The sequence below is a fragment of the Neisseria sp. S1 genome, assembly GCF_048060015.1.
In the GTDB taxonomy this organism is placed as follows: Bacteria; Pseudomonadota; Gammaproteobacteria; order Burkholderiales; family Neisseriaceae; genus Neisseria; species Neisseria arctica.
Map to the genome: position 1 here is coordinate 1 of NZ_JBLUPI010000004.1, position 57671 is coordinate 57671.

49 protein-coding genes and 2 tRNA genes are annotated in these 57671 nt (G+C 47.2%); 24 read left to right on the forward strand and 27 right to left on the reverse strand.

All coding sequences use genetic code 11. From position 1 onward, the window contains the following. Positions 1–121 precede the first annotated feature (121 nt). Positions 122–206 (reverse strand) — tRNA-Leu (locus ACEPPX_RS03875). 217 nt (positions 207–423) lie between these two features. Here ACEPPX_RS03875 and ACEPPX_RS03880 point away from each other — a divergent pair. The 5 genes from ACEPPX_RS03880 (at position 424) to hisD (ending at position 5243) form a co-directional block, all read left to right on the forward strand. Beyond that, on the forward strand, positions 424–1059 hold the full coding sequence (locus tag ACEPPX_RS03880; protein ID WP_416623014.1) for an SCO family protein: 636 nt from the start codon (positions 424–426) through the stop codon (positions 1057–1059). Between the two features lie 130 nt (positions 1060–1189). Next, positions 1190–1840, forward strand: a complete 651-nt coding sequence (hisG, locus tag ACEPPX_RS03885; RefSeq protein ID WP_416623015.1) for an ATP phosphoribosyltransferase — start codon at positions 1190–1192, stop codon at positions 1838–1840. 77 nt (positions 1841–1917) lie between these two features. Then, the gene (locus ACEPPX_RS03890; RefSeq protein WP_416623016.1) at positions 1918–2910 is read left to right on the forward strand and encodes a right-handed parallel beta-helix repeat-containing protein; all 993 of its coding nucleotides are present in this window, start codon (positions 1918–1920) and stop codon (positions 2908–2910) included. A gap of 61 nt (positions 2911–2971) precedes the next feature. Next, positions 2972–3931 (forward strand): NYN domain-containing protein, encoded by a 960-nt coding sequence (locus ACEPPX_RS03895; RefSeq protein WP_416623017.1) that lies wholly within the window; start codon positions 2972–2974, stop codon positions 3929–3931. A gap of 22 nt (positions 3932–3953) precedes the next feature. After that, a complete protein-coding gene (gene hisD / locus ACEPPX_RS03900) occupies positions 3954–5243 on the forward strand; it encodes a histidinol dehydrogenase (protein WP_416623018.1) in 1290 nt (429 codons plus the stop codon). Between the two features lie 218 nt (positions 5244–5461). Here the strand turns inward: hisD and ccoP are convergent, their stop codons facing one another. Genes ccoP through ccoN form a run of 4 tightly spaced genes read right to left on the reverse strand, consistent with a single transcriptional unit; the run spans position 5462 to position 9058 of the window. Further along, positions 5462–6793: a cytochrome-c oxidase, cbb3-type subunit III gene (gene ccoP / locus ACEPPX_RS03905; protein ID WP_416623019.1), complete on the reverse strand. Its 1332-nt coding sequence runs from the start codon at positions 6791–6793 to the stop codon at positions 5462–5464. Continuing rightward, positions 6793–6981, reverse strand: a complete 189-nt coding sequence (locus ACEPPX_RS03910) for a cbb3-type cytochrome oxidase subunit 3 (RefSeq protein ID WP_047759869.1) — start codon at positions 6979–6981, stop codon at positions 6793–6795. Before ACEPPX_RS03910 ends, ccoP begins: the two co-directional genes overlap by 1 nt. A gap of 4 nt (positions 6982–6985) precedes the next feature. After that, positions 6986–7597 carry a cytochrome-c oxidase, cbb3-type subunit II gene (gene ccoO / locus ACEPPX_RS03915; RefSeq protein ID WP_416623020.1) on the reverse strand — a complete coding sequence of 204 codons (612 nt, stop codon included), beginning with the start codon at positions 7595–7597 and terminating at the stop codon, positions 6986–6988. Between the two features lie 24 nt (positions 7598–7621). Next, entirely contained in the window at positions 7622–9058 is a 1437-nt protein-coding gene (ccoN, locus tag ACEPPX_RS03920) for a cytochrome-c oxidase, cbb3-type subunit I (protein WP_200900147.1), read from the reverse strand. Between the two features lie 354 nt (positions 9059–9412). On the opposite strand from ccoN, the gene ACEPPX_RS03925 reads away from it, so the two are divergent. Both ACEPPX_RS03925 and ACEPPX_RS03930 read left to right on the forward strand, forming a co-directional pair. Beyond that, positions 9413–11176: a M61 family metallopeptidase gene (locus ACEPPX_RS03925; protein ID WP_416623021.1), complete on the forward strand. Its 1764-nt coding sequence runs from the start codon at positions 9413–9415 to the stop codon at positions 11174–11176. Positions 11177–11458: 282 nt separating this feature from the next. Next, entirely contained in the window at positions 11459–11887 is a 429-nt protein-coding gene (locus ACEPPX_RS03930) for a TIGR01244 family sulfur transferase (RefSeq protein WP_416623022.1), read from the forward strand. A 198-nt stretch (positions 11888–12085) separates the two neighbouring features. Here the strand turns inward: ACEPPX_RS03930 and ACEPPX_RS03935 are convergent, their stop codons facing one another. The 4 genes from ACEPPX_RS03935 to rimP form a co-directional block, all read right to left on the reverse strand. Further along, complete coding sequence (locus ACEPPX_RS03935) at positions 12086–12967, reverse strand: carbohydrate kinase family protein (protein ID WP_416623023.1); 882 nt, start codon at positions 12965–12967, stop codon at positions 12086–12088. A gap of 309 nt (positions 12968–13276) precedes the next feature. Continuing rightward, on the reverse strand, positions 13277–16012 hold the full coding sequence (gene infB, locus ACEPPX_RS03940; protein ID WP_416623024.1) for a translation initiation factor IF-2: 2736 nt from the start codon (positions 16010–16012) through the stop codon (positions 13277–13279). Positions 16013–16023: 11 nt separating this feature from the next. Beyond that, entirely contained in the window at positions 16024–17520 is a 1497-nt protein-coding gene (gene nusA, locus ACEPPX_RS03945) for a transcription termination factor NusA (protein ID WP_416623025.1), read from the reverse strand. 29 nt (positions 17521–17549) lie between these two features. Beyond that, positions 17550–17981 carry a ribosome maturation factor RimP gene (gene rimP, locus ACEPPX_RS03950; RefSeq protein WP_047759877.1) on the reverse strand — a complete coding sequence of 144 codons (432 nt, stop codon included), beginning with the start codon at positions 17979–17981 and terminating at the stop codon, positions 17550–17552. A gap of 492 nt (positions 17982–18473) precedes the next feature. Between rimP and serC the strand changes: the two genes are divergently transcribed. Continuing rightward, positions 18474–19580, forward strand: a complete 1107-nt coding sequence (serC, locus tag ACEPPX_RS03955; RefSeq protein WP_416623143.1) for a phosphoserine transaminase — start codon at positions 18474–18476, stop codon at positions 19578–19580. Positions 19581–19632: 52 nt separating this feature from the next. Here serC and recC read toward each other — a convergent pair whose 3' ends face one another. Beyond that, positions 19633–22854, reverse strand: coding sequence for an exodeoxyribonuclease V subunit gamma (gene recC / locus ACEPPX_RS03960; RefSeq protein ID WP_416623026.1), 3222 nt, complete (start codon positions 22852–22854; stop codon positions 19633–19635). 174 nt (positions 22855–23028) lie between these two features. On the opposite strand from recC, the gene ACEPPX_RS03965 reads away from it, so the two are divergent. Beyond that, positions 23029–24426 (forward strand): PepSY-associated TM helix domain-containing protein, encoded by a 1398-nt coding sequence (locus ACEPPX_RS03965; RefSeq protein ID WP_416623027.1) that lies wholly within the window; start codon positions 23029–23031, stop codon positions 24424–24426. A gap of 98 nt (positions 24427–24524) precedes the next feature. Here ACEPPX_RS03965 and ACEPPX_RS03970 read toward each other — a convergent pair whose 3' ends face one another. Then, positions 24525–25574, reverse strand: a complete 1050-nt coding sequence (locus tag ACEPPX_RS03970; protein WP_416623028.1) for a Gfo/Idh/MocA family oxidoreductase — start codon at positions 25572–25574, stop codon at positions 24525–24527. 147 nt (positions 25575–25721) lie between these two features. Here ACEPPX_RS03970 and rbfA point away from each other — a divergent pair, with 147 nt between their 5' ends. The 3 genes from rbfA (at position 25722) to rpsO (ending at position 27534) form a co-directional block, all read left to right on the forward strand. Next, on the forward strand, positions 25722–26093 hold the full coding sequence (rbfA, locus tag ACEPPX_RS03975; protein ID WP_047759881.1) for a 30S ribosome-binding factor RbfA: 372 nt from the start codon (positions 25722–25724) through the stop codon (positions 26091–26093). Between the two features lie 57 nt (positions 26094–26150). After that, positions 26151–27071, forward strand: coding sequence for a tRNA pseudouridine(55) synthase TruB (gene truB / locus ACEPPX_RS03980; protein ID WP_416623029.1), 921 nt, complete (start codon positions 26151–26153; stop codon positions 27069–27071). 193 nt (positions 27072–27264) lie between these two features. After that, the gene (gene rpsO / locus ACEPPX_RS03985) at positions 27265–27534 is read left to right on the forward strand and encodes a 30S ribosomal protein S15 (RefSeq protein ID WP_047759883.1); all 270 of its coding nucleotides are present in this window, start codon (positions 27265–27267) and stop codon (positions 27532–27534) included. Between the two features lie 560 nt (positions 27535–28094). Here the strand turns inward: rpsO and dcd are convergent. Both dcd and ACEPPX_RS03995 read right to left on the reverse strand, forming a co-directional pair. Next, positions 28095–28661 (reverse strand): dCTP deaminase, encoded by a 567-nt coding sequence (dcd, locus tag ACEPPX_RS03990; RefSeq protein WP_047759884.1) that lies wholly within the window; start codon positions 28659–28661, stop codon positions 28095–28097. Between the two features lie 119 nt (positions 28662–28780). Then, positions 28781–29680 carry a recombination-associated protein RdgC gene (locus tag ACEPPX_RS03995; protein ID WP_416623030.1) on the reverse strand — a complete coding sequence of 300 codons (900 nt, stop codon included), beginning with the start codon at positions 29678–29680 and terminating at the stop codon, positions 28781–28783. 175 nt (positions 29681–29855) lie between these two features. Between ACEPPX_RS03995 and ACEPPX_RS04000 the strand changes: the two genes are divergently transcribed. The 3 genes from ACEPPX_RS04000 to ACEPPX_RS04010 all read left to right on the forward strand — a co-directional run bounded on the left by ACEPPX_RS04000 (position 29856) and on the right by ACEPPX_RS04010 (position 32557). Further along, positions 29856–29931 (forward strand) — tRNA-Glu (locus tag ACEPPX_RS04000). A gap of 111 nt (positions 29932–30042) precedes the next feature. Further along, positions 30043–30867: a phosphoserine phosphatase SerB gene (serB, locus tag ACEPPX_RS04005; protein ID WP_416623031.1), complete on the forward strand. Its 825-nt coding sequence runs from the start codon at positions 30043–30045 to the stop codon at positions 30865–30867. Between the two features lie 328 nt (positions 30868–31195). Then, positions 31196–32557 carry an esterase-like activity of phytase family protein gene (locus ACEPPX_RS04010; RefSeq protein ID WP_416623032.1) on the forward strand — a complete coding sequence of 454 codons (1362 nt, stop codon included), beginning with the start codon at positions 31196–31198 and terminating at the stop codon, positions 32555–32557. Positions 32558–32629: 72 nt separating this feature from the next. Here the strand turns inward: ACEPPX_RS04010 and ACEPPX_RS04015 are convergent, their stop codons facing one another. Beyond that, a complete protein-coding gene (locus tag ACEPPX_RS04015; RefSeq protein WP_047759888.1) occupies positions 32630–33094 on the reverse strand; it encodes a universal stress protein in 465 nt (154 codons plus the stop codon). A gap of 145 nt (positions 33095–33239) precedes the next feature. Between ACEPPX_RS04015 and ACEPPX_RS04020 the strand changes: the two genes are divergently transcribed. From ACEPPX_RS04020 to pncB, 4 genes are all read left to right on the forward strand, one after another. Beyond that, positions 33240–34016 (forward strand): ThiF family adenylyltransferase, encoded by a 777-nt coding sequence (locus ACEPPX_RS04020; protein ID WP_416623033.1) that lies wholly within the window; start codon positions 33240–33242, stop codon positions 34014–34016. Then, on the forward strand, positions 34009–34869 hold the full coding sequence (locus tag ACEPPX_RS04025; RefSeq protein WP_047759890.1) for a segregation and condensation protein A: 861 nt from the start codon (positions 34009–34011) through the stop codon (positions 34867–34869). The genes ACEPPX_RS04020 and ACEPPX_RS04025 overlap by 8 nt, the downstream gene beginning before the upstream one ends. 60 nt (positions 34870–34929) lie before the next feature. Beyond that, complete coding sequence (locus tag ACEPPX_RS04030) at positions 34930–35859, forward strand: PaaI family thioesterase (RefSeq protein ID WP_416623034.1); 930 nt, start codon at positions 34930–34932, stop codon at positions 35857–35859. Between the two features lie 215 nt (positions 35860–36074). Continuing rightward, positions 36075–37304, forward strand: a complete 1230-nt coding sequence (gene pncB / locus ACEPPX_RS04035; RefSeq protein ID WP_416623035.1) for a nicotinate phosphoribosyltransferase — start codon at positions 36075–36077, stop codon at positions 37302–37304. Between the two features lie 73 nt (positions 37305–37377). Here pncB and ACEPPX_RS04040 read toward each other — a convergent pair whose 3' ends face one another. From ACEPPX_RS04040 to ACEPPX_RS04050, 3 genes are all read right to left on the reverse strand, one after another. Continuing rightward, positions 37378–38811: an NAD-dependent succinate-semialdehyde dehydrogenase gene (locus ACEPPX_RS04040; RefSeq protein WP_416623036.1), complete on the reverse strand. Its 1434-nt coding sequence runs from the start codon at positions 38809–38811 to the stop codon at positions 37378–37380. A 60-nt stretch (positions 38812–38871) separates the two neighbouring features. Continuing rightward, a complete protein-coding gene (gene gabT / locus ACEPPX_RS04045) occupies positions 38872–40128 on the reverse strand; it encodes a 4-aminobutyrate--2-oxoglutarate transaminase (RefSeq protein ID WP_416623037.1) in 1257 nt (418 codons plus the stop codon). Between the two features lie 276 nt (positions 40129–40404). After that, positions 40405–41535 (reverse strand): beta-ketoacyl-ACP synthase III, encoded by a 1131-nt coding sequence (locus ACEPPX_RS04050; RefSeq protein ID WP_416623038.1) that lies wholly within the window; start codon positions 41533–41535, stop codon positions 40405–40407. A gap of 276 nt (positions 41536–41811) precedes the next feature. On the opposite strand from ACEPPX_RS04050, the gene prpF reads away from it, so the two are divergent. Further along, positions 41812–43002 carry a 2-methylaconitate cis-trans isomerase PrpF gene (prpF, locus tag ACEPPX_RS04055; RefSeq protein WP_416623039.1) on the forward strand — a complete coding sequence of 397 codons (1191 nt, stop codon included), beginning with the start codon at positions 41812–41814 and terminating at the stop codon, positions 43000–43002. Positions 43003–43248: 246 nt separating this feature from the next. After that, positions 43249–44514, forward strand: coding sequence for an acetate kinase (locus ACEPPX_RS04060; RefSeq protein WP_416623040.1), 1266 nt, complete (start codon positions 43249–43251; stop codon positions 44512–44514). Between the two features lie 339 nt (positions 44515–44853). On the opposite strand, the gene dnaK is transcribed toward ACEPPX_RS04060, so the two are convergent. Beyond that, complete coding sequence (gene dnaK / locus ACEPPX_RS04065) at positions 44854–46779, reverse strand: molecular chaperone DnaK (RefSeq protein ID WP_416623041.1); 1926 nt, start codon at positions 46777–46779, stop codon at positions 44854–44856. A gap of 227 nt (positions 46780–47006) precedes the next feature. Further along, positions 47007–47570, reverse strand: a complete 564-nt coding sequence (grpE, locus tag ACEPPX_RS04070; RefSeq protein WP_416623042.1) for a nucleotide exchange factor GrpE — start codon at positions 47568–47570, stop codon at positions 47007–47009. Between the two features lie 250 nt (positions 47571–47820). Here grpE and aceK point away from each other — a divergent pair, with 250 nt between their 5' ends. Further along, entirely contained in the window at positions 47821–49599 is a 1779-nt protein-coding gene (gene aceK, locus ACEPPX_RS04075; RefSeq protein ID WP_416623043.1) for a bifunctional isocitrate dehydrogenase kinase/phosphatase, read from the forward strand. A gap of 122 nt (positions 49600–49721) precedes the next feature. After that, positions 49722–50609: a 50S ribosomal protein L11 methyltransferase gene (gene prmA, locus ACEPPX_RS04080; RefSeq protein WP_416623144.1), complete on the forward strand. Its 888-nt coding sequence runs from the start codon at positions 49722–49724 to the stop codon at positions 50607–50609. Between the two features lie 113 nt (positions 50610–50722). Here prmA and hpf read toward each other — a convergent pair whose 3' ends face one another. The 7 genes from hpf to ACEPPX_RS04115 form a co-directional block, all read right to left on the reverse strand. Next, positions 50723–51040: a ribosome hibernation-promoting factor, HPF/YfiA family gene (gene hpf, locus ACEPPX_RS04085; RefSeq protein ID WP_416623044.1), complete on the reverse strand. Its 318-nt coding sequence runs from the start codon at positions 51038–51040 to the stop codon at positions 50723–50725. Between the two features lie 58 nt (positions 51041–51098). Continuing rightward, on the reverse strand, positions 51099–52451 hold the full coding sequence (gene rpoN / locus ACEPPX_RS04090) for an RNA polymerase factor sigma-54 (RefSeq protein ID WP_416623045.1): 1353 nt from the start codon (positions 52449–52451) through the stop codon (positions 51099–51101). A gap of 8 nt (positions 52452–52459) precedes the next feature. Continuing rightward, positions 52460–53194 carry an LPS export ABC transporter ATP-binding protein gene (gene lptB, locus ACEPPX_RS04095; protein WP_047759901.1) on the reverse strand — a complete coding sequence of 245 codons (735 nt, stop codon included), beginning with the start codon at positions 53192–53194 and terminating at the stop codon, positions 52460–52462. A gap of 106 nt (positions 53195–53300) precedes the next feature. Further along, positions 53301–53810, reverse strand: a complete 510-nt coding sequence (lptA, locus tag ACEPPX_RS04100; RefSeq protein WP_416623046.1) for a lipopolysaccharide transport periplasmic protein LptA — start codon at positions 53808–53810, stop codon at positions 53301–53303. Next, positions 53791–54372, reverse strand: a complete 582-nt coding sequence (gene lptC / locus ACEPPX_RS04105; RefSeq protein WP_047759903.1) for an LPS export ABC transporter periplasmic protein LptC — start codon at positions 54370–54372, stop codon at positions 53791–53793. The genes lptA and lptC overlap by 20 nt, the downstream gene beginning before the upstream one ends. Beyond that, positions 54369–54902: a KdsC family phosphatase gene (locus ACEPPX_RS04110; RefSeq protein WP_416623047.1), complete on the reverse strand. Its 534-nt coding sequence runs from the start codon at positions 54900–54902 to the stop codon at positions 54369–54371. Before ACEPPX_RS04110 ends, lptC begins: the two co-directional genes overlap by 4 nt. A 38-nt stretch (positions 54903–54940) precedes the next feature. Beyond that, entirely contained in the window at positions 54941–55918 is a 978-nt protein-coding gene (locus ACEPPX_RS04115; protein ID WP_416623048.1) for a KpsF/GutQ family sugar-phosphate isomerase, read from the reverse strand. A gap of 82 nt (positions 55919–56000) precedes the next feature. Between ACEPPX_RS04115 and tal the strand changes: the two genes are divergently transcribed. Continuing rightward, positions 56001–57047, forward strand: a complete 1047-nt coding sequence (gene tal / locus ACEPPX_RS04120; RefSeq protein WP_416623049.1) for a transaldolase — start codon at positions 56001–56003, stop codon at positions 57045–57047. Positions 57048–57282: 235 nt separating this feature from the next. Here the strand turns inward: tal and ACEPPX_RS04125 are convergent, their stop codons facing one another. Then, positions 57283–57528, reverse strand: a complete 246-nt coding sequence (locus tag ACEPPX_RS04125; RefSeq protein ID WP_047759907.1) for a GlsB/YeaQ/YmgE family stress response membrane protein — start codon at positions 57526–57528, stop codon at positions 57283–57285. Positions 57529–57671: the final 143 nt, after the last annotated feature.

The following is a 57671-nucleotide window of genomic DNA, read 5'->3' on the forward strand; positions in this document are numbered from 1 at the left end:
AATCGGTGACGAGGGAATGGGTAAACCGGCTGAAAGCCTTGCCCTGATTAAATCTTGTGGACGTTATTGGATAATATAAGACGTAAAAAAAGCAACCTAAAAGGCTGCTGTTTTTTCAGTGTGGTGCCCAGGGTCGGACTCGAACCGACACACCTTTCGGCGGGGGATTTTGAGTCCCCTGCGTCTACCAATTTCGCCACCTGGGCTGGTGAAGAAGTCAGCATTATATCAGTGTTTTTTATCTTGTAAACCAATTTTATTAATTATTTTTGAAAATTTTTTTAACATATTGAAAGCAATAAAAATTAAATTCAAATCCCCCCATAATCACAAACATTTCTATCTATATTTATAATGGAAAACAAATATCACCATAAGGTAGAAAATATATTAATATAATACCGTTACCAATGGAGTCCGATCATGAAATATCCATACCTGCTTTTCTCTGGCAGCCTTATCGCCTTACTATGTGCATGCCAGCCTCAACAATCTGCCACCACTACCCCTGCATCCTCTGATACAGCAGCATCCGCAACACAGGCAACCAAACTGCATGGTACTGATATACGCAATCAAAATATTGGTGGTGACTTCACCATGACTGACGGTAACGGCAATCTCTTTCAATTAAGTAAATTAAAAGGCAAAGTGGTCATTTTGTCTTTTGGTTACACACACTGCCCTGACATATGCCCTACCGAATTATTAACTTACAAAGATACTATCGAGCAATTGGGGGAATCAGCTAAAGATGTATCTGTTGTATTTGCCAGCGTTGACCCGGAGCGCGACACCCCCGAATTAATCGGTAAATATGTCAAACAGTTTCATCCTGACTTTATCGGACTAACCGTTACCGGTGATCAAAGCCTGCCCCTTATCAAACAGCAATATCAAGTTGTTTCCGCAAAAGCAAATCAACAATCTGAAAAAGTATATTTAGTTGATCACTCGGCTGGTACTTATTTATTAGATAAGAACGGTGAAGTAGCTATTTTTGCACCATACGGCAGTACAGCAGCACAAATCGCCGATGATATTAAAACTTTGCTCTAAACATTACCTACCGCAACCCGCCTATTTGGCGGGTTTTGTTATAGAATACATATTTTGAAAAATTGAAAGCCGCATGGGAACAAAACAGAACCTTTTGTTCTTTCAGACGGCATTTATATCCGGAATACCTATGTCTGAAACAGGTCTGACCATTGCCCTTTCCAAAGGGCGTATTTTTGATGAAACTTTGCCCTTATTGGCAGCTGCAGGAATCAAACCCGAAGAAGAACCCGGCAGTTCAAGAAAATTAATTATCGGCACCAATCTACCTGATGTACGCTTGGTCATTGTCCGCGCCTCCGACGTGCCTACCTACGTTCAATATGGTGCCGCCGACTTCGGTATCGCAGGCAAAGATGTTCTAATCGAACACGGCGGAGATGGGCTATATCAGCCGCTTGATTTACAAATTGCCAAATGCCGTATGATGGTTGCCGTACGCAAAGGCTTCAATTACGCCGCGGCATCACAACCGGGAAGCCGTTTGCGTGTGGCAACAAAATATCCTGATATCGCTGCCGAACATTTTGCAGGGAAAGGTGTACACGTCGATATCATCAAACTCTATGGCTCAATGGAATTGGCTCCATTAGTAGGATTAAGTGATGCGATTGTTGATTTGGTATCTACCGGAAGTACACTCAAGGCTAACAACTTGGAGGCCGTAGAACACATTGCCGACATCTCCAGCCGCCTCGTCGTAAATAAAGCTGCATTAAAGGTTAAATACTCTACTATCCAGCCCATTATTGATGCCTTTGCCGGCGCAATAAGCGCCTAAATAACATCAAAATGAATATGTACCGCCGTTACCGAACCATACTGCCAGTATTATTGTATTTTCCTTGGTCTGCCGTAATGGCAACCCAAACTACTATGTGCAGTAATTCCCAGCTTGCAGATATTTTGACTCCTACCGACAGCGAAAACAACAGTATTGAAGTTCGCTGTTCCGCCACCCTGCCTGCAACCGCCCGCATCGGCAAACGTCTGATTTTCAGTGGCAATCAAGCCAGCGGTATTACTTTCGATTGCAACGGAGCAACCATCGATTCCGGAAAGTCAGGCAAAATCGATAGTGTGCTTATTCGTTCAATCCAACAAAAAGGGCAATGGCAGGCACCGCAAAATATTACTTTGCGCAATTGCCGGATAGAGGGTTCCATACGGATTCAAGGTATGGCTGCCAACGGAGAGGGGGGATTATTACGTACCTCTTCTCTTCAAAATGATCATACCCAACGTGCACAACAAGCAGCTCCTCGTAATATTCGGTTAGAAAATTTAATTATTAACGGCCATGGACGCATACCTTTATATATTGCCCCGGGAGTGACGCAAATTACCGTTTCCGATAGTCATATCAGTGGCAGAAGCAATAGCGTAGCCGTTTATTTAGACGCAGAAAGTGCAAATAATACTTTCATCCGCAATACCGTCGACAGCAAAACTGCCCGGGAGTTGATTGCCATTGATGGCTCTGCACGCAATACTTTTCAAAACAACCGCTTTTCATCCTTAAATAAAGGCGGTATATACCTGTACCGCAATTGTGGCGAAGGCGGCACCATACGCCATCAAACGCCGTCTGAAAACATTATTAGAAACAATACATTTTTTTATAGGAAATATAAAGGCAGCTTGCCTTCGATTTGGTTAGGAGCTCGTAACGGCAAGCGAAACTACTGTCAAGCAGATGCGGGCTACTCATTCGGCAGTAGTGCCAATAATGCTGATTTTGCCGATAACAATACCGTTTCCAACAACCGGATTTATCGCTTACAACCTCAAATAATGATACGCGACCATGGACAAAACAACCGTATCAGTGGCAACCAAACAGTGTGGTAAAACATAAAACAAACTGTACTCTAAGCAATATCACCATACTTAAACTGATAGGAAAACCACTTTGCTAACCGAAAAAAAATTAGCTGTTTTAATTGATGCGGATAACGCCTCGGCCGACATTATCGCCCCCCTATTGGCAGAAATTGCCAAATATGGTATCGCCAGCGTAAAACGTATTTATGGAGATTGGAGCAGCGGTCTAAACAAATGGAAAGAAGCCCTGCTACCGCATGCTATTATTCCTGTTCAGCAATTTGCTTACACCAAAGGCAAAAATGCAACCGACATGGCGTTAGTGATTGATGCCATGGATTTACTTTACAGCAAAACTTTTGATGGTTTTTGTATCGTTTCCAGTGATAGTGACTTCACCCGCCTCGCATCTCGTATCCGTGAAAACGGTGTAACCGTATATGGTTTCGGCGAAAAGAAAACACCCGAATCATTCCGAAAAGCCTGCGATACTTTCATTTACACTGAAAATCTATTGGCTGCCGCACAAGCAACCAATACCGAGAAAACCGTCACACAAACAACAACCGAACTCAAGCATGCCGAGCAACCTGCCAATGCCGAAGAAATTATCTATCGTGCCATTAAAGAAACCGCAGATGATAATGGTTGGGTACAACTAGGCAGTCTGCGTAGCTATATAGGTAAAACCAATCCCGATTTCGACCACCGCAGCTACGGTTTCGGTAAATTCTCTGATTTAGTTCGTACACTGCCTAAAATTGACATAAAAACCATAGGTAATACAACAGTTTATATCCGTCGACAAAGCTACCGCCGTTTTATCCGCTTAGTACAGGAAATTATTGAATCGCAAACAGATAACGGTACAGGCACGGAACTCAACAATGTATGCAGCCGAATCCGTCAGCTTGACCCAGATTTCAACCCCAAAACTCTAGGTCAAAAAACCGTATCTCAAGCAGTACGCAACATTTTGCCGACATGGGTAGAAATTTACAGCCATGAAGGCAAAGAATATATCCGCAATGTTAAAACTATGATGTAACATACTTCTAGAGCCTGCTTTTATGAAACACTTAAATACCCAATCTCCTAATTTTCAAGATGAACTCAAAGCCCTTCTTGCTTTTGAAACTGCCCAAGATCCGAAAATTGATCAAATCGTAGCCGATATATGCACTGATGTACAAACACGCGGCGATACGGCTGTAATCGAATACACCAACCGTTTCGATGGTACTTCCGCCAAAACCATGGCAGACCTTAGCTTAAGCCAAAAAGATCTCCAACAGGCTTTTGAGCGCTTACCTATAGAAGTTCAGACGGCCTTAAAAACTGCTGCCGAACGCGTTGAAAAATACCACCGGCATCAAAAAATGAACTCGTGGCAATATACTGATGAAGATGGAACATTACTCGGACAGCAAATTACACCTTTGGATCGTGTCGGCATTTACGTTCCCGGAGGCAAAGCCGCCTATCCCAGCTCGGTTATTATGAATGCTATGCCCGCACATGTTGCCGGCGTACCGGAAATTATTATGGTTGTACCGACCCCCAAAGGTGAACGCAATGATATTGTATTGGCTGCCGCCTATATTGCGGGCGTCACCAAGGTTTTCACTGTAGGCGGAGCACAAGCTGTAGCGGCATTAGCATATGGGACTGAAAGCATCCCGCAAGTAGACAAAATTACCGGCCCGGGCAATGCATTTGTGGCCGCCGCAAAGCGCCGTGTATTCGGGGTCGTCGGCATTGATATGGTAGCGGGCCCTTCCGAAATTCTGGTTATTGCCGATGGCAGCACACCTGCCGATTGGGTGGCTATGGATTTATTTAGCCAAGCCGAGCATGATGAAATTGCCCAAGCCATCTTAATCTCTACTTCGCAGCCATACCTTGACAATGTTCAAGCATCCATGAACCGTCTAATCGCAGAAATGCCCCGCCGCACTATTATTGAATCATCACTAACAAATAGGGGCGCATTCATTCTTGCAAAAGATTTAAACGAAGCATGTGAAATCGCCAATTATATTGCCCCCGAACACCTGGAATTATCTGTAGAAAACCCAGATGTATGGGCCGCTAAAATCCGCCATGCCGGAGCTATTTTCATGGGAAAATATACCAGTGAAAGCCTTGGCGACTATTGCGCCGGACCTAACCATGTTTTACCTACAAGCAGAACCGCACGCTTCTCCTCACCTTTGGGCACTTATGATTTTCAAAAGCGCAGCAGCCTGATCCAAGTATCGGAGACAGGCGCTCAAAAGCTCGGAAAAATTGCCAGTACTTTAGCCCACGGTGAAATGTTAACTGCCCATGCGCGTGCAGCTGAATTCCGCCTAAAATAACTAAGCATCAACAAATAAAAAAACCGAGTAATTATGTATTCGATTACTCGGTTTTTTTATAAACACTTTTAATCCCATCTGAAATTAACGCTCACCACGATTGCCTGTCTTTTCTAAATCATTGGCTACAATATCATACTAATCCGACCCAAATAAAAACTACCCGCTATTTATTATAATAGCGGGTAGTTTTTTCAAATTAAGTACGTATCACCTGGTTAGCCTTCAATCTTTACCTCAACACGGCGGCCTTCAGCGGCATCGCCCTGTGCTCCGGTGGTATTTTCAGGTTTGCGTAACTCAATATTTTTAGCATCCACACCTTGAGCTTCGAGGAAAGCCTGAACTGCTTGAGCACGTTTCTTAGATAGCTCTTCGTTAGAAGCCGCATCACCCGTACTATCTGCAAAACCACTAATAATCAGCTTTTTGCCATCTTTTCCGGCTTTTACCAATTCTTCAGCAACGGTCACCGCATCGGCTGCAACTTCATTTTTACCTGTTGCAAAGTAGAATTTTGCAACGCCATTTTCCAAAGAAACACGTGCGGTATCATTCGACTCAGCAGGAGCAGTATTGGTAACAGCAGGCTCTGCAGGTTTAGCCTCAACCGCCGGAACTTTACCATCTTTATTAGACAAACCCCAAACATAAGCAGTCATAATATGTAATTTGTCATTATCCAAGAAGTTTGCCCATGCCGGCATTTGGTTATGACGACCGTTAGTAATGGTTTCGATAATTGCTTTCTGAGTACCGCCCCACAGCCACACATCATCCGTTAAATTCGGACCCAAGCCTTGGATACCCTGACCTTTATCGCCATGGCAAGTAAAGCAGTTTGCTGGACCGCCGTGAAACAACAGATTACCACGGGCGGCACGTTCTTCGTCATACTGGCCTTTAGGTTTGGATAAAGACATCACATAATTCGCCACATCTTTCACACGTTCCTCACCTAACACCGGACCCCATGCAGCCATCACACCTACACGGCCTTTTTCAATAGTTTCACGGATTTTATCCGGCTCTCCCCCCCATAACCAATCGTGGTCGGTTAAGTTCGGGAAACCTTTAGAACCTTTGGCATCAGAACCATGACATTGAATACAGTAGGTATCAAACAGGTTTTTACCAATACGTTGTGCTTGAGGGTCTTTTGCAGCCTGCTCAATCGGCATATTGGCAAATTTGGCATAAATCTTGCCATATTGCTCATTAGCTTGACTAACTTCTTTTTCATACTGGTTGTGGCTAGTCCAATTAAGGAAACCCTTGTAATCACCCAAACCAGGATAAAGTGCCAAATAACCGGCACCAAAAACCATCGTCAGAATGAAAAGATAAAACCACCAACGGGGCAGAGGATTGTTATATTCCTCAATACCATCCCATGAGTGTCCCATTGTTTTAACATCTTCACCCTTAGGCGGTGCTTTGGTTTTATTTTGCGACAGCAACAGCCAAGCCAAACCGACAAAGCTGAGCACAACAATCGCTGCAATGTATATATTCCAGAAATTACTGGTAAATTGTGAGGTTGTGTTCATTATTTTGCTCCGTTATCACGGGGTAATCGGGTGGTTTCCTCATGCGGTAAATCATCATCATTAATAATGCTATCTGCCGCATCGTTATAGTTTTGCTTGTTCCGTCGGTTCAATACAATATAGAGAACCAATAAGAAGCTGATAAAAACCCAAACTGTAAAGAGGGAACGCACCCAATTAATATCCATGATGTTACCTTACGTTTTTCAATGCCAAACCCAAGCCTTGCAGGTAAGCGATGACGGCATCCAATTCAGACTTATTAGCAAGTTCTTGAGGTACTTTTTCAATGTCTGCATCGCTGTAAGGCGTTCCTGCTGCACGTAGGGCTTTCATATTACGTACAGCGGTTTCAGGATTCACCGCATTACGTGCAAGCCATGGGAAGGCAGGCATATTAGACTCCGGCACAACATCACGCGGATTCAACAGATGGATACGGTGCCATTCGTCAGAATAGCGGCCACCTACACGGGCCAAATCCGGACCTGTACGCTTAGAACCCCACTGGAAAGGACGGTCATAAACCGATTCTCCGCCAACGGAATAATGACCGTAACGCTCGGTTTCCGCACGGAAGGGACGGATCATTTGTGAGTGACAGTTATAACAACCTTCACGTACATAAATGTCACGGCCAGCTACCTGCAACGCGCTATAAGGCTTTACCCCCGGCGCAGGCTCGGTTACGGATTTAGTAAAAAACAATGGTACGATTTCAATCAGGAAACCTACACTGATTACCAAGAAGGTAAACACGATCAGGAACCCGACTTTTTCTTCAGCTAGTTGTTGTAATTTCATTTTAGTAGCCTATCTTTCAGGTTTTTAATGATGCTGTGTTTGGGAAACCGCAGGAATTTCCGCATCTACGGCTTTTCCGCTTACTACAGTGCGGTAAACGTTATAAGCCATCAGAACCATACCGCTCAAATACAGCAAGCCGCCGAAGAAACGGATCATATAGAAAGGCATACTGCCTTTTACAGCTTCAACGAAAGAATAAGTCAGCGTACCATCATCATTTAAAGCCCCCCACATCAGGCCTTGCATAACACCTGAAATCCACATAGAGGCGATATACAACACTACACCGATAGTTGCGATCCAGAAATGCGCTTCAATCAGCTTGGTGCTGTACATTTCTTTTTTGCCCCACAAGCGGGGAATCAGATAATAGATGGAACCGATAGTAATAAAACCTACCCATCCCAAAGCGCCGGAATGAACGTGACCTACGGTCCAGTCGGTATAGTGGCTCAATGCGTTAACGGTTTTAATCGACATCATTGGACCTTCGAAAGTCGACATACCATAGAACGAAAGTGATACTACCAAGAATTTCAAAATCGGATCGGTACGTAATTTATGCCATGCACCGGAGAGAGTCATAATACCGTTGATCATCCCCCCCCAAGAAGGTGCGAACAAAATCAACGACAAAACCATACCTAAAGATTGAGTCCAATCCGGCAATGCGGTGTAGTGCAAATGATGCGGACCTGCCCACATGTAGGTAAAAATCAAAGCCCAGAAGTGCACAACAGACAAACGGTAAGAATAAACCGGGCGCCCAGCTTGTTTGGGAACGAAGTAATACATCATGCCCAAGAAGGCTGCTGTCAGGAAGAAACCTACCGCATTATGCCCGTACCACCATTGAACCATGGCATCAATCGCACCCGAATAAATCGGATATGACTTCATCAGACCGGCTGGAACGCTCAGGTTATTAACAATATGCAATAAGGCTACCGCCAAGATAAACGCGCCATAGAACCAGTTTGCCACATAAATGTGTTTGATTTTACGTGTTGCAATAGTACCGAAGAATACAACTGCATAGGTTACCCAAACCAAAGCAATCAAAATATCAATCGGCCATTCCAATTCGGCATACTCTTTACCTTGCGTAAGGCCCAACGGTAAAGTAATGGCCGCCAACACGATAACCAGCTGCCAACCCCAGAATGTAATGGCAGGCAGGATATTACCGCCGAAAAGGCGGACATTACAGGTGCGCTGCACAACATAATAAGATGTGGCAAACAGACCGCAACCGCCAAATGCAAAAATAACCGCATTAGTATGCAGCGGACGTAAGCGGCCGAAGTGGAACCACGGGCCGACTTCCGCCAAATTTAGGGAAGGAGCAAACAGCTGGGCTGCAATAATCACACCCACCAGCATGCCCACGATACCCCAAACTACAGTCATGATGGCGAACTGGCGCACCACCTTGTAGTTATAAGTTTGCGTTTCCATGAGGGTCTCCATTAAACATGGCTTTACTAATAATATACTATCGGTTTCGCCTAGGCGGCCTCTGAACGGAACAATGCCCGACAAAAACGCGCAAAGATATACCCGATTTTTCTTAATTTAACACCACCGACAGCCCTAGAAGGTACAGCCAGCAGAAGCTTAACTGAGATATTCTAAAGCAAAACCTGTGTTGTACCAAGTCAAATCCGTATAGAACCGTAATCTTTACGATGCTAACAAGTTGCCTTTGGTCAGATTTTGTAAGATTATAGGTTAGCCGGACAATGTTTCTTGACACAAATCAAGCGTGCTCCACTTCGCCCTACAAAACTTAACATTTAGAGATTTCGCTCCATGTTGCACTATCATTTAACTGCCAACCCGACTGCGCACCAATGGCAAATCCGCCTCACCGTTACACATTGCGATAACACTCCTTTACAACTAAAACTACCCAACTGGGTACCTGGCAGCTACCTGATCCGTGATTTTTCGCGCCATATCATTCAGATTGAAGCATTTTGCGATAGCAAACCTGCCAAGATCACCCAAATTACTAAAAATCACTGGGAAACCGAAGCCCGCTCAGGAAAGTGGCAAATTTGCTACACCGTTTACGCCTATGATTTATCTGTCCGCGGTGCTTATCTGACTTCGGAGCGGGCATTTTTTGATGGTGCCTGTCTATTTCTCTACTCACCGAATTACGAACATCTTCCACACCAAATCGAATTATGCGGTTTACCTCAAAACTGGCAAACGGCTACCACTCTGCCGGCTAAAGACTCCCATGTTTTCCAAGCCGGCTCCTATGCCGAATTAATCGATCATCCTTTTGAAATAGGCGAGCTGGAATTTTTAGATTTCGAGGCAGCCGGCATCAATCACCGAATCGCACTGAGCGGACATTATGCCGACTTTGACCGCACACGATTGCTAAACGACATACAGAAAATCTGTACGGCACAATTGAATATGTTTGGGAAACCCGTTCCCTTTAACGAGTATCTTTTCCTATTGCATTTGGGAAACAACATTTATGGTGGCCTGGAACATATCAGCAGCACCGCCCTACTGGCCGATAGAAAGTCCCTGCCTCAAGCAAATACGGCACTTCCCAATGATGACTACATCCAACTACTCGGATTGTTCAGCCATGAGTATTTTCACGCATGGAATGTCAAATCCATCAAGCCGGCAGCTTTTCTTCCTTACCAACTTGATAGCGAAAGCTACACCGAGCAGCTTTGGGCATTCGAAGGTATTACCTCTTACTACGATGATTTATTTTTAGTGCGCAGCGGCGTTATCAGCCCGGAGGCTTACTTAAAACTTCTAGCTAAAAACATCACACGGGTTCAGCAGGGTAAAGGCCGTCTGAAACAGACCTTGGCAGAATCCAGCTTTACCGCGTGGAATAAGTACTACAAGCAAGACGAAAACAGCCCGAATGCTATTGTCAGCTATTATCAAAAAGGAGCCTTGGCCGCTTTGTGCTTGGACTTGCTCATACGCAAAGAAAGTAACAACCGATACAGTCTTGATAATGTAATGCAAATACTTTACCAAGACTGGTGCCACACACGCACGGGGATTCCTGAACAGCATTGGCAAACCCGCTGCCAAGAAATTACCGGCCTTAACCTGCAAGATTTTTTTCAGACGGCCTTATATTCAACTGAAGATCTGCCCTTAGAAACCTGTTTGGCTTCGGTAGGTATCCATCTACAGTGGCAAGCCCTCCCCCGCAGTCATGGAGGCGACTTTATTGAAGCCCAGCCGGAAACAATACTTCCTGCTACTGATTTCGGTGCCCGTTACAAACAAAATGCCGACAACATCACTCTAACCCACGTCTTTAACGGAGGTAGTGCCGAATCCACCGCACTCTGCCCTCAAGACCGTATCATTGCGCTTAACGGGTTTGCCTGTACTGATTTCGACAAACAATGGTCTTCGCTGGCAATTGGCGAGACCGCCAAACTACATTATTTCCGCCACGGCGTTTTACATGAAACCTTAATGACTGTGCAGCAAGCCGATTGTGACACCGCTTTGCTGAACATAACTGATCGAGAAACAGCTTACCGCTGGCTTTTCTCAAACATCACCGTATAAATACCAATAAGCAAACATTGTTGAATACGCAAAATATATACCGATGCCGTCTGAAAACTTTTCAGACGGCATCGGTTAATTTTAATATATTAAAACATCAAATATCCGCTCCATCTGCTAACATCATAAAAGGCTTCTGATGCTTTCAATATCGTCGGAGCAAAATCTTTATTTGTACATTACCAGTTGCCCAGCCAAATAGCTCAGCAGCCAAGTTATAATTTTTTGATTAGTTACCGAACCCAAAATCATCTGTAACCGCCTAAAACAAAGGAGTAAACCATGAGTATCCACAAACTTGATGACAATCTTTATATAGCTCCGCAGCTTTCCGAGGAAGATATCCAAAAAGCTACAGAGCTCGGCATCCAAACCGTTATCTGCAACCGTCCCGACGGAGAAGAAGAAAACCAACCCTCCTTCAACACAATTTGCCAATGGCTAGATACTGCCGGCATCCGACATCATGTTCACCAACCGGTTACGGCACCAGCTATTAATACGGAAGACGCAGCGAAATTCGATTCTCTCCGCCAACAGCACCCAGCCCCTGTTTTGGCCTACTGCCGTACCGGTACACGCAGTACTTTATTATGGGCCTACACCCAAGCTGAAAAAGGTAAAGATTCAAACGAAATTCTAGAAGCCGCACGCTCGGTAGGTGTCGACTTAAGTAATTTTAGTGAACGGCTAAACAACCTTTCCCGTTAAATATCATAGTTATAAGCATTCTACAAAATCCGGTTGATTCTACTTCTTCAATCAGAAACTAAAATGCCGTCTGAAAATCATCTACAGACGGCATTTTTATATTTAACCATATCAACATACTAAACTATTTGTACTGTATTTTCAGACGGCCTATATAATTTCAGCAGATATATCTACCTATAGTTAACGGCTACAAATTTAGGCAGGATTTATAAAGCTTTCAATTTCTTGCAAAGCGATATCGGGCGTTGCGCCATGGCGTGCCGCAACCAAAGCGCCCAATGCGCAGGCGAAAGTAAGAGCCTCTTGCGGTGGTACCTGCTTGAGTAGTTGAAAAACCAAACCTGCCAAAAAACTATCCCCGGCACCTACAGTATCTGCAACTTTTACCCGGAAACCGCTGTAATGATACATTTCACCATAACGGTATAATACTGCACCATGATTACCTAAAGTCACACAAATACTTTCCGTATTAGTCAGCCCAGCCAAGAAGAGGATATTTTGTTCCAAACTATGATAGGGAGAGCCTAATTTTTCAGCTAATTCATACAATTCATCATCATTTAGCTTGATAAAATCAGATTGTTCCATCAAGTTCAACACACGTTCCGTCTGATAATGTGGTGCTCTCAGATTTACATCAAAAATCTTATATTTAGCCTCTTTAAGCAGACGATCAAGCGTATTTAGGGAAACTTCATCGCGCACGGCCAAGCTGCCATAAATAAAAGCATCTGATTCGGCCACACGCTCTATAGCCGCTTCTTCAATTTGGATACGATCCCAGGCACAAGGGTAAACAATGTCATAGGATGCGGAATTTTTGTCATCTAGCATCACCTTTACCAGACCGGTAGCCTGTATATCATCAACCTGAATCCACTCGGTTGAAACATTTTTCTCCCGAATGCAACGAATAATCTCTTCACCATTTTCATCATCACCGCGACGGCTGATAATCGCTGCATCAGCACCGAGTGCGCGCAACCGTACCGCCACATTAAGCGGAGCGCCTCCCAATACCTTGCCATCAGGGAAATCGTCCCAAAGCACTTCGCCGAAACCGGTAATTTTCATAAATATTTTCCTTAAGCGATTAATTTGAGGTTTGCTGCCGAAATTCGAAATAGCTTTACAGCTGTTGCCGCCTGCTTATTCTCAAATTTGAGCTGTTAAGTTTTTTTAATTGATATATTAAAGCTTTATCATAAACAGCAATTATGCCTATGACAAGATTATCCAACCATCAAGTAAAAATAGAATATGTTATGCCGGCTAAAAAATTTATTCGCCATAAATTTTCTATAAAAAGGCCGTCTGAACTTTTAGTATTCTTAAATTTGTAGAATACTAAAAGTTCAGACGGCCTTTCAAAAGAAACGCTAGTTATAACGAACGCGCTACTTCTACGATTTCAAATACTTCCAGCTGGTCGCCTTCCATAATGTCGTTGTAATTTTTCAGCATTAAGCCGCACTCGAAGCCCATCTTCACTTCTTTTACATCGTCTTTATAACGTTTCAAAGAAGCCAACTCTCCGGTATGGATAACCACGTTATTGCGGATCAAGCGTACGTGGGAATCACGTTTCACCATACCGTCAGTTACCATACAGCCCGCAATATTGCCGACTTTAGATACGCTGATTACTTGGCGGATTTCTACCGTACCAATAACATTCTCTTTCTCTTCCGGCGCCAACATACCGCTCATAGCTGCCTTCACATCATCAATGGCATCGTAAATGATATTGTAGTAACGGATTTCCACATTTTCATTTTCAGCCAATTTACGGGCAGAACCATCAGCGCGCACATTAAAGCCGATAATGAATGCACCGGAGGCAATAGCCAGATTGACATCGGATTCGGTAATACCGCCTACGCCGCTGTGCAATACGTTTACTTTTACTTCATCATTCGACAGTTTTTTCAGGCTACCGGCCAATGCCTCGTAAGAACCCTGTACATCGGCCTTGATAATAACTGACAACGATTGGGTTTGATTCTCGCCCATATTGTTGAACATATTTTCCAACTTCGCTGCCTGCTGCTTGGCCAAGCGAACATCACGGTACTTGCCTTGGCGGAACAAAGCAATTTCACGTGCTTTTTTCTCATCAGCCAATACCATGGCATCCTCACCGGCATTAGGCACATCCGACAAACCGAGAATCTCCACCGGAATAGATGGTCCGGCCTCTTCAATAGGATTACCGTTTTCATCCATCATCGCGCGGATTTTGCCGAAAGCAGTACCTGCTAGAAGCATATCGCCTTTACGTAATGTACCACTTTGCACTAACAAGGTTGCAACCGCGCCGCGGCCTTTGTCCAAGCGTGCCTCTACGATGATACCTTTAGCCGGCGCATCCACAGGGGCCGACAGCTCTAATACTTCTGCTTCAAGCAATACCGCCTCAAGCAATGCATCAATATTAAGGCCTTTTTTAGCCGATACATCGACAAACTGTACATCACCGCCCCATTCGTCCGGCACTACCTCATGCGCGGTCAACTCTTGGCGGATACGCTCAGGATTGGCAGTATCTTTATCAATTTTATTTACCGCGACAACAATCGGTACACCCGCTGCTTTAGAGTGGGCTATCGCCTCGATGGTCTGCGGCATAACACCGTCATCGGCAGCCACCACCAAAATTACGATATCGGTAGCCTTTGCACCTCGGGCACGCATGGCGGTAAATGCCTCATGTCCGGGTGTATCTAGGAAAGTAATAACACCACGAGGGGTTTCCACATGATAAGCACCGATATGTTGGGTAATGCCACCCGCTTCTCCTTGTACCACTTTGGCACGGCGGATATAGTCGAGCAACGAAGTTTTACCATGGTCAACGTGGCCCATCACCGTTACAACGGGCGGGCGGTGCTGTACTTCGTGTGCAGCTTCACCCTCACTGTTTTCCAAGAAAGCTTCCGGATCATCTGCTGCCGCAGCTTTACCGATATGCCCCATCTCTTCCACTACAATCAAGGCAGTATCCTGATCCAATGCCTGGTTGATGGTTACCATCATGCCCATTTTCATTAGCACTTTGATCACTTCAACCGCTTTGACGGCCATTTTGTGCGCCAACTCGGCCACGGTAATGGTTTCAGGTACCAATACCTCATGCACTACAGGCTCGGTAGGTGCTTGGAAAGCGTGTTGGTTCGGCTCCAACTTAAGTTGTTTTTTACCTTTTTTACCGCCACGCGCACGCTCTTCTTCACGGTTCGCATTGCGGTCACGGCCTTTACCTTTACCGCCGCGCGGACGTGTCTCTTTATCGTCCTGGCTGTAACGGTCCTCTTTTTTAGCACGTGCCGGAGCTGCGGGAATGGCAGCGGCAGCAGTTGCCAACGGTTTCTTTTCAGTCGGCTTGGCAGAGCGAGGCTCGGTATTTTTAGCCTCTTTAGCTGCTTTGGCTTCCTGTTGGGCTTGTAGTTTCACAGCTTCACGGCGTGCTTGACGCTCTTGTTTTTCACGTAGCAAAGCTTCTTGATGGGCACGTAAAGCTGCGGCGCGGCGCGCTTCTTCTTCACGTGCAGCCTGCTCTTCGGCACTAATCACCTCCACCGGTTTGGGTACCGGCTGTACTTTTGCTTTCGGAACAGGTTTGTTTTTACCTTTCGGTGTTTCCACTGTTTCTGCCGCAGGAGCTTTTTCCTCTTGCTGTTTGGCTGCTTTATCAGCCTCAGCTTGTTGGGCAGCGGCTTTTTCTGCCGCAATCCGCTCGGCCTCTTCGGCAGCCTTTTTCAGCTCGGCTTGACGGGCTTCTTCCTCGGCACGGGCAGCGGCTTCTGCAGCAGCTTTAGCCTTTGCTTCGGCTGCCAACTCTTCTGCCGAAGGTACGCGGATCTTGCGTTCTCGACGCCGAGTTTCAACTTGTACGCCGCCGATATTGCTGACCTCCGCCTTTTTACGTCCCACACTGATGGTGCCGCTTTCGCTGCCATGTGATTTTTTCAAATAAGCAAGCAGAAGCTGTTTGTCTTCCGAAGTAATACTGTCACTACCAGAAGTTTTGGCTACTCCAGCTTCTTGAAGCTGTTTCAATAAATCTTCAACCGGGCGTTTAAGTTCGGCGGCAAATTGTTCTACGGTATTGTTACTCATACTTTACCCCCTTAGTTTTCTTCATTAAACCAGTGAGCGCGGGCTGCCAAAATTACTTTTTTGGCTTCCTCTTCGCTAACGCCGGTAATCTCAATCAGCTCATCTACCGACAACTCGGCCAAATCATCACGATTAGTAATGCCGGCCTGTGCCAGATCACGCAACATATCTTGGTCGATACCGTCTAGAGTTTTCATGTCCTCCGCCACATCTTCCAATTTTTCTTCTGATGCGATCGCCAAAGTAAGAATGGCATCACGGGCGCGGTTACGCAGCGTTTCCACGATAGCTTCGTCAAAACCTTCGATTTCCAGCATTTCGCTGACCGGTACGTATGCAACTTCTTCCAAAGTAGCAAAACCCTCTTCCACCAAAACATCGGCAGTCTCTTCATCTACATTCAAATGTTGGATAAAGAGGTTGCGGATAGCCGTATTTTCAGCCTCGTTCCGTTCTTCGGCTTCAGCTACAGTCATAATATTCAGCTGCCAGCCGGTCAAATCCGCAGCAAGGCGTACGTTTTGGCCGCCACGACCGATGGCCAACGCCAATTGGTCTTCGGCAACAATCACATCTACCGCATGTTTGTCTTCATCAATCACGATTCGGCTTACTTCCGCCGGCGAAAGCGCATTGATCACAAATTGAGCGGTTTCAGGAGACCACAACACCACATCGATTCGCTCGCCGGCCAACTCGTTGGTCACGGCATTCACACGAGAACCGCGCACACCGATACAAGTACCCTGAGGATCGATACGCACATCATTGGCTTTCACGGCGATTTTAGCGCGCTGGCCGGGATCACGTGCCGCTTCTTTGATTTCCAACAAACCGTCTTCGATCTCAGGAACTTCCATTTCAAAAAGCTTAACAAGAAATTCGCGTGAAGTACGGCTGAGGACAACCTGCTTACGGCCTGTATTACCGATTTCATCTACCCGCAAGAATAATGCGCGGACACGGTCGCCGTTGCGGAAATTTTCGCGCGGGATCATTTGGTCACGCGGCAGCAAAGCATCAAGTTTGCCGATTTCCACAATAGTGCCATGACGCTCCACACGCTTTACCACACCCATAACGATATCTTCTTTACGGGCCAAGAAGTCTTCCAAAATCTGCTCGCGCTCCGCATCACGGATACGTTGCAAAATAATTTGCTTGGCGGTTTGGGCGGCTTGTCGGCCAAAACCTTCGTTTTCCAACTGTTCTTCGTAATACTCGCCGATTTGGATAGTAGTTCCCGGGATTTCCTCTTGAATTTCTTCAATGGTTTTTTCAACATCCGGATAAGTATAATCTTCATCGGCAACAATCAGCCAACGGCGGAAAGTACGGTATTCGCCGTTATCGCGGTTGATTTCCACGCGCACATCCATGTGCTCTCTATCCGCCTTTTTCTTGGCGGCGGTACTCAGGGCGAACTCAAGCGCCTTAAAAACAACTTCGGTATCCACGTTTTTTTCGCTGGCCAATGCCTCGGCCAGCTGCAGCATTTCACGACTCATAATGGTTCTCCAATCTCAATCTGCTATTTTTAAAATTTGAATTCGGGACGCAGACGGGCTTTGTCGATATTGCTGATTTCAATATCGGCGGTCTTTCCGTCGAATGTAATACGTACGGTATCGTTTTCACAACCTTCGATGCGGCCGATGAAGTTTTTTTGCCCTTCTATCGGCAGACGCGTTTTGATTTTTGCCTGCTGACCTGCAAAACGCACGAAATCAGCAGCCTTTTTCAACGGGCGGTCCAGCCCCGGACTAGATACTTCCAAACGCTTGTAATCTATATCTTCCACCATAAAAAGGCGGCTGAGGTGGTTACTGGCCGTCGCACAATCTTCAACGGTAATACCGCCTTCTTTATCAATAAAAACACGCAGGTCGCCCTGAGCGGTAAGCTCGAAGTCGACCAGTTCGTAGCCCAAACCGGGCAGGGTTTTATCCAGAATGGTTTGAATATCCATTTTACTCCACGGAAACAAAAAAATGGCCGATCGGCCATTTTTCTTGAAAATTGAAAAATTTCTTTATTATAACCTGCTTATCTTTAAAAGAAAAGCTTTTATCATACAAGCCTTCGAAGCAAGCAGGCCGCCTGAAAACCCATACAAACCATAAAGCAGTTTTCAGACGGCTTCGAGCCTTCTAATACAACTGAAAACAAATTTATACTTTATTATCGGTTTTTACTCCTCAATCAGTTAAACTCCCTTTTTAATTTTTTTAAATAGTAATTTTCACTATTTTTTAATAATATTTTTGTTATATTTTTATGCTTTCACTATCACTCAATATCATAAAAAGGTTGAAAAATATTACTTTTCGGCTTGCGTAAAGGTTTTGCGGCGTCTAGAATCGGACGTTAAGTTATGTATATTTACCGCAACCGCTGTAAAAGGCAGCTGCAACGAGGCTGTCGGCGGTTGGATTCTCTTCCTTTAAAGGCTTTCGATACTATGCTTCCTACTCCGATTTATAACTTTTCAGCCGGCCCCGCTATTTTACCCGAGTCGGTTTTGCGCACCGCTCAAAGCGAAATGTTTGATTACAACGGCACCGGCTTTTCTGTGATGACCATGAGCCACCGTTCGGATGTATTTATGAGTATTCTCTATCATGCCGAACAAGATCTGCGCCAGCTGATGGACATCCCCGACAATTACAAAGTATTGTTTTTGCAGGGCGGTGCCAGCGCGCAATTTAATATGGTGGTGATGAACCTGGCCAACGGCTTCAAACGTGTGGATTCGGTGGTAACAGGCAACTGGAGCCGTATCGCCCACAGCCAGATGGGCAAACTTTCCGACGTTGACGTACATTTGGCGGCACACGGCGGCGAGCAATTCAACTACACCAACCTTCCCCCTGTCAGCTCTTGGGATATTGACCCGACATCCGCCTTTGTGCATTTTGTGATCAACGAAACGGTACACGGCCTGCAATACCGTGAAGTTCCCAAATTAGAAGACGGCATGCCTCCTTTGGTATGCGATATGTCGAGTGAGATTTTGTCGCGTAAAATCAATGTCAGCGATTTCGGTGTGATTTACGCAGGTGCGCAAAAAAATATCGGCCCCTCGGGCGCAACGATTGTAATTATCCGCGAAGATTTGCTTGATCGTTGCTCCAGCCATATCCCTGACGTTTGGAACTACAAAGCGCATATCGAAAAACAAGGTATGTACAATACGCCGGCCACTTATCCGATTTACATTTCCGGCTTAGTATTCCGCTGGTTGCAGTCCCAAGGCGGCGTGGAGCAGATGGAAACCATCAACACATTAAAAGCCAAAACACTATATGAGGCAATTGATAACAGCGGCGGCTTCTATATTAATAAAGTTCATCCGGGTGCCCGTTCGAAAATGAATGTAATCTTCCATACCGGTAATAAGGAATTGGATGAATTATTTGCACAAGAATCAACTACCCGTGGCTTGCAACTATTGCGCGGCTATAAATCGATGGGTGGCATGCGCGCCAGCATCTACAATGCAATGACTTTGCAAGGTGTAGAAGCACTTATCGACTTTATGCAGGAATTCCAACGCCGTTACGGTTAAGCAAGTTGTAGATGATAAAAAATGCCGTCTGAAATTTTTCAGACGGCATTTTTTATACGGTACCACTATCTTCTGTTTTATCAGTAGCCAAAACTTCCAGCAAAGGAACCACCAAATTCTCAATCAAGTTCCAGAACAACGGCGTTTCAATAGGTAATGCATCATCGTGTCCGAATACCAACCGTACTTCGGTATAGTCGCATTGCCCCTTGCTCATTTTGCTGCCCAAATACTGTGAAAAAGCTTCATTTTCAGCAGCTTCCCTATCATCGGTAGCCAATAACCTTTCCGCTACAGCAAAGCTGGTTTTCGCAAAAAACGGAAGCGGTCTGCTCTGCCCGATTCTGAAATAATCCAACCACTTTTCAAGCTGCTTACAAGCATTTTCTTGAGTGATTGCCGGCAACTTGGCATGATGATCGGGATACAAAATATGACTTTCGAAACAAGGGCTTTCAGACGGCCTAACCGCACAAAAAATCAAATGTTGCAAATACAGGCTGATTTTTTGCGGTGCGTAGGGCTGACTATCAAGAAAGAAAATCTGTCCGTGTTGGTAACAATGACCCAAACTACCCTCAAGCGCATATCCGGCAAGCATCAGAGTATAAGCTTGTGGCGGTAACTTACGGCTCAAACAAAGCGTACCGTCTAACGACTTCGCCGCAATTTCAAAACGCTGCTGCCAAAGCCTCCCCAATTCTCCCGGCGGCAACAAACTTTGTGCGCGCAAACGGTGCCCGACACTGCCGAAATCCGCATGGGTACGGCGCGCCTCTGTATATTCGGCATAAACGATATCAGACCGGTTCGGTTCGAACGGTTCGGCTGCCTCCCATGCTTCATCACGATAAGGCTCCCTCCACCCCAACTGCCCTTGCAGCCAAGCACGGACGGGATTACGCCAAAAGCTGAGAAAATCCGACTGGGTAATCAAAGTTTCTGCCGTATCTTGTTGCTTGGTAAAAGCACCGTCAAAAAACGGGCGGCTACCGTTTAATGGCCGGTTCAATGCATCCGCATAATCTGCCCTACTACTCCTATACCCGCTTTCCGCATCAAAATAACGGCGGGAAAATACCTGCAACGGGTGCTGCACAATATATTTTTTACCGTATTCGCTGCTGCGCATACCTGCCATCGCCGCCAGCGTATCGATTAATTCACTCAACAAAGATGAAGGAGCAAGTATTTCATTATTTTGAATATCGCGCCCTATATAAGACAAATAAAGGATTTCGCGCGCACTTAAGATGGCCTCTAAAAACAAGTAGCGGTCATCGTCACGGCGGGCGCGGTCGCCTTTTTGCGGATAACGCGAAATCAAATCGAAACCGGCTGCTTTAGTATTGCGCGGGTAATCGCCGTCGTTCAAACCTAGCAAACAAATCATCCTAAACGGCAGACTGCGCATCGGTACCATGCTGCAAAACGTAATACCGCCACGTAAAAATCCCGCTTCGCTTTCACTGTCGAGAAAGCGCCCGATATGGCGGATAACGGTGTGTAGCGGCAATGCCCCTTCAAACTGTGCCAATGAAGCCTCTTCCTGCCAGCGTACCAACGACTGTTCGATTTGTTGTACGGCGGCCTGATCGTCTTCTTCGGGCGCAAACAATTCGCCCAACAAACCGCGTACGCGGGCGCACCATTGCGCCGTATCTGCCGCCTGCTGCCATAGGCGGTAATGCTTGGCAAGCGCATTCAAAAACGCACTGAATTGGCTGAGTACGGCCAATTGGTTCGGCTCACTGTGCCAAGCACTGACGCCTTCCCATAAAGACTGGTCTCCCTCGGGCAACATCCAGCCCAACACCAGCCGGTCCAAACCTTGCTGCCAAGTAAACAGATTATCGTCTGCGCCGTGGTTTCGCCGCATATTTCCATCTAAACCCCAACGGATATTCAGTTCTGCAATAATTGTGTGAAGCAGCGGTAAATCTTCGTGGGTAAGATTAAAGCGGCGTAATATCAGATTACTTTCCAGTAAAGGCAGTATTTTATCAACCTCAAACCGGCTGTCGAATAAGGCAAGAATCTGTTCGAGCGCATACAAAAGCGGCTGACGGCGGCTCAGACGCACATCCGAAACCGAATACGGCAATGCCTGCGCACTACCCTGCGCTTGCCCGAATACAGCTTCTATATAAGGGCTGTAAGGTTCGATATTAGGAGTTAGCACGGCAATATCATGAGGCTGCCAGTCAGGGTTTGCCGCCAAGACCTCCAGCAACTCCTCCTTTAAAATCTGCAATTCCCGCAAAGGGCTGTGTGCGCAACGGATACGGATAGTACCGTCGGGCAGGCAATTCCCCTCGCTGCCGGGTAAAACCAGATTTTGGATATCCTGTTGCAATTGCTGCAGCATTCCGGCTTGACTTTCACTATCAACATAAAAACTGCGCTCCTGCGCGACTCCCGCCTCTGTAAGGGCATCGAAGAAATCACGCCCTTGCTTACCCAATGAGGCCAAGAGCGGATGACCGCTTTGGGAAAGATCGGTATCCTCTTCACTTTTCAGAATTTGGGCAGCCTCGATAACATTACCCCAATAATGGCTGCTGGGGTTTAGAGCGAAAATGTGTACGTCGCAATGTTCGGCTAAAGCCTGTAAAAGCTGCAAATACATCGGCGCCATGGTAGCAATGCCGAATACGAAAAAACGCTCGGGCAAATGTTCGGCATCCAAAGCACCGAGCAGCTGCTGCCACAATGCAACCCGATGCGGTGCGTGGTTGCCGCCATCATCCAGATAACGCCACAATTCCGCCTGCCAGATTTCATCATCACCCAAACCATACAAGCCGCCGCTCTGCCAACTTTCTATCCATTGCGGACGGTAAACCAGATATTGGTCAAAAATATCGGCCAACTGCCCGGCCAATTGGTAAGCCGCCGTATCGCTGCTGCCTAAATAACCGTGCAATGCCCGATAAGCGGCGGGGCATACCGATTGCTCGTGAAAAGCGCTGTTTTGAAACAAATCAAACAACCGCCAACGCAATACTTCGGGATGAAACGGACTTAATTCGGGAATACCGAGAAGTAATTCGCGCATCAGCCGCCAACTTAATCCGGCAGGAAGGCTGAATCGTAAATTGGCCGCTATACCGGTTTTCCCTGCTAGATATTGGTTTAGATAACGGCGCATACCCTGACTTTGCACCACGACTTCCTCGGGCACTAGGGCTTGGCTCAAAGGCAGTTGCTGATGCAAAACACAAAATATATCGGCCAGCGTTTCAAGACGGTTTGATTGATAAAGATAAAGCATAATCAGGCAAAGTAAAAAATTATAAGCAGATTATATCGCCAAACCGGTTGCCCATTCGGCAAATACTCAGGCCGTCTGAAATATAACTGTGACAATTTGCCGCATTGTGCTTTTTGCCGATGTTGCAGATAATGCTGCGGCTTAACACTAAAATATACTTTACGTTTCCAAAATATGTCTCCTACTTCCAAACAACCCGACCCGCAACGCTATCTGCTGATTTGGCGTTGGCACTTTTATGCCGGCATGCTGGCTGCCCCGTTTCTGATCATTTTGGCCGTAACCGGAATGCTGATGATGCTGTTTGCCAATATCAGCGGCAAAGACGGCGAACGGCAAACCGTTACCGTACAACAAACAGTCAAGCCGCTGTCCCAACAAGCTCAGGCTGCATTAGACAAAATAGACCCGGCCCAAGGTATGGTCGCCCAATACATCGCTCCGAGGGCCGACAATATGGTAGCGGTTTTCAGAGTAAACGACGGCGATGGCAATGCCACGATGGTGGCAGTTAATCCCTATACCGCCACTGTTGTCGACACCTATCCGCGTAACCAAAGCATTTACCACCTGCTCGACAATATCCATGGTGATCTGCTGATCGGCACTGCCGGCGACTTTATAATGGAAGCGGCCGCCTCTCTTACCATTCTGCTGATTCTCACCGGAGCCTATCTTTGGTGGCACAAACAGCGCAGCCTTAAAGCCATGCTGTTACCCGAAATGGGGCGTAAGCGTGTCTTTTGGCGCAGCCTTCATGCCGCAGTGGGTAGCTGGGTATCGGTTATGCTTTTGCTGTTTTGCCTTTCCGGTTTGGCTTGGGCCGGCATTTGGGGCGGCAAAATGATACAAGCATGGTCTCAATTTCCGGCTGGCAAATGGGGAGTGGAACCCGTGCCGCTCTCCTCCTTAACACATGGCGATCTTAACGGCGGCTCCACCAAAGAAATTCCGTGGGTATTGGATTTGACTCCCCTTCCCGCCTCGGGCAGCACCAAAGGTTCAGACGGCATCGATATTGATAAAGCACCGCTTACTTTAGATACTGTTGACCGCTTTGCCCGCGAAATCGGCTTCAAAGGCCGCTACCAACTATATCTGCCCAAGGGAGAAACCGGCGTATGGACACTCAACCAAGATTCGATGAGCTACGACAGCCCCAACCCGACAGCCGACCGCACCGTACATATCGACCGCTACAGCGGCAAAATTTTGGCCGATATTTCTTACGATGATTACAATTTCATCGGCAAATTGATGGCAGTCGGTATTGCCCTGCACATGGGTACGCTGGGTTGGTGGAGCATAGCCTTGAACGTCGTATTCTGCTTGTCTGTCGTATTAATGTGCGTCACCGGTATGATCATGTGGTGGAAACGGCGCCCTCAAGATGCCGTCGGGTTAGTACCGCCTGCACAAGGAAGACCACTACCCTCATGGAAAAGCGCAACATTTATCTTACTGGCCATTGCGCTGATATTTCCGGCCGCCGCTATAGTCATTGCCGCTATCTGGCTGCTTGATAAACTACTGGTATCTAAAATTCCGTTTTTGACACAACGCTTGAAATAAAGTACCTCGGGGCTGCTCCGACTAATCCGGAACAGCCCCGAAACTTACATACTCAAAATAAATCTGTAAAAACCGGAGCGGCAAGCAAAACAGTTTAATTACCCACATACCGATAACCGTTTACCACTGTTAGCACTTTGGTACACTTTTTCCAACAAACCCAATACCTTTTCTACCTGAATAGGGGTAACGGCCAAGCCCGCCCCTTCATGCAACACCTGATACAAATTGCGGTAAAAAGCCCCATAATCTCCCGATACACTAGGTATCAGGCAGCGAACTACTTCACCGTTTACCACCGTGTGCAAAATACCCTGCTCCGCTTCACTCTCCACATTCCAACCGGGCTTTACCGCCGCACCCGATACCAATAATGCCTCTTGGTTGTCCGCCTCATGCTTCACATACGAGCCTCTCTTACCGTGCAAGCTGAAAAAAGGCCCGGCCTCACGCATATATTTTCCGGCAGTAACACACACCTTCTTACCATCTTGATAATAAAGCTGAATTTGAAAATAATCGTCGCTCAGCGCACCTTCATGCTGGTAGCGCACATCGGCATAAATTTCTGCAGGCATACCGAACAAATCTACCGCCATATCCACCAAATGTACGCCCAAATCATACACTAGCCCCACACCTGCACCGCCCGTTTCTTTCCAAAGTTTTTTGTTCAAACCTTCGGCATAGCGTTCGAAACGGATATCACAATCAACAATCTCACCCAAACATCCCTCCGCCAATAGTTTTTTTGCCGTCAGCGGCGCGCTGTCCCAACGGCGGTTTTGATAAACCGTTAACACAACGCCCTGCTTTTCAGCTAATGTCGTAAGTTCCGCCGCCTCGGCAGCCGTCGCGCATAATGGCTTTTCCACCACTACATGCTTGCCGGCTTCTAAAGCCTGTTTGGCAAACTCAAAATGTGTTTGGTTAGGCGTGGTAATCACGACCAAATCGACATCATCGGCAAGCAGGCCGGTAAATTCACGCACCGTTAATGCATACGGCAATTTCTCACGCGCCCTGTCCGTGCTACGCTCGAATACACGCACCACTTCAAAACGGCCGTCTGCCCGCCAAAACGGCAGATGAAATACCTGAGCCGACATACCGAACCCCGCCAATCCGATTTTTACCTTTCGTGCCATAATAAATCCTTACATTTACTACCGTATTTGAAACCAAGCCTACTCTAACGCACTTCAAGCACGCCCGAAAGCCGATGAAAGCAGTTATAATGCCAACATTCGCATCAAACCGTTTTCAGACGGCCTTGCATAAAAAGGAATAAACACATGAGAAAACCGCAACGGGGCTATGCCCGAGTCGACCGCGTTAAAGAACAAATTATGCGCGAATTGGCCGAACTCGTCCGTACCGGCTTAAAAGATCCGCGCGCCGGCTTCATCACCATCAATGATGTTGAAGTTACCCGCGATTACAGCCACGCCACCATCTACTACACCGTGCTTGACGACAACACCCGCGAGGTAACTGCCGAGGCACTCGAACACGCCAAGGGCTTCTTACGCAGCGAGCTGAGCAAACGTATTACCGTATTCCGCACGCCCGAACTGCACTTCAAATATGATGAATCGGTAGAACGCGGCATGAGCATTTCCCATCTGATTGATGAAGTAGCCAAAGAAAAGCCGGTAGACGACTAACCTCACCCCACAGGCCGTCTGGAACTTTTCAGACGGCCTTTTTTGACTTATCCGCCAATGAATACACCCGCAAAAACAGCCAAACGCCCCGTAAACGGCGTATTACTGTTGGATAAGCCCCAAGGCCTGTCCAGCAATACCGCCCTGCAAAAAGCCCGCCGTCTCTACCGTGCCGGAAAAGCCGGCCATACCGGCGTACTCGACCCGCTGGCTACCGGCCTGCTACCTGTCTGCTTCGGCGAGGCTACCAAATTCGCCCAATACCTGCTGGATGCCGACAAAGCCTATACCGCCACGCTCAAACTCGGCGAGGCCAGTAGCACAGGAGATGCCGAGGGCGAAATTATTGATACCGCCCGCAGCGATATCAGTCTCACAGAATTCCAAGATGCCTGCACCGCACTCACGGGCGCGATACGTCAAGTGCCCCCTATGTTTTCAGCTCTCAAGCACGAAGGCAAACCGCTCTACGAATATGCCCGCAAAGGCATCGTTATCGAACGAAAAGCCCGCGACATTACCATCTATGCCATTAACATCCGTGAATTTACTGCCCCCCAAGCCGTAATAGATGTGCGGTGCAGCAAAGGTACCTACATCCGCACCCTTTCCGAAGACATCGCCAAACACATCGGCACCTTCGCCCACCTCACCGCCCTGCGCCGTACGGAAACCGCCGGGTTCGCCATCGATCAAACCCATACGCTTGAAGCACTCGAAGCATTAAATGAAGCCGAACGCGATGCACTCCTACTGCCCTGTGATGCCTTGGTGCAACACCTACCTCACATAATATTGGCAGAGAATGCCGTTACAATGCTCAAATTCGGCCAACAACCCGCCTTTAAAAACAGCGATCTGCCAACCGATACCCCTATCCGCATTTACAGCGAAAACGGTGAATTTATCGGCTTAGCCGATTATTTGGCCGACAAAGGCCGTCTGAAAGCCCTTCGGCTGATGAACACCGCCTCATAATTTTTACCCCGTATACATTCAACATTTTCCGAACGCAACATATGCAAAACCGGAAAATTTATGGCATAATTCGCATCCTGCCTTTTTCGGAAGCCGCATGCTCCCGTAATTAGCAGATACAGGAGTTTGCACAGGTTTCGGCTTGGCAAACTTGTCCGAACCGAGAGGTTCATTTTATTTTCGGAGTTTTAAAATGGCATTGACCGTAGAACAAAAAGCACAAATTATCAAAGATTTCCAACGCAAAGAAGGCGACACCGGTTCTTCTGAAGTACAAATCGCATTGTTGACTTTCCGCATCAACGATCTGACTCCCCACTTCAAAGCAAACGCTAAAGACCACCACAGCCGCCGCGGCCTGTTGAAAATGGTTAGCCAACGCCGCCGTCTGCTGGCCTACTTGCGCCGTACCCAACCGGATACTTACCGCAACGTCATCACCCGCTTGGGTCTGCGTAAATAATTTTATTTGTGCAAAAATACCGCTCTTATTAAGAGCGGTATTTTTTATGGCCTGAGACCCGTCAATATTTCCACATCAGAGACAAACCACCGACCACCATTCATAAAATCATAAAAAAATATCAAAATTGTATTCATCAAGGGCCTGCCCTAGATAACTAGGGGTATTTGAAAAAATTTAAAATAATCCTGATGAAAAGCCACTTAAGCCGATACAAACAAACCAAGCTGGCCGAACTATTCGTTGCAGGGGCAACAAACCGCACCGTAACTATGCAATGTAAAAATAAGGCCGTCTGAAATATATTCAGAAACATATAATTAAATTGTATGGCTTATAGCCAAATCTACAATTTACCGCATATCGCCCAAGCCAAATTCCATCTTTCATGATCACATACGGCAAACTATACAAGCCTTCGAATTTTCCAGGGGATTTATCATTTCCTATCCGGCTCTTCCGTATCCGAAATTTTCTTGCCGATTCATTCTACCGCCACCATAAATCAAATGCCGCCTGAAAAATTTTCAGACGGCATTGTATAAAATATATACACAAAATCAGGTCTTCGGTAACGTTACACCCGTTTGCCCCATATATTTGCCGTTACGGTCTTTATAAGAGGTTTCGCATACTTCGTCGCTCTCGAAAAACAAAACTTGGGCAACGCCTTCACCTGCATAAATTTTCGCCGGCAGCGGTGTGGTATTGGAAAACTCCAAAGTCACATAACCTTCCCATTCCGGCTCGAACGGGGTTACGTTAACAATAATACCGCAACGGGCATAAGTCGATTTGCCCAAACATACGGTCAACACATTGCGCGGAATACGGAAATACTCCACGGTTCTCGCCAATGCAAACGAATTAGGCGGGATAATGCAGCAATCGTCTTCTACCGTAACGAAGTTTTTCGGATCAAAGTTTTTCGGATCGACAATCGTGCTGTTGATATTGGTAAAAATCTTGAATTCATTGGCACAACGGATATCATAACCATAGCTTGAAGTACCGTATGAAATAATTTTTTGCCCGTTGACTTCTTTAATCTGATTAGGCTCAAACGGCTCAATCATGCCGTATTCTTCGCTCATTCGGCGAATCCATTTGTCGGATTTAATGCTCATTTTCTGTTTCCCTGCGGATAAGTCCCGCCAAGCGGGAAAATAGCGTTTATTCTATGGAAAATCGGCAGCGCGCGCAATCATACACGCTGCCGCCTTATTTTCAGACGGCCTAAACTGGTTTATTCCTGCCAGCCGCCCAAATACGATACCAACTCGCCTATCATAGTGCTCAAAGCTTCGCTCATCAAAATCTGCGAAGCAAACGCAAAACTGGCGGCATCATCGCCGTGGTTTTCAGCTTCTTCCTGTAATACGTCTAAATATTGTATACGTTTGAGAGTGAAATCCTGGGTAAGGATAAAACTGATCTGATCCCGCCAAGTCAGCCCCAATTGGGTAACGGTTTTACCGTTTTTCACATGTTGCACCACCTCATCGGCGGTCAGATCCTGCTTGGATACTTTTACGGTCGGTACCACATCGCCCGTACCTTTCAGCTCGCAATCGCTATCCAACTCAAACCCGCCTTGCGCACTGCCTTGCAACAGCCATTCCGTCATCAAGCTTGAGGGAGACTGCTTGGTATTGGGCAGGCTGGCTTCCAAACCGCCCAAGGCTTCACGCAATTTAGTCAACATAGTTTCCGCTTTTGCCGAAGCGGCATTATTGATCAACAAAAAGCCGTGCTTAGTATCAAAAACCGCCTGAATACGGCTGCTGCGGGTAAAGGCACGCGGCAGCAGATCATCAGTAATCTGCTCTTTTAGCTCTTGTTTTTCTTTGCGTCCGACATTACGCGCTTCAGCATTCTGGATATCGGCCACGCGTTCTTCCAAAATATCGCGGATTACACCTGCCGGTAATACTTTTTCTTCTTTTTTCAAGGCCACCAACCAAGTGTAGTCGGCCGGGAAAACCGGTTCGGGTGAAAAAGATACAGGGGCGGCAAAACCCTCGCTAAACCAGTCCAAACCCATACAAGGGGTAAACTCTGCCTCTGCCAGCTTGGCCGCCAGAGTTTCCAATTGGGGCAATTTTTCAAGATTGAGCGGGTAAAAACTGATTTGCTTAAACCACATAAGGGCATCCTTTATTATTTCTTTGTCCAAACCGCCGTATTATACAGCAAACCGCCAAGCATCCTGCCCTTGCCTTCAGACAACTTCAGCCCAATCCCCACGCCTAACACAATATTTCCGCTATTTCCCTATTGACGAAATAATAATGAATCTGTATAGTTCTGCCTTCGGTTACGCGCCCATCGTCTAGAGGCCTAGGACACTGCCCTTTCACGGCGGCAACCGGGGTTCGAATCCCCGTGGGCGTGCCAGATTTCAAAAAACGCTTTTCATAACGGAAAGCGTTTTTTACATTTTTCAGACGGCTCGTGCTGATTATTTTATAATCCAGCCTTATTTGCCACTACACACCTTCACTCATCATGAGCCATTCTCTCGTTTTACAGCATCCCGATATCGCCTCCTACACACTCGGTGGTTTACCGGCAACCACACCCTACGCACCCGGTATCGTACGTATCGCAGTTGAGCCTGATTACACCCTGCCCGACCCCATAGCTGCCGAACTTACCCGCCAACAGATCGATTTCGGCATAGTACCCGATATGCCCTTCAACGAATTGGGATTGATTGTCAGCGATATGGATTCCACGCTGATTACTATTGAATGTATTGACGAAATTGCCGCCGGTGTGGGCCTAAAAGACCAAGTTGCCGAAATTACCGAAAGCTCAATGCGCGGCGAGTTGGATTTCGAACAATCGCTTCGCCGCCGTGTCGCTTTGCTCAAAGGCTTGGAAGAGGGCGTATTCCAAGAAGTTTACGATCATGTTTTACAGTTTTCGCCCGGTGCGGAATATCTGATTGAAGAGTGCAAAAAAAATCAGGTGAAATTTATGCTGGTATCGGGCGGTTTCACATTTTTCACCGACCGTTTGAAAAACCGGCTCGGCCTTGATTACAGCTATGCCAACACGCTTGAAATAGTAAACGGTAAGCTGACCGGACGCTTGCAAGGGCGTATTATCGATGCCCAAGCCAAAGCATCACTACTGGCCGAATACCGTGAAAAACTGGGTTTGAGAAAGGAACAGGTTTTAGCCATGGGAGACGGAGCCAATGATATTCCGATGCTTCAAGAAGCCGGCATCGGCATTGCCTACCGGGCCAAACCCAAAACCCAACAAAATGCCCGTTTATGTATTAACCACTGCGGCTTAGAAGCCGTGCGAGGTTGGTTCCTCTAATTATCAAAAACATTATCGTATTGCTTAATAAAAAATGCCGTCTGAAAATTTTCAGACGGCATTTTTTATTTTTGCGGTACAACATTGGACGATTGTTAAAAATAATTTGTTGCGTTATATCTTTTAATGTGAGGCTATTCCATAACTTACAAATCAAGTGCTTTAAAAAAGCAAATATTTTAATATCATAAGCACATAGCAGTTAAAGCATAACATATATGCCATATATAAAACCGATCAACGCACCATAAAATTCCCTACAGCCACAAGATTGTCATACTGAGTTTCTAAAATTACATTGAAACTTAACCTATAGGATTTTCCCGCCATGACATTCAAAACCTGTAAATCTGTTCTCACCGCTACCGTCTTACTCGCAATAGCACAATATACCTCGGCCGCTGCTATTGAACACCCTGCCATATTGGCCGGCCATGCTATATTACCTGCCGAATCCTTTATACAAGCCCCCTCCGATGCCCCTAAAGTATTGAAAAATACGGGGAAGTTCACTACCAACAAGCGAACAGAAAAATTAAACAGCATTGAAGGCTTTTCGGATAATCGCCCGACAGGTGTATTTTTACCTTTTGACGGGCAACCGCTTCAAGGACATTCCAGCATTACCAAAATGGCCGACGGCAGTTATTGGGTTTTGACAGATAACGGCGCAGGAAACCGAAAAAATTCGCCGGATTTTATGCTATACCTCACCCGTTATCATATCGATTTTAAAAACCACACTTTCTCTCCGCTTGAAACCATTTTTTTAAAAGATCCCGATAAAAAAATCCCTTTCCATATTATTAACGAATCCACCGAAACCCGTTATTTAACGGGTGCTGATTTTGATCCGGAGAGCCTACAGATTATCGGAGACAATATTTGGATTGGCGACGAATTCGGCCCTTACCTTATCCAAGCAGATTTGACGGGCAAAGTATTGAATATTTTTGAAACCGAAGTTAACGGAAAAGTTATCCGATCACCGGAACACTTCAGTTTACAATCACCGGCCACCCCGGCCTCAAAGATGAAGTTTGAAGTCAACCGCTCTAAAGGTTTTGAAGGAATGGCGGCTTCTGTGGATGGGAAAATATTATACCCTCTGTTGGAAGGAGCCCTATGGGATGCCGATAAAAATAGCTATGAAAACGACAATGGAAAAAATTACCTGCGCATCTTAGAGTTTGATGTAAAAAAACAAAAATGGACGGGTAATTTCTGGAAATACCCGCTGGAAGACAATGGTAATGCTATTGGCGACTTTAATATGATTGATACAAACCGTGCTTTAATCATAGAAAGAGACAACGGAGAGGGAATCGCCGAAAAAGCCTGTAAGCCGACGGATAAAGATACTACCCGCTGTTTCAGCAATCTCCCTAAATTCAAACGGGTATATTTAGTTAGATTCGGCAAAAACAATATAGGCCAAAACGTGGAAAAATTAGGTTATATCGATCTGCTCAATATTCAAGATCCGGATAAAATCGCCAAGAAACCACTAAGCGAAGGCGTATTTAAATTTCCATTTTTTACGATTGAAAATGTCGATATAGTCGATGACAAACATATCATTGTTGGCAACGATAACAACCTGCCATACTCCAGCAGCCGAGATCCGAATAAAGCAGATGACAATGAGATGATTTTATTAAACGTTGAGTCGTTACTAAAATTGAAATAAAGCCATCTGAAAAATGCCGTCTGAAAATTTTCAGACGGCATTTTAATAAAAATATACCAAATTCAACGCGTATTATTCTTCTTCACCCTCGCTGCGAATTACCAGCAGCGGTAAATGGCTTTGGCGCATGACTGTTTCGGCGAAGCTGCCCATCAGTAGGTGCATCAAACCGGTACGGCCATGCGTACCCAACACCAACAAGTCGGCACCTTGCGAGTCGGCATAATCTACTAATTCCTGAGCCATCTCGCGCGCGCCTTTATTGGCTACCAGAAGATGTTTGTCTACATCGGTCACGCCTAAATCCTTAGCGGTATTGACCGCAAAATCCAATACTTCATGCCCTTGGGCCACGGCAGCGGCTTCATAGCTTTCATGCTGCAAAAATTCGGGAGCAAGTGCCATATATTCGGCAGGATTGGCCACATTGACCAAAGTCAGCTTGGTATTAATCGCCACAGCCAAGCCGGCCGCGTGTTTCAAAGCATTGAGTGCGGTGCTGCTGCCGTCTACCGCTACAACCAAATGTTTATACATATCTATCCTCCTGATTCATGCAGACTCAAAGAGCCGGCTGTCGTTGGCATAATTGGGTTTCACCCCTTTCTTTGCAGTATAATACGTTCCTATTGTTTTGCCAGCTGTTATTTTATTGGTTTTTGATTTATCACAAGGTCATTTTATGCTTGATCATCCACCTGTTTCGGCCCGTCGTTTCGGCGGTATTGCCCGCCTTTACGGAGACGAAGCACTACGGCGTTTTGCAAATGCCCACGTTTGCGTGGTCGGGGTAGGCGGAGTAGGCTCGTGGGCAGTCGAAGCATTGGCACGTTCAGGCATAGGCAAACTTACCTTGATTGACTTGGACAATGTTGCCGAATCCAATGTTAACCGCCAGCTTCACGCACTTACGGATGATTTCGGCAAAGCCAAAGTCAGCGCACTCGGAGAGCGGATTACCCAAATCAACCCAAGCTGCCACGTGGTAGAGATTGAGGATTTTGTAACCCCTGAAAACCTGCCTGAAATTTTTTCCGAAAAATTTGATTTCGTAATTGATGCGATTGATCAAGTTCGTGTAAAAGCCGCTATGGCTGCCCATTTTGTCGCCCAAAAGCAGCCTTTTATTATGAGCGGAGGAGCCGGCGGGCAAAAAAATCCGGCCCTTATCCGCACTGCCGACTTAAGCCGTGTTACCCACGATCCGCTGTTGGCCAATCTTCGCTATACTCTGCGCAAACGCTACGGTTTTTCACGAGATACCCAAGCCAAAATGCGCGTACCCTGTGTTTATTCCACCGAAAACGTTACCCCGCCCCAATCGGGCGAAGCCTGCGCTACCGATAGCGCCCCTCAAGGTTTATCTTGCGCCGGTTACGGTGCCAGCATGTTGGTAACCGCTTCGTTCGGCCTATATTGTGCGCAAGCCGCCATCGACCATATTGCAGCCCATGAATAAGCCAGCCGTCTCTGCACCGCCCTCATCCCCCGAAAATGCCGTCGCATGGATTTTCGGCCAACCGGTAACCGATTTACCGCAAGATTTGTTTATACCGCCCGATGCGCTTAAGGTGGTACTGCACAGCTTTCAAGGCCCGCTCGATTTGCTGCTGTATCTTATCCGCAAGCAAAATATTGATGTGCTAGATATTCCGATGATCAAAATCACCGAACAATATCTGCACTATATCGCCCAAATGGAAGCCCATCAGTTTGACTTGGCCGCCGAATATCTGCTGATGGCCGCCGTACTGATAGAAATCAAATCCCGCTTGTTGCTGCCTCAGCCCGAAAGCATTGAAGACGAAGAAGCTGCCGACCCCCGCGCCGAATTGGTACGCCGCCTGCTTGCCTACGAACAAATGAAACTGGCGGCACAAGGTTTGGACGCTCTGCCGCGTGCCGGCCGTGATTTCGCATGGGCATACCTGCCGCTTGAAATCGCCATTGAAGCCAAGCTGCCCGATGTACAAACCGCCGACCTTACTCAAGCCTGGCTGGCTATTCTCTCCCGCGCCAAACACACGCAAAGCCACGAAGTGGTGCGCGAAGCCATTTCCGTACGCGCGCAAATGAGCAGTATTTTGCGTCGGCTGCGCCAAGGAAGCTGCTTGTTTCACGAATTATTCAAGCCCGAACAGGGCATTGCCTATGTTGTTGTTAACTTTATCGCCTTACTCGAACTGGCTAAAGAAGGCTTGGTACGCATCATCCAAGACGAAGGCTTCGACACCATCGAAATCCACCTGCAAGACGGTAGCGAAAAATTCGAAACAATGCTTTCAGACGGCAACGACACGGCGCCTCTCTGAAAGTTAAGCACAAAAACTTAATACAAATAAAAATAATACTGTTACTGCAAAGGATAAATCATGCCGCAAAACCCCGAAGTCTACCGCTATCTCTCCGAACATTACCTAACCTTGCCGCACTGTCTCGATATCGGCTTGAAACTCGAACACACCGGCAACCGCCAAACCATTTTAAGCATTGCCAACCGTGCCGATTTGGTCGGACGCAACGACAGCCACACCATACACGGCGGCGCGGTATGCGCCCTAATCGACGTTGCCTCTGCTTGTGCCGTTGCCGCCCACCTGCCCGATTACGAAGCGCTTGCGACACTGGATATGCGCATCGATTATATGCACCCCGCCCGCAACGACCGGCCCGTATTCTGCCGCGCCACCTGCCACCGTTTGGCCGGGCAAGTCGCTTTCGTCCGTACTCGCTGCTATCAAGACGATCCGAACGATCCCATCGCTCTAAGTACCGCCACTTTCATGCGTACAGCCCTCTCGGATGAGCAAAAACAGCAGCTGCATAACTTTTTCAGCCGACATGCCGGTCAATCGTACCAACGCTTTCCGCCTCCGTCTCCGGCGACTCCCGACTTCACCGCAAGCCAACCCGAGCCTGCCGAATCATTAATGCCCTATGCCGCATTTATCGGCCTGCAAACCGGCCAAGACGCCCAAGGCCGCCGTATTTACGCCCTGCCCTACAAACCCGAGCTCATCGGTAACGTTTTCCTACCCGCACTGCACGGCGGCTTGATCGGCGGTTTTATGGAAAGCTGTGCGGCACTTTATCTGTACGAACAAGCCGGGCTCACCGAAATACCCAAAATGATTAATTTTTCTATCGATTACCTGCGCTCCGCCCGCCCTGAGGCCGCTTATGCCCGCTGTATTCTTACCCGCCAGGGCAGCCGCATAGCCAATCTTTCGGTAGAAGCTTGGCAAGCAGACGAGTCAAAACCTTTCGCCATTGCCCGCTGCCATTTCCAAATGCCGGAATAAACCGTTCTTCAAAACCAATTTGTTGTTTGCAGGCCGTCTGAAAACTTTTGCAGTTTGCAGTCTCTTCATATTCTTTCAGACGGCCTTTTCCATGCTGATACGATACTTAACTGAGACAAATACTTGCAGCTAAACATGACTTCCTATCCGGTACATACCCAAACTCCGTAAAACGTGGTTTAATAACATCATTGCAACCGATAAGAATCATTCTCATGCCGCACGCTCCCATTATCCATTCTCTCTTAGATACTGATTTATACAAATTCACCATGCTGCAAGTAGTGCTGCACCAATTCCCGCAAGCACACGGCGTGTATGAATTCCGCTGCCGGAATAATGATCAAACGGCCTACCCGCTGGCCGAAATAAAAGATGAACTTGAACGCGAACTTGATGCCCTATGCGAAGTCAAATTTAAAGAAGACGAGCTCCAATATCTGCGCGATATGCGTTTTATCAAAAGCGACTTTGTCGACTATCTCGAGCTTTTCCAGCTCAAACGCCGCTTTATTACCGTTTCCACAGACAGCAAAGGCCGTCTGAACATCAAAGTAGAAGGCCCGATTATCCAAGCCATGTTCTTTGAAATTTTCACTTTGGCAATCGTGAATGAACTCTACTTCCGCCGCTTGGAAACACCCGAAATCCTCGCCGAAGGCGAGCGCCGCCTTCAGGCCAAAGCCGCCCTGCTCCAAGAACTCGATAAGCAACAAAAACCCGAAGATCCTCCGTTCCTGATTTCCGACTTCGGCACCCGCCGCCGCTATACGCTGGCTTGGCAGGAGCATGTTCTCAAAACCCTTCATGCCGCCGCACCCAATATCGTACGCGGCACCAGCAATGTTTACCTTGCCAAAAAACTCGGTATCACGCCCATCGGTACGATGGCGCACGAATTTCTACAAGCCTTTCAGGCATTGGATGTCCGCCTGCGCGACTTTCAAAAAGCTGCTCTCGAAGCGTGGGTACACGAATACCGTGGAGACCTTGGCATCGCCCTGACCGACGTAGTCGGTATGGATGCCTTCCTGCGCGATTTCGACCTATACTTCGCCAAACTTTTCGACGGCCTGCGCCACGACAGCGGAGATCCTTATGTATGGGGCGACAAAGCCTACCATCACTATAAAAAACTGAAAATCGACAGCCATACCAAAATGCTGACTTTCAGTGACGGCCTTAATATCGAAAAATCATGGGCGCTGCACCAATACTTCAAAGACCGCTTCAAAACCAGCTTCGGTATCGGCACCAACCTAACCAATGATATGGGGCTGACCACCCTCAATATCGTTTTGAAACTGGTGGAATGCAACGGCCAATCGGTAGCCAAACTCTCCGACAGCCCCGGTAAAACCATGACCGACAACGACACTTTCCTCGCTTATCTGCGCCAAGTGTTTGAAGTACCGGCTCCGCAAACAGATAACGTTAACGGCTAAAGCCGATCAAACTAAAAAAGCCGTCTGAAAATATTTTCAGACGGCTTTTTTATCGTACGGCAGCAACACTGTTCTAGCCCAAATCCAAACACAAATATTTCAATTCCAAATATTCATCTACCCCGTATTTGCTGCCCTCTCGTCCCAAGCCGCTGGACTTGATACCGCCAAAGGGTGCAACTTCGTTGCTGATTAATCCGGTATTGATACCAACCATGCCATATTCTAAAGCTTCGGCCACACGCCATTGACGGGCAGCACTTTGCGTATAGATATAAGCGGCCAAGCCGAATTCCGTATTATTAGCGGCAGCTACGACGTCTTCTTCATGCTCGAATTTGAATACCGGGCAGAGCGGGCCGAAGGTTTCTTCGTGTGCGACTTTCATGTCGGCAGTTACGCCGCCCAATACCGTAGGCTCGAAAAACGTTCCTCCCAAAGCGCTGCGTTTACCGCCTGCCAAACATACGGCGCCTTTCTCTAGAGCATCGGCAATATGCTCCTCTACTTTGCAGACGGCTTTTTCATCAATCAACGGCCCTTGGCTGACGCCCTCCTCCAAACCGTTACCCAATTTGAAACCGGATACTTTCTCTGCCAATTTCCGGCAGAATTCATCATAAACTGCCGCATGGGCGTACACGCGGTTTGTACAAACACAGGTTTGGCCGCTATTGCGGAATTTACTTGCAAGCAAGCCTTCAACCGCCTTATCCACATCTGCATCGTCAAAAACGATAAACGGCGCATTACCGCCCAACTCCAAGCTGAGTTTTTTAATCTGCCCTGCAGATTCGGCAAAGATTTTCGCCCCTACTTCAGTAGAACCGGTAAAACTGATTTTGCGTACGGTTTCATGATGGGCAAACACACCGCCTATTTCCGATGCACTGCCGTTCACGACCACAAATACATCTTCCGGCACGCCTGCTTCGTAAGCCAACACGGCTTGCGCATAGGCGGAAAGTGGGGTTTGGCTGGCAGGTTTCACCAACATGGCACAGCCCACTGCCAAAGCCGGAGCTGCTTTACGGGTAATCATCGCCGCAGGGAAATTCCACGGTGTGATAGCGGCAGTCACCCCGACCGGCTGTTTCAACACCAGCATTTTCTGGTTTGGCTTCACACTCGTAAGAATATCACCGTCTATACGGCGGGCTTCTTCGGCAAACCAGCGGATAAAGCCGGCGGCATAGTCAATCTCGCCGCGCGACTCGGTCAGGCTTTTTCCCTGCTCCATAGTCATGATACGGGCAAGGTTTTCTTTATTTTCTTTCAGCAGCCGGTACCAACACCATAAAATATCGGCACGCTCTAAGGCGGTTTTCGCCGCCCACTGTTTTTGTGCAAGTGCGGCCTTTTCAATCAAACCGTTTAAAGCCGCTACACCAGTTTTCCGTACGAAAGCAATCGTTTCGCCGGTAGCCGGATTAGTCACTTCCAAGCCGTCTGAAATTTTATCGAAACTCACATCAGAATGTTGCAGCAACTGCTCTATGGTTTTCATTTGAATTCCTCATACTGATTATCTGTATATCCGCCGCCTGCCTCAGACGGCCTGCTGCTCTCAACCTCGTGCCCGAGAAATCGCTTGCGCCAACACCGCCAAGCCTTTATCGAAAGTATCATCTTCAATCGTCAGCGGGTAGAGGAAGCGGATAACATTACCGTGGGCGCCGCATGTAAGTAAGAGCAATTGTTGGTTCATGGCCTCTTTCTGCACTTTGGCGGCAAATTCACCGTTCGGATTTTCATCATCACCGAATTCAACCGCCACCATTGATCCCAGACCTCGGATTTCGGTGATTTCAGGCGCGTTCAAATCTTTTAGGAATGTCGTCAGCCGCTCGCCCAAAACTTTTGAGCGATTGCATAATTTTTCTTCCTCAATCACATCCAATACCGCCAAAGCAGCCGCTATGCCCAACGGATTTCCCGCATAAGTGCCGCCCAAGCCGCCTTTGCGCGGAGCGTCCATAATCTCTGCCTTACCCGATACACCGCTCAATACGAACCCGCCCGCCATACTTTTGGCCATGGTCATGATATCGGGCTGTACATCATAGTGTTCCATAGCAAACAATTTGCCCGTACGCGCAAAACCGGCCTGTACTTCGTCGGCAATCATCACGATACCGTGTTCGTCGCAAATCTTACGAACCGCACGCATAAATTCGGGCGGGCAAACATTAAAACCGCCTTCACCCTGCACCGGTTCCAAAATAATCGCCGCCACATCATGCGGGGTGATATCGCTTTTGAAAATACGCTTGATGCTTTTAACGGCATCCTCAACGCTGATATTCTGGGTAGAGACAGGATACAGCGCATGAAATACACCTGCGGGCATGGCACCGAAATCGGCCTGATACGGCATCACTTTCCCGGTAAGTGCCAATGTCATCATTGTGCGTCCGTGAAACGCGCCGCCAAAAGCAATAATGCCGTTACGCTTCGTATACGCGCGCGCGATTTTAACGGCATTCTCCACCGCCTCGGCACCGCTAGAGAAAAACTGGCTTTTCACCTTACCTTGGATCGGCACCAACCGATTGATGCGCTCTGCCAATTCGATATAGCTTTGGTACGGCACGACCTGGAAAGCCGTATGGGTAAAGCGGTCAAGCTGATCGGCTACGGCAGCGGTCACTTTCGGATGGCGGTGCCCGGTGTTTAATACGCCGATACCGCCTGCAAAATCGATAAACTCACGGCCGTCTGCCGAAACAATGACTGCATTGTCGGCACTTTCGGCAAACCAATCGCATAATACGCCTGCCCCATTAGGCATTGCCTCGCGCATTCTCTCAAGCCAATCATTCATACCCCTACCCTCCTTTAGTTATGTGTTTCAACGGCATTCATACCAACCTTTCGGCAAAAGCCATTTCTGCCGCATTTATCTTTCCCAGATAGTCCGTCAGATAGTAAATTCAAACAAATAGCGTTGTCAACTAATGTAAAATCAAATATTTAGCTAAAAATATATAGATTTGCATACAATTTCAGACAAAATCCCGAATCTGCTTTAAGCCGCATCGAAACAATAAAAAAGCCGTCTGAAACTTTGAGTTTCAGACGGCCTTATCAACATCAGGGTTTAACGTTTTTCCAAAATTACCGAACCGATAGAATAACCCGCTCCGAAGCTGGACAACACACCGATACTGCCGATCGGCAGGTCCGCATGATGAAGATGCAATGCAATCACGGATCCGGCAGAGCTGGTATTGGCATAACTATCAAGAATAATCGGCGCTTCTTCTGCGCTTGCGTCACGACCCAATACACGGCGGCTGATTAATTCGTTCATAGTGCGGTTTGCCTGATGCAGCCAAAAACGCGCTACATTTTGCGGTTTGATTTGATTTTCGGCCAAATGGGCAACAATATGTTCACCCACTGCAGGGCAAACTTCTTTAAATACCTTACGCCCGTTTTGTACAAACAATTTATCCGCCGCCATCGGATCGGCATCCATTTCACAACGGTTGATAAAACCGAAATTATTGCGGATATTATTAGAAAACTGGGTCCACAGCTTCGTTCCGACAATACGGAATCCCTGCCCCTCCCGGGCCAGGTCATCTCGAACAACCACCATCGCCGTAGCGGCATCTCCAAAGATAAAGTGGCTGTCGCGTTCGCGGAAATTCAAATGCGCCGAGCAAATTTCCGCATTCACAATCAATACGCGCGAAGCCGAACCGCTTTTCACCGCATCGGCTGCCGTTTGCAGAGCGAATGTAGCCGACGAACAGGCAACATTCATATCAAAAGCAAAGCCACCGCAGCCCAAGGCCGTCTGAATTTCTACCGCCATAGCGGGATAAGCACGCTGCATATTGGAATTGGCTACCAACACCATATCGATATCGGCAGCTTCTACGCCGGCGTTTTCCAGTGCCTCTTTAGCTGCGGCAACGCCCATTTCGGCCTGTACCGACAACTCTTCGTTGCTACGCTTGGGAAACTGCGGACACATGATATCAGGATTCAAAATGCCTTCTTTATCCAATACGAAACGGCTTTTGATACCGGATGCCTTTTCAATAAATTCACTGCTTGATTCAGCCAAAGGCTCCATCGTGCCCTCAGCAATTTCATCGGCATGCCGTTCATTAAAGGCCGCAACATAGCGGTTAAAAGTTGCCACCAGCTCATCGTTGCTGATCGCGTTAGACGGGGTGAACAAGCCGGTGCCGCTCAATACGGCTTGGGGTGCAGACATGGTTTCTCCTTTACCAATCACCATTTCATAAAATATCCGCCATCATATCACGATTACCTAATAAATCCTTAACCTGCAAAAGAATGTTTATTCTAATAAAACCGCGCCATACCAACCGGCAGAAACTGCCTGCCGCACAACCTTTTGAAATCAAGCCGCCTCCATATGGTAAAAATCCCGGCAAAATTTCCCACCCTCTATGCCTCCGGAAACATTAACGCTAAAATAATCTCTGCAACAAACCATAAGAAAATGATTTACAAAGGAAACCAAACCATGAACCACTTTCCCCCGCAGATCAAAATACCCGCCACCTATATGCGCGGCGGCACCTCTAAAGGCGTATTTTTCAAACTCGACGATTTACCCGAAGCAGCACGCACGGCAGGTGCTGTGCGCGACAACATCCTTTTGCGCGTACTCGGCAGCCCCGATCCTTACGGCAAGCAGATAGACGGTTTGGGTAATGCCAGTTCGTCTACCAGCAAAGCCGTAATCCTCAGCAAATCTTCACGCCCCGGTCATGATGTCGATTATTTGTTCGGTCAAGTTTCTATCGACAAACCGTTTGTCGACTGGAGCGGCAATTGCGGCAACCTTTCCGCCGCCGTAGGCGCATTTGCCATTCATGCGGGCTTTATTCCGCCCGAGCGCATCGCTTCAGACGGCATCTGTATGGTTACGATCTGGCAGGCGAATATTCAAAAAACCATTGTGGCTCATGTTCCCGTTTGTAACGGCGAAGTACAGGAAACCGGTGATTTCGAACTAGACGGCGTAACCTTCCCCGCCGCAGAAATCCAACTCGAATTTATCGACCCTGCAGATGAAGGAGAAGACGGCGGAGCCATGTTCCCGACCGGAAATTTGGTTGACGACCTTGAAGTACCCGGAATCGGTACTTTCAAAGCTACTTTAATCAATGCCGGCATTCCCACCGCTTTTGTCAATGCCGCCGATATCGGCTATCGCGGTACCGAGTTGCAAGATGATATTAACAACGACCCGGAGGCCTTGGCACGTTTCGAAACTATCCGCGCCCACGCAGCATTAAAAATGGGATTGATTCAAGACCTTGCCGAAGCCGCCACCCGCCAACACACACCTAAAATCGCCTTTGTCTCACCGCCGCAAAGCTATAAAGCTTCCAGCGGTAAAGACGTAGCGGCAGCGGAAGTCGACTTGCTGGTTCGCGCTTTAAGCATGGGCAAGCTACACCACGCCATGATGGGAACTGCTGCCGTTGCCATCGGCACGGCCGCCGCAATCCCCGGTACTTTAGTGAATGCGGCGGCAGGCGGAGGCAACCGCGAGGCTGTACGCTTCGGCCACCCTTCGGGTACACTGCGCGTCGGTGCGCAAGCTGTTGAACGCAACGGCGAATGGACGGTTACCAAAGCCATCATGAGCCGTAGTGCACGCATCATTATGGAAGGCTTTGTCCGCATACCCGATCCTAATCAGTAGTAGGCAGTCTGAAAACGGCTCTGCCTATGCAGAGCCGTTTTTCATAAAGCTTAACCGTTCGGCCAAATTTACCATCTTAAAATATCTTATTGATATTCATACGCTTGTAAATATCCCTTTTATCTCCCAAGCCGACAACCTCTATCAATTTTTCTGATGGCAGCAATCCACAGAAATAATTTCACAACCTCATCTTCTTCAATTACATTGCACTACACAAGAAAAAACACAAAGGAGAAATATCAAATGCAAGCCAATCCCAAAATGATTTTGGTCTTAAACTGCGGCAGCTCGTCCCTCAAAGGCGCTCTGCTCGATAGCGAACACGGCGAACTGGTTCTCAGCTGCTTGGCCGAAAAGCTAACCACTCCCGATGCTTATATCACCTTCAGCTATGCTGATAATCCGAAAGCCCTTCCTGCCGACCGCGATTCATGGTTTGTCGGACGTCATGCCGGCGAAAAACACCGCGTTGAATTAGGCGAAAAGAACGACCATACCGGTGCCGTGGAAGCGCTATTGGAAGAATTAAAATCCCATGATCTGCAAAGCTTGGTTGCGGCCATCGGCCACCGCGTCGTACACGGCGGAGAAAAATATTCCGCTTCGGTGTTGCTGACTGATGATGTCATTGCCACATTGGAAGAATGTATTCCCCTGGCACCGTTACACAATCCCGCCAACCTCACCGGTATCGAAGCCGCCCGCACTATTTTCCCTGGTCTGCCCAATGTCGGCGTATTCGATACTGCATTCCACCAAACCATGCCCGAACATGCCTACACCTATGCCGTTCCGCGCGAGCTCTATCACAAATACGGATTGCGCCGCTACGGCTTTCACGGCACAAGCTACCGCTACGTTGCCCAAGAAGCAGCCGATATGCTGGGCAAAGATTTGAAAGACACTGCCCTAATCGTTGCACACCTGGGTAATGGTGCGTCGGTTGCCGCTATTTTGGGCGGAGAATCAAAAGATACCAGCATGGGCCTGACTCCTCTGGAAGGTTTGGTAATGGGTACGCGCAGCGGCGATATTGATCCCGGCGCATTCACCTTTATTGAAGCGGCCACCGGTTTGAGCGCAAAAGAAGTGAACGATATGCTGAATAAAAAATCGGGACTGCTGGGCATCTCCGAGCTATCGAACGACATGCGCACTATTCAGGAAGCAGCCGCCGAAGGACACGAAGGGGCGAAATTGGCCTTGGAAATCACAGCTTACCGCTTAGCCAAATATATTGCCGCCATGAGTGTTGCCACCGGTCGCTTGGATGCGCTCGTATTCACCGGCGGTATAGGTGAAAACTCAAGCCTGATCCGTGCCAAAACCATCGGATACCTCGGCATTCTGGGTCTGAAACTTGACGAAGCAGCCAATGAAGCCACACGTTTCGGCAAGGCCGGTATCATCACACAAGCAGGCAGTATGCCTTGTGCGATAGTTGTGCCGACTAACGAAGAACGCATGATTGCCTTCGATACCCGTCAGCTTTCCGGATTGGGCAACTAAGCAGTTGATTGTCCGATCACAAACCGCTGCCATTGGTTAACATGTTGCAGTTGAAGTTTAAAGGCCGTCTGAAAATTCAGACGGCCTTTTTCTCCCGTATTCTTCAATTGGTTTACCGTTTATACCGCTAAAAAACATTGGCTTTTGCCTCTCTCTTTATTTCGGCGCCCAACCGAAACGGCAAGCACATTCTGATAAATCTTAAGCAATTCCTTCCGGCTACATAATATCAAATGCCGTCTGAAAGTTTTCAGACGGCATTTGATATCAACGAATGATACGAATAAAAAAAGCACCGCAACTATATGCGGTGCTTTTTACACTAAAAACTAAACACAATTAGTCTTTTTTGTCTTTCACTTCTTCAAACTCGGCATCAACGACATCATCGTCTTTCTTACCGTCGGCTTGCGCGCCGCTTTCAGCTGCTTGGGCTTCCGCTTGAGCTTGAGCATAAACCAGCTCGCCCAGTTTTTGACTTGCAGTACCCAATGCTTCAGCCTTGGCATCGATATCGGCTTTGTCTTCACCTTTTACAGATTCTTCGGCGGCTTTCAAAGCGTCTTCGATTTTAGCTTTCTCATCGGCATCCAGTTTGTCGCCGTAATCAGTCAATGATTTTTTCACCGAGTGAATCAATGCTTCGGCCTGATTGCGTGAAGCCACCAGCTCAGTCAGCTTTTTATCTTCCTCGGCATTAGCCTCAGCATCTTTCACCATGCGTTCGATTTCTTCCTCGCTCAAACCAGAAGAACCTTGGATGGTAATCTTAGCTTCTTTACCGGTACCTTTGTCTTTGGCAGACACGTGTAAGATACCGTTGGCATCAATATCGAATGTTACTTCGATTTGCGGTACGCCGCGCGGAGCCGGTGCGATATCGCCCAAGTTGAAGTTACCCAGCGATTTATTGGCAGAAGCACGCTCACGCTCACCTTGCAACACATGGATGGTTACCGCGCTTTGGTTGTCCTCGGCAGTCGAGAAAGTTTGCGAAGCCTTGGTCGGAATGGTGGTGTTTTTCTGAATCAGCTTGGTCATCACACCGCCCATAGTTTCGATACCGAGCGATAAGGGGGTTACGTCCAACAGCAATACGTCGCTGCGGCCGCCGCCCAATACTTCGCCCTGAATCGCAGCACCTACGGCTACGGCTTCATCGGGGTTCACGTCTTTACGCGGCTCTTTACCGAAGAAGGCTTTTACGGCTTCCTGTACTTTCGGCATACGGGTTTGACCACCCACCAAAATCACGTCGTCGATTTCGCTTGCGCTCAAGCCCGCATCTTTCAAAGCGATACGGCAAGGCTCGATAGAGCGTTCGATCAGGTCTTCTACCAGGCTTTCGAATTTGGCACGGGTGATTTTCATCGCCAAGTGTTTCGGGCCGGTCGCATCCATAGTGATGTAAGGCAGGTTGATTTCGGTTTGCTGACCGCTCGACAATTCGATTTTGGCTTTCTCGGCAGCTTCTTTCAAGCGTTGCAGGGCCATTACGTCTTGTTTCAAATCAATACCTTGTTCTTTCTTGAACTCGGTGATGATGTAGTCAATCAAGCGTTGGTCGAAGTCTTCACCGCCCAAGAAAGTATCGCCGTTGGTAGCCAATACTTCGAATTGTTTGTCACCATCTACATTGGCGATTTCGATGATGGAAATATCGAAAGTACCGCCACCCAAGTCGTATACGGCGATTTTACGGTCTTTGTTGTCGCCTTTATCCATACCGAACGCCAATGCTGCGGCCGTCGGTTCGTTGATGATACGTTTCACATCCAAGCCGGCGATACGGCCGGCATCTTTAGTTGCCTGACGTTGGCTGTCATTGAAGTAAGCCGGTACGGTAATCACGGCTTCGGTTACTTTCTCACCCAAGTAAGCTTCGGCGGCCTCTTTCATTTTGCGCAATACTTCGGCAGATACTTGCGGCGGAGACAGCTCTTTACCTTGTGCTTTCACCCAAGCGTCGCCATTGGCGGCTTTGATGATTTCGAAAGGCATCAAGTCAATGTCTTTTTGTACTTCTTTATCTTCGAATTTATGGCCGATCAATCGTTTGGCGGCATAAATGGTGTTTTTTGCATTGGTTACAGCTTGGCGCTTGGCCGGTGCGCCGACCAAGATTTCACCGCCGTCCAAATAAGCAATGATTGACGGGGTGGTACGTGCGCCTTCGGCATTTTCAATCACTTTGGTTTGGCCGTTTTCCGAAATAGCCAAACAAGAGTTGGTCGTACCTAAGTCAATACCGATTACTTTTGCCATGATTTATAGCTCCTTAATAAATTTGATTTTAAGCGGGCTTTGCTGCCCTGTTGGTCTACAAAATAAGGGAGACCCGCTTCTTTTCAAGTGCTTGTGGATAATTTTTTTATCCAATTTAAATCAATTTGTTGTAAATTATATTTAAGGATTTATTACCCTTAAAACATGAAAATTTATCTAGGCCGTCTGAAAACGCGACGTTTGATAAAATGCAAACAACCTTTCAGTCAGGCTTCGGCCTCTGCCGACTTAGCCACTACGACCATAGCCGGGCGCAATACGCGTTCGTTTAAGGCATAACCTTTTTTCATAACGCTCACGATGGTATTAGGCTCCTGCTCGCTCTCTACCGCCTGCATAGCCTGATGGCGGTGCGGATCGAGTTTTTCTCCGGCCTGAGGATTGATTTCGGTGATTTGAGTGTTGTCGAAAGCTTTTTGCAGCTCGGTCAGCGTCATCTGAACGCCCATTTTAAGGGCATCGAAATTACCGCTTTGATCCAGCAGCGCCATCTCCAAATAATCTTTCACGGGCAGCATTTCGGTAGCGAATTTCTGGCCGGCGAATTTGTGTGCAGATTGGATTTCTTCAACATGACGGCGGCGCAAATTTTGCTCATTGGCCAAACTGCGAAGTTGCTCGTCTTTCAGCATGCCCTCCAGCTCTTCTACGCGTGCCTGCAATTCTTCGTATGTAGGCGGTACGGCTTGCTCTTGAGCATCTGCTTCGGCTGTCTCCGGAGCGGCTGCATTGTCGATATTCTCTTCGGTATGGGTATTTTGTTCGCTCATTTTCGATATCCTGTATCCAACAGTCTTTCAATATAAATTATCTTTACCTATATAAGGCCGTCTGAAAAATATTCAAGCACCCTACCGAATATCCCGGTCAATCACAGTCATGGCAAACAAGCGGCTTGCAAAATCATCCGAAACTTTATAAGGTTAGACTTATAAACCAATCGCTTGTATAAACAATCAAATACAGGCTGTCTGAACTAATGAACCAGGCCAAAAAATCTACAAAGTATTGAGGAAAATCATGACGCGACAACAACTATCGCAACTTCAAGGGCACGCGGTTGCAGAAACCATGCTTGCCGGCTTCAACAAACACTACCGTCTTTACCGCGAAGTAACCGCCAAAGCCAAGGCATTTTTCGAAGAGCGCAACTGGCGCGGCATTCAGGATTTGGTGGCCACACGTATCCAGATGTACGATCAGCGGGTTTCCGAGGCAGTAGACACACTGCGCCGCGAACATGCCGCCAATGCGCTGAGCGATGAAGTATGGGCGGCGGCCAAAACCGAATATATTGCGCTTTTAGTGAACCACAAACAGCCCGAATTGGCAGAAACTTTTTTCAATTCCGTATCTACCCGCCTGCTTTCAAAAGAGTATTACAACAATCAATTCATCTTTGTAAAACCGGCCACCAGCACAGAATATATCGACTCGGACCCGCCCACTTTCAGCTCATTTTACCCCAGCAAACAAGGCCTGCGTGGTTGTATGCGCGATATCCTCTTTCATTTCGGCTGGAATGTTCCGTTTGCCCATATCGGCAAAGACATCAGCAATATTTTGCGGGCTGCCAAACGACACTTCCAAACCGATTGGCCGCCCGAAGAAATGAACCTGCATATTCAGGTGCTGAACTCACCTTTTTACCGGAATAAGGGCGCATACATTTTCGGGCAGATTATCAACGGCAGCGTCCGCCATCCCTTTGCACTGGCTGTTCTGCACAACGCTAACGGCAAGCTGATTGTCGATACAGCACTTTTCGACCCCAAACAAATTGCCGTTTTATTCTCATTTGCACGAGCCTATTTCTTAGTCGATATGCCCGTACCCAGCGGATATGTACGCTTTTTGCACAATATGCTTCCAGTCCGTTCCATAGGCGATCTTTATACCATGGTGGGTCTGCATAAGCAGGGAAAAAATATCTGGTGGCGCGAATTTACCCAACACCTCCAATACTCCCACGACCAATTTATCCTCGCTCCCGGCGTAAAAGGTTTGGTAATGACGGTGTTCACCCTACCTTCTTTTCCCTACGTTTTCAAAGTTATCAAAGATAAGTTCGGCCCCAATAAAGACTTCGACCGCGAATATGTGCGGCAAAAATATCTTTTGGTGAAAAAACATGACCGCGTCGGGCGGATGACGGATATTTTGGAGTTTTCCAATGTACCGCTGCCCAAAAACCGTTGCAGTGAAGAATTTATTGAGGAAATGCGCACACTGGCGCCCGAACAAATCGAAGAAAACGACGACTGGCTGATTATCAAACACGTGTATGTCGAGTATCGTTTGAAACCGCTCAACCTCTTTATGCAGCAGGCAAAACCCGCTGAAAAAGCCGCTGCCGTCATCGATTACGGCTACGCCCTCAAAGAGTTGGCCTCTGCCAACATCTTCCCCGGCGATATGCTGTATAAAAACTTCGGCATGACCCGTTTCGGGCGCGTGATTTTCTATGATTACGACGAAATCGAATATATGACCGACTGCAACTTCCGCGCCATCCCGCCCGCCCCCAATCCCGAGTTCGAAATGTCGGGTGAGGTTTGGTATCCGGTCCACAAAGGAGACGTTTTTCCCGAAGAGTTCGGCCCGTTTCTACTAGGCGAACCTGATGTGAAGCAAGTGTTCCTGCAACACCACAAAGACCTGCTCACACCTGAATTCTGGCAAGGGAAAAAAGCCTTGCTCGAACAAGGCCTGTTTGACGATTTCTATCCCTACCCGCAATCGGTACGCTTTACACCCGATAAAGTCGCCAAAGGGCTGATGGATCATACCGACGTGTAAAGCCCGCTTTTTCAGACGGCCTCAAACCTTTTTAAATTGCAGCCGTTCCGTTAAAATGAACCTATTCTGAATCAGCCGTCTGAAACCATTCAGACGGCTCCTTAATTTACATGAAAGAAATTATGGCCTACCAACAAACCACCATTGCCGTCAACGATCATATCGCGGAGCCTCTCTCAGACGCACTTATGGAACACGGTGCCCTTTCAGCCGCCATTGAAGACGCCTATGCCGGAACCGCCAACGAACAAGCTATTTTCGGCGAGCCCGGCATGCCGACCGAGCAAATCTGGCAGCAAAGCAAAGTGATCGCATTATTTGAAGAACAAGCCGATGTTGATCCGATTATCGCTGCGACGGCACAACAATGCGGAATCAACATCCCCGTTTATGAAACCGAACTTCTGCCCGAGCAAGATTGGGTTCGCCTTACGCAATCACAATTCGACCCGATTAAAATTTCCGACCGCCTATGGATTACTCCCTCATGGCACGAAGTACCGGATGCCCAAGCAGTCAACCTCCAACTTGATCCCGGGTTGGCATTCGGCACCGGCAGCCACCCGACTACACATTTGTGTCTTCAATGGCTGGATAACAATTTAAAAGGTGGAGAAAGCATACTGGACTATGGTTGCGGATCAGGGATTTTGGCCATTGCCGCACTCAAACTCGGCGCCGGCAGTGCTACTGGCGTAGATATTGACGAACAAGCCATCCGCGCCAGTAACGACAATGCCGCCCAAAACGATGTCAGCGCCCATTTCTATCTTCCGGATGCTTTGCCACAGGGCCAATTCGATGTAGTCGTTGCCAATATTCTGGCCAATCCGTTGCGCATGCTCGGTGAAATGCTGGCTGGCCGTACCAAACAAGGCGGCCGTATCGTTTTATCCGGTATTCTCGAAGAACAAGTAGAGGAAATGAGCGGCATCTACGGCCAGTGGTTCGACTTGGCGCCTGCCCAAATCGATAACGGTTGGGCATGTTTAAGCGGCACCAAACGCTAGTGCGGCACGCCTTCTTCATATCTCCTCAAATATGCCGTCTGAAAACACTTTCAGACGGCATAAATAAATAAAAACCCTGCCTGAGCAGGGTTTTTCAAAAGAAATATAGAACATTATTCTTCGGCGGCCGGAACCGGAGCCGAGCGCACATCATTGCGTTTTTCCTTATGCTTCAAAATGGCGCGGTCAAGTTTGTCCATCAATACATCTACCGCCGCATACATATCTGATTCAACAGCTTCGACATGCACATTTTTACCGGCCAAATGTACATCAGCCTCTGCCTTATTGTTAACTTTCTCCACCGAAAGGGTGACGGTCACCGAAATCACATTTTCCGCATGGCGGTTAATCCGCTCAAGTTTGCCGGCAACGTGATTCTTAATAGCTTCGGTAACATCGAAATTCAGACCGGTAATTTTCAGGTTCATAACTATACTCCTTCGGTTGAGAATTCCAATCCGCCTGAAACGGATTGGAGAAAAATACTTACCGTGCGAGCTTGCGTTGGTGGGCGGGAGCGATATTCATCGATTCGCGATATTTGGCAACGGTACGCCGTGCAATCTCAATCCCCTGCTGCGACAACATTTTACATAAAGCTTGATCCGAATAAGGCTTATATTTATTTTCAGACTCCACCAATTGAGCCAGCATCGCTTTAACTGCACTTTGGCTGGTTCCTTCGTTGTCCTCACCTGCATCTACTGCCTGTGTGAAGAAGTAGCGTAACGCAAACACACCGCGCGGGCAAGCCAAATATTTATGATTAACAGCTCGGGACACCGTACTTTCTGCAACACCCAAATCGACAGCGGCATCTTTCAACAGCATCGGCGTCAGCCCGATTTCACCGAAAATAAAAAAATCGGCTTGCCGTTCAACAATATATTCCGCCAAACGCAATACCGTACTTTTACGGTGTGCCAAGCTTTCGATTTTTTGGCGTGCCTCGGTAATTTTTTCTTTCCACACAGGATCCACATCGTGGCTGCTCTTCAGCAAGTCGTAAAATTCTTGATTAACCCGTACTTGAGGCCATGCCTGTTCGTTACTTCCAACAGTCCATCCCTCGGCAGTTTCCTTAACCCATACATCGGGTTGAACATAACCGGCAGGTTCTCCTCCTGAAAAACCGTAAGCTGGAAAAGGATTAAGACTACCGATAATATCCAATGCCTGATGGATAGTATCTGCATCATCTGGAAGCTCGCGTTTTAATTTAATCACATTCTGCTGCCTGCTCCCACCCAAGTCATCCAGATACTCCAAAGTGATCCGTGCAGCGCACTGGCGCGCGGAAGAAGCCGGCAAGCGTTGCAACTGCAACAGCAACGATTCAGCCAAACCCGAAGCGCCAACACCTGCGGGATCAAACTGCTGCAAACAATCCAAAGCATGCTGGATATCTTCTTCATCCGACATCCATTCTAGCGGTGTATGCTCGATAATATCGGTAAGACTATCTGTCAAATAGCCTTGTTCATCAAGAAAATCAATCAGAAAATGAACTTTGGCCGCTTCTTCGGCACTCAGGGGATGTTCACTGACTTGCTTGTGTAAGTATTCGTGGAAATTATCTTCATCGGCAATAGTCGCCCAAACATCTTCGGCCTCTTCGCCGCCGATTTGTTTGGTTCGGGCAGGTGCAGCGGAAACTCGTTCGGGCTCAGACTGGAAATCAGCCTCAACCCTTTCAAGCAGGGGGTTATCCTGCAACCAATCATCCACCTCCCGCTCCAACTCCAAACCCGACAGCTGCAAAATACGCAAAGACTGCTGTAAATTTTGGTTCAGCTGCTGGGTTTGTTTCAGTTTTAGGCGGAAAGTCTGGCTGCTCATAAAGAATGTTAATAATCGAAATTTTCACCAAGATAAACGGCGCGTACCTGCTCGTTATTGACCAACTCATCAGGTTCGCCTGAGGCTAATACGGTACCTTCACTGATGATATAAGCACGATCACAGATGCGTAGGGTTTCCCGTACATTATGGTCGGTAATCAATACACCGATACCCCGTGCCTTTAAAAACTCAATGATTTTTTGAATATCCAGCACGGCAATCGGATCTACACCCGCAAAGGGTTCGTCTAGCAAAATAAATCGCGGCTGCATAGCCAATACACGGGCGATTTCCACGCGACGGCGCTCTCCTCCAGAAAGAGAAGGTGCAGGGCTTTCCCTCAAACGCTCGATATTTAAATCGGCCAACAAACGGTTTAATTCGCTGTCGATTTTCGACTTATCCGACAAGCTGATTTCCAAGATCGCCCGGATATTTTGCTCTACCGTCATTTTTCTGAAAATAGACGCCTCTTGGGGCAGGTAACCCAAACCCAACCGCGCGCGTTCGTGAATCGGCAGATGACGTATTTCCCGCCCATCGAGCTGTACCGTACCGGCATCCGCGGCAATCAAGCCGACAATCATATAAAAGCTGGTGGTTTTACCTGCCCCGTTCGGCCCAAGCAAGCCTACAACTTCGCCGCTTTCAATATCCAATGAAAAGTTTTTCACTACTTGGCGCTTTTTAAACGCTTTCTGTAAATTTGCGACATGTAAGCGGCTGTGCGTAGCATTCATAGGAAAACTCAAAAAAGTGATTGGGGTTATTGTAAACGTTTTTAAGGCCGTCTGAAATGCTTCTGTCAATTTCAGACGGCCTGCCGGATGAATCTTGAGCTCAAAATTATTTATTAGGCTGGATAACTACGGTTACCCGCTTACCACCTTTACCGGAGACAGCCTTGCTGCCGCTAACGGTATAAACTTCCGTGCGGGTATTGTAAACGATACTGGCTCCCTCCGCTCTGTCTCCGCCTCGCTGCACTTTGGCATTACCGGTCAACTTCACGATGCCTGTAGCCGAAGAATATTCGACATTATTGGCCTGTCCTTCGACACGGCCTTTATTACCATCCAGCGTTTGCCCGAAACGGACAGGATTGCCCGTTGCCGCCATTAGCTGCTGCCCTTTCGCATCGCGCGAAACTTTTACGCTTCCGGCACGGATATTCAGCGAACCTTGTTTGATGATAACATTACCACTGAAAGTGGTTACTTGGTTAGCCTGATCAAGCGAGCCTTGGTCTGCTTCGATTTCAATTGGTTGATTACGATCGCTTTCCAATGCGAAAGCGACAGGCGCAGCAGCCAAAAATACGGCCCATGCCGCGCTTTTAAGGATTTTTCGGGTCATAAATAATGGCTTTCACTCTCGAGGGTAAATTTAGGAAACCTTTTTGATGATTGTATTGCACACCTTGTGCCGTACCTTGCGATTGTCCGTATTGGTACACAACCGCTGCATCGGTATAAGCATTTTCATTTTGGGTATCTACGGTCAAACTCGATGTTTTCAAGATTCCGGCCGGACGTCCCGCTTCAGCCGCTTTGGTCAACACCACGTTTTTTTCAAAAACCACTTGGCGGTTTTCTGTATTGTAGCGGGCTTCACTGCTATTTACATCATACAGTCTCCCACTTTCTCCGTATAACACCAAATTTGGTTCGGCAAAATAAACATCATCACTTTTAGGCAACTGCCAAGCCTTTCTCGCACTGAGATTCTCTTTCAGACGGCCGGTTTCATCAAAGCGACGGCCATCAATACCACTCATAGAGTATTGGGGTTCGTTCGGATTCAATGCCACCTCTTCAATATCCAGCTCGCTAATACGCCCCAACCAGGCGCTCAACACTCCTAAACCGAGTGCCAAAACCAGCGGAAACAGCCAACCGCCTCGCCATTTTTTTATCATTTAATGTACTCTTCCAGTGCAGGCTGCAATGTTCCCTGTGCCAGCATAATCAAATCACACAATTCGCGTACCGCACCTCTTCCTGCCTGCTTCTTCGTTATATAAACCGCATGCCGCAAAGTAAAATCATGTGCTTCAGGTACGGCAACCGGCAAACCGCAGCGTACCATAACAGGCAAATCAACCACATCATCACCGATAAAAGCACACTCATGCTCCTCTACTCCTGCTTGGGCGCGCAAATCAGCATAGGCCGCTTTTTTATCGTGTATGCCTTTATAATAATAGTTAATACCTAATTGCTTAACACGCAAGCCGACAGACGGCGCATCTCTGCCGGTAATAATCGCCGTTCTGACACCGCTATTCTGTAACATTTTCAAACCGTGCCCATCCAAAGTGTGAAACGACTTAATCTCTTCACCGTTATCACGGATATAGATATGACCATCGGTCAACACGCCATCCACATCCATAATCAGTAGCTTAACGGCTTTGGCTCTTGTTGCCAATTCGGGAGAAAGGTTCATTAATTTTAAATCCTATTTTTATTTAATTTGCATATATTTTATATAATACGTGCCTTCAGCAAATCATGCATATTCAACGCACCCACCAACCTTTTCTCATCATCGACAACCAACAAGCCGCTTACTTTGGTTTGCTGCATCTGCTTCAAGGCTTCTGTCGCCAACTGATCGGCAGAAATGGTTTGCGGGCTCAAATGCATAACTTCATCCATATGCAAACCGGTAAAATCATCACGTTGCTGAAACAAACGGCGCAAATCGCCGTCGGTAAAGATACCTTTGATACGGTTTTCCAGATCTACAATGGCCAGCATCCCCAATCCTGTAGCACTCATGCGGATAATGCCGTTTTTTAAAGAAGTGCCCTCTAACACAAAGGGTAAAGCTTCACCTGTATGCATAATATCCCGTACCCTCAAGAGCAAACGCTTACCCAAACTTCCGGCCGGGTGGCTCAAAGCGAAATCGTCCAGCGTAAATTCTCTAGCCCTCAGCAAGGCCACCGCCAAAGCATCTCCTAAAGCCAACATTGCCGTCGAACTGGAAGTCGGAGCCAAGCCCAACGGGCATGCTTCGGCGGAAACGGCACAAGTAATATGGATATCGGCATAACGCCCCATAGTAGAATGCGGCTTCCCTGTAATACATACCAGTTTTACCTCTTTACGTTTAATAGCGGGTAAAATGGCGGTTACCTCATCACTCTCCCCGGAATTCGAAAGAGCCAAAACCACATCTCCGTCCACCACCATTCCCAAATCACCGTGCGCAGCTTCTGCGGGATGTACAAAAAATGCAGGCGTACCCGTCGAAGCCAACGTTGCCGCAATTTTTCGGCCGATATGTCCGGATTTGCCGATACCCATCACCACAATACGCCCTGGGCATTTTTTAATGACCTCGACGGCTTGTGAAAAATTATCATCCAAGTCTGCCGCAACTTCTTGCAAGGCTTGTATTTCCGTCTGCAATACCTGACGTGCCCAATCCAAATATTGTACAGCCTGATTTTTCATTCTTTTGGTTCCCTACTCTATTCAAATACGCCATTTCAAGGTAGGATTATTCATCTATCCTCAACTCAAAAAGGCCTCAGAGATGACCATTTTATCCGACGTTAAAGCTTTAGGACAGCAAATCTGGCTGGACAACCTGTCACGCTCGCTGATACAAAGCGGCGAATTGGCAAAAATGTTGCAACAAGGTGTATGCGGCGTAACATCAAACCCCGCTATTTTCCAGAAAGCTTTTGCAGGCGATGCATTATACAAAGATGAAATCACCGCTTTAAAAGAACAAAGTCTTAACCCGAAACAACGATATGAAAAACTGGCCGTTGCCGATGTACAAGCCGCTTGCGACGTATGCCTGCCGGAATTTGAATCAAGCGGCGGCAAAACCGGTTTTGTAAGCTTAGAAGTATCTCCGGATTTGGCACACGATGCCGCAGGTACGGTTGCCGAAGCCAAACGTTTACATGCAGAAATCAATCGCAAAAACGTTATGATCAAAGTACCTGCCACAGATGCAGGCATCGAAGCACTGGAACAATTGGTTTCAGACGGCCTTAGCATTAACCTTACACTGTTATTCTCACGCAAACAAACACTAAAAGCTTATGCTGCCTATCAACGTGGTATTGAAAAACGCTTATCAGCCGGTTTACCGACCAAGCACATACAAGTTGTGGCCAGTTTCTTCATTTCACGCATTGATAATGCTCTGGATGCGACACTTCCTAGCCACTTACAAGGAAAAGTCGCCATTGCTTTAGCAAAAGCCGCTTATCTTGACTGGCAGAACTTCTTCAGCCAAGAATTTTTTGCTAACGAAAATGTAAACCGTGTCCAATTACTTTGGGCCTCTACCGGCGTAAAAAACCCTTCATATCCAGATACTCTCTATGTAGACAACCTGATTGGCCGAGAAACAGTTAATACCGTACCGGATGCTACATTAAAAGCCTTTATAGATCATGGCGTAGCAACTAATACATTAACAGCCAATACTAAAGAAGCATTGGCACACTTAGCTGAAGTGGAAGCTCTCGGGATTGATGTAGAAGTGCTGGCTTCACGCTTACAAGAAGACGGCTTACAACAATTCAACGATGCATTTGCCAAATTGCTTGAGCCGTTAAGCTAATCAAATCACCATTTTGAGAATCAAATATTTTAAAATACGCAAACCTATATTGTTTGCGTATTTTTATTTAACCGCTATCGAATTGTTTTTCAGACGGCATAGGCATTTTTTAATAAAACTGAATCGATTCTGAAAATTTTGTCATATCGGGCCATATGTATAAAAAATTTAGGGATGAAATCCGAAAACTCCATCCCCGCCCCAAAATGAACTTTATAGTCCAGCAAACAAATGCTTATTTCTTAACCACACGTGTATAAATAGCCAAAATAATCACTGCAAATATAGTTGATGCAATCCAACCAGCCCCTTCACCTGCATGATACCAGCCTAATCCCTCACCAACCGCACCGGCCAATAAAGAACCACCCACACCTAACAAAGTGGTCATAATAAAACCCAAATTGTCTTTACCAGGGTGTAACATCTTAGCCAATATACCGATGACAAAACCTACAATAATAGTACCTAACCAACCCATAATTTTTTCCCATTCTAATAAAATATTTCAAAATTACTAGCTAATCGCTAACAGCAAGCATAAGCTTTATAACATAACTTAGTTACACATACTTCCGCTTTATTTAGCATTCCATTTCAAAGACAATAAAGCTTATATCTCCA

Excerpts from the sequence above, each read along its gene's own strand:
- aceK (WP_416623043.1), top strand. The coding sequence starts at position 47,821 with ATGACGCGACAACAACTATCGCAACTTCAAGGGCACGCGGTTGCAGAA.
- prmA (WP_416623144.1), top strand. The coding sequence starts at position 49,722 with ATGGCCTACCAACAAACCACCATTGCCGTCAACGATCATATCGCGGAG.
- rpoN (WP_416623045.1), bottom strand. The coding sequence starts at position 52,451 with ATGAGCAGCCAGACTTTCCGCCTAAAACTGAAACAAACCCAGCAGCTG.
- recC (WP_416623026.1), bottom strand. The coding sequence starts at position 22,854 with ATGCTTTATCTTTATCAATCAAACCGTCTTGAAACGCTGGCCGATATA.
- pncB (WP_416623035.1), top strand. The coding sequence starts at position 36,075 with ATGCCGCACGCTCCCATTATCCATTCTCTCTTAGATACTGATTTATAC.
- dcd (WP_047759884.1), bottom strand. The coding sequence starts at position 28,661 with ATGAGCATTAAATCCGACAAATGGATTCGCCGAATGAGCGAAGAATAC.
- ACEPPX_RS03890 (WP_416623016.1), top strand. The coding sequence starts at position 1,918 with ATGGCAACCCAAACTACTATGTGCAGTAATTCCCAGCTTGCAGATATT.
- ACEPPX_RS03910 (WP_047759869.1), bottom strand. The coding sequence starts at position 6,981 with ATGGATATTAATTGGGTGCGTTCCCTCTTTACAGTTTGGGTTTTTATC.
- ACEPPX_RS03970 (WP_416623028.1), bottom strand. The coding sequence starts at position 25,574 with ATGGCACGAAAGGTAAAAATCGGATTGGCGGGGTTCGGTATGTCGGCT.
- truB (WP_416623029.1), top strand. The coding sequence starts at position 26,151 with ATGAATACACCCGCAAAAACAGCCAAACGCCCCGTAAACGGCGTATTA.
- ACEPPX_RS03935 (WP_416623023.1), bottom strand. The coding sequence starts at position 12,967 with ATGAAAATTACCGGTTTCGGCGAAGTGCTTTGGGACGATTTCCCTGAT.
- ACEPPX_RS04050 (WP_416623038.1), bottom strand. The coding sequence starts at position 41,535 with ATGTCTGCACCCCAAGCCGTATTGAGCGGCACCGGCTTGTTCACCCCG.
- dnaK (WP_416623041.1), bottom strand. The coding sequence starts at position 46,779 with ATGGCAAAAGTAATCGGTATTGACTTAGGTACGACCAACTCTTGTTTG.
- ACEPPX_RS03925 (WP_416623021.1), top strand. The coding sequence starts at position 9,413 with ATGTTGCACTATCATTTAACTGCCAACCCGACTGCGCACCAATGGCAA.
- ACEPPX_RS03880 (WP_416623014.1), top strand. The coding sequence starts at position 424 with ATGAAATATCCATACCTGCTTTTCTCTGGCAGCCTTATCGCCTTACTA.
- rimP (WP_047759877.1), bottom strand. The coding sequence starts at position 17,981 with ATGGATATTCAAACCATTCTGGATAAAACCCTGCCCGGTTTGGGCTAC.
- ACEPPX_RS04125 (WP_047759907.1), bottom strand. The coding sequence starts at position 57,528 with ATGGGTTGGTTAGGTACTATTATTGTAGGTTTTGTCATCGGTATATTG.
- ACEPPX_RS04025 (WP_047759890.1), top strand. The coding sequence starts at position 34,009 with ATGAATAAGCCAGCCGTCTCTGCACCGCCCTCATCCCCCGAAAATGCC.
- rbfA (WP_047759881.1), top strand. The coding sequence starts at position 25,722 with ATGAGAAAACCGCAACGGGGCTATGCCCGAGTCGACCGCGTTAAAGAA.
- ACEPPX_RS04010 (WP_416623032.1), top strand. The coding sequence starts at position 31,196 with ATGACATTCAAAACCTGTAAATCTGTTCTCACCGCTACCGTCTTACTC.
- lptA (WP_416623046.1), bottom strand. The coding sequence starts at position 53,810 with ATGACCCGAAAAATCCTTAAAAGCGCGGCATGGGCCGTATTTTTGGCT.
- ACEPPX_RS03930 (WP_416623022.1), top strand. The coding sequence starts at position 11,459 with ATGAGTATCCACAAACTTGATGACAATCTTTATATAGCTCCGCAGCTT.
- grpE (WP_416623042.1), bottom strand. The coding sequence starts at position 47,570 with ATGAGCGAACAAAATACCCATACCGAAGAGAATATCGACAATGCAGCC.
- serB (WP_416623031.1), top strand. The coding sequence starts at position 30,043 with ATGAGCCATTCTCTCGTTTTACAGCATCCCGATATCGCCTCCTACACA.
- ccoN (WP_200900147.1), bottom strand. The coding sequence starts at position 9,058 with ATGGAAACGCAAACTTATAACTACAAGGTGGTGCGCCAGTTCGCCATC.
- nusA (WP_416623025.1), bottom strand. The coding sequence starts at position 17,520 with ATGAGTCGTGAAATGCTGCAGCTGGCCGAGGCATTGGCCAGCGAAAAA.
- ACEPPX_RS04030 (WP_416623034.1), top strand. The coding sequence starts at position 34,930 with ATGCCGCAAAACCCCGAAGTCTACCGCTATCTCTCCGAACATTACCTA.
- ccoP (WP_416623019.1), bottom strand. The coding sequence starts at position 6,793 with ATGAACACAACCTCACAATTTACCAGTAATTTCTGGAATATATACATT.
- ccoO (WP_416623020.1), bottom strand. The coding sequence starts at position 7,597 with ATGAAATTACAACAACTAGCTGAAGAAAAAGTCGGGTTCCTGATCGTG.
- prpF (WP_416623039.1), top strand. The coding sequence starts at position 41,812 with ATGAACCACTTTCCCCCGCAGATCAAAATACCCGCCACCTATATGCGC.
- infB (WP_416623024.1), bottom strand. The coding sequence starts at position 16,012 with ATGAGTAACAATACCGTAGAACAATTTGCCGCCGAACTTAAACGCCCG.
- tal (WP_416623049.1), top strand. The coding sequence starts at position 56,001 with ATGACCATTTTATCCGACGTTAAAGCTTTAGGACAGCAAATCTGGCTG.
- ACEPPX_RS03965 (WP_416623027.1), top strand. The coding sequence starts at position 23,029 with ATGTCTCCTACTTCCAAACAACCCGACCCGCAACGCTATCTGCTGATT.
- hisD (WP_416623018.1), top strand. The coding sequence starts at position 3,954 with ATGAAACACTTAAATACCCAATCTCCTAATTTTCAAGATGAACTCAAA.
- lptC (WP_047759903.1), bottom strand. The coding sequence starts at position 54,372 with ATGATAAAAAAATGGCGAGGCGGTTGGCTGTTTCCGCTGGTTTTGGCA.
- ACEPPX_RS04060 (WP_416623040.1), top strand. The coding sequence starts at position 43,249 with ATGCAAGCCAATCCCAAAATGATTTTGGTCTTAAACTGCGGCAGCTCG.
- lptB (WP_047759901.1), bottom strand. The coding sequence starts at position 53,194 with ATGAATGCTACGCACAGCCGCTTACATGTCGCAAATTTACAGAAAGCG.
- hisG (WP_416623015.1), top strand. The coding sequence starts at position 1,190 with ATGTCTGAAACAGGTCTGACCATTGCCCTTTCCAAAGGGCGTATTTTT.
- rpsO (WP_047759883.1), top strand. The coding sequence starts at position 27,265 with ATGGCATTGACCGTAGAACAAAAAGCACAAATTATCAAAGATTTCCAA.
- serC (WP_416623143.1), top strand. The coding sequence starts at position 18,474 with ATGCTTCCTACTCCGATTTATAACTTTTCAGCCGGCCCCGCTATTTTA.
- ACEPPX_RS04115 (WP_416623048.1), bottom strand. The coding sequence starts at position 55,918 with ATGAAAAATCAGGCTGTACAATATTTGGATTGGGCACGTCAGGTATTG.
- ACEPPX_RS03995 (WP_416623030.1), bottom strand. The coding sequence starts at position 29,680 with ATGTGGTTTAAGCAAATCAGTTTTTACCCGCTCAATCTTGAAAAATTG.
- ACEPPX_RS04110 (WP_416623047.1), bottom strand. The coding sequence starts at position 54,902 with ATGAACCTTTCTCCCGAATTGGCAACAAGAGCCAAAGCCGTTAAGCTA.
- ACEPPX_RS04040 (WP_416623036.1), bottom strand. The coding sequence starts at position 38,811 with ATGAAAACCATAGAGCAGTTGCTGCAACATTCTGATGTGAGTTTCGAT.
- hpf (WP_416623044.1), bottom strand. The coding sequence starts at position 51,040 with ATGAACCTGAAAATTACCGGTCTGAATTTCGATGTTACCGAAGCTATT.
- ACEPPX_RS04020 (WP_416623033.1), top strand. The coding sequence starts at position 33,240 with ATGCTTGATCATCCACCTGTTTCGGCCCGTCGTTTCGGCGGTATTGCC.
- ACEPPX_RS04015 (WP_047759888.1), bottom strand. The coding sequence starts at position 33,094 with ATGTATAAACATTTGGTTGTAGCGGTAGACGGCAGCAGCACCGCACTC.
- gabT (WP_416623037.1), bottom strand. The coding sequence starts at position 40,128 with ATGAATGATTGGCTTGAGAGAATGCGCGAGGCAATGCCTAATGGGGCA.